Source organism: Gilliamella apicola, assembly GCF_003202655.1.
GTDB classification, from domain to species: Bacteria; Pseudomonadota; Gammaproteobacteria; order Enterobacterales; family Orbaceae; genus Gilliamella; species Gilliamella apicola_R.
Window position 1 is genome coordinate 173,015 of the sequence record NZ_QGLR01000010.1, and the last position, 55,567, is coordinate 228,581.

Annotated in this window: 43 protein-coding genes, 2 tRNA genes and 2 pseudogenes; 15 read left to right on the top strand and 32 right to left on the bottom strand. The window is 33.7% G+C overall.

Annotated features, from left to right (window positions below; all coding sequences use genetic code 11):
- The first annotated feature begins 259 nt into the window (after positions 1 to 259).
- On the top strand, positions 260 to 1,480 hold the full coding sequence (locus DKK70_RS08990; RefSeq protein ID WP_110433700.1) for an MFS transporter: 1,221 nt from the start codon (positions 260 to 262) through the stop codon (positions 1,478 to 1,480).
- 606 nt (positions 1,481 to 2,086) lie between these two features.
- Here DKK70_RS08990 and DKK70_RS09000 read toward each other — a convergent pair.
- The 5 genes from DKK70_RS09000 to DKK70_RS09020 form a co-directional block, all read right to left on the bottom strand.
- Entirely contained in the window at positions 2,087 to 3,286 is a 1,200-nt protein-coding gene (locus tag DKK70_RS09000; RefSeq protein ID WP_110433702.1) for an MFS transporter, read from the bottom strand.
- A 222-nt stretch (positions 3,287 to 3,508) separates the two neighbouring features.
- A complete protein-coding gene (gene aroL / locus DKK70_RS09005) occupies positions 3,509 to 4,024 on the bottom strand; it encodes a shikimate kinase AroL (RefSeq protein WP_110433703.1) in 516 nt (171 codons plus the stop codon).
- Positions 4,025 to 4,414: 390 nt separating this feature from the next.
- On the bottom strand, positions 4,415 to 5,254 hold the full coding sequence (locus tag DKK70_RS09010; protein WP_110433704.1) for an aldo/keto reductase: 840 nt from the start codon (positions 5,252 to 5,254) through the stop codon (positions 4,415 to 4,417).
- 150 nt (positions 5,255 to 5,404) lie between these two features.
- Positions 5,405 to 6,307: a LysR family transcriptional regulator gene (locus DKK70_RS09015; RefSeq protein WP_034882622.1), complete on the bottom strand. Its 903-nt coding sequence runs from the start codon at positions 6,305 to 6,307 to the stop codon at positions 5,405 to 5,407.
- A gap of 242 nt (positions 6,308 to 6,549) precedes the next feature.
- Complete coding sequence (locus tag DKK70_RS09020) at positions 6,550 to 7,497, bottom strand: helix-turn-helix transcriptional regulator (protein WP_110433705.1); 948 nt, start codon at positions 7,495 to 7,497, stop codon at positions 6,550 to 6,552.
- A gap of 135 nt (positions 7,498 to 7,632) precedes the next feature.
- Here DKK70_RS09020 and DKK70_RS09025 point away from each other — a divergent pair, with 135 nt between their 5' ends.
- Complete coding sequence (locus DKK70_RS09025; protein WP_110433706.1) at positions 7,633 to 8,013, top strand: VOC family protein; 381 nt, start codon at positions 7,633 to 7,635, stop codon at positions 8,011 to 8,013.
- A gap of 111 nt (positions 8,014 to 8,124) precedes the next feature.
- Here the strand turns inward: DKK70_RS09025 and DKK70_RS09030 are convergent, their stop codons facing one another.
- The 10 genes and pseudogenes from DKK70_RS09030 to erpA form a co-directional block, all read right to left on the bottom strand.
- Positions 8,125 to 10,185: a BglG family transcription antiterminator gene (locus DKK70_RS09030; protein WP_110433707.1), complete on the bottom strand. Its 2,061-nt coding sequence runs from the start codon at positions 10,183 to 10,185 to the stop codon at positions 8,125 to 8,127.
- 51 nt (positions 10,186 to 10,236) lie between these two features.
- A complete protein-coding gene (locus tag DKK70_RS09035; RefSeq protein ID WP_086319989.1) occupies positions 10,237 to 10,875 on the bottom strand; it encodes a ketohydroxyglutarate aldolase in 639 nt (212 codons plus the stop codon).
- A gap of 18 nt (positions 10,876 to 10,893) precedes the next feature.
- Complete coding sequence (gene dapA, locus DKK70_RS09040) at positions 10,894 to 11,775, bottom strand: 4-hydroxy-tetrahydrodipicolinate synthase (RefSeq protein WP_110433708.1); 882 nt, start codon at positions 11,773 to 11,775, stop codon at positions 10,894 to 10,896.
- Positions 11,769 to 12,365, bottom strand: coding sequence for an SIS domain-containing protein (locus DKK70_RS09045; RefSeq protein ID WP_110433709.1), 597 nt, complete (start codon positions 12,363 to 12,365; stop codon positions 11,769 to 11,771). Before DKK70_RS09045 ends, dapA begins: the two co-directional genes overlap by 7 nt.
- A gap of 75 nt (positions 12,366 to 12,440) precedes the next feature.
- Positions 12,441 to 13,690: pseudogene (locus tag DKK70_RS17520) on the bottom strand (PTS ascorbate transporter subunit IIC).
- A gap of 17 nt (positions 13,691 to 13,707) precedes the next feature.
- On the bottom strand, positions 13,708 to 13,998 hold the full coding sequence (locus tag DKK70_RS09055) for a PTS sugar transporter subunit IIB (RefSeq protein WP_110433710.1): 291 nt from the start codon (positions 13,996 to 13,998) through the stop codon (positions 13,708 to 13,710).
- Entirely contained in the window at positions 13,991 to 14,455 is a 465-nt protein-coding gene (locus tag DKK70_RS09060; protein WP_110433711.1) for a PTS sugar transporter subunit IIA, read from the bottom strand. The genes DKK70_RS09055 and DKK70_RS09060 overlap by 8 nt, the downstream gene beginning before the upstream one ends.
- A 491-nt stretch (positions 14,456 to 14,946) precedes the next feature.
- Positions 14,947 to 15,022, bottom strand: a tRNA-Gly gene (locus DKK70_RS09065).
- Positions 15,023 to 15,039: 17 nt separating this feature from the next.
- A tRNA-Leu gene (locus DKK70_RS09070) sits at positions 15,040 to 15,127 on the bottom strand.
- A 200-nt stretch (positions 15,128 to 15,327) separates the two neighbouring features.
- A complete protein-coding gene (gene erpA / locus DKK70_RS09075; RefSeq protein WP_110433712.1) occupies positions 15,328 to 15,666 on the bottom strand; it encodes an iron-sulfur cluster insertion protein ErpA in 339 nt (112 codons plus the stop codon).
- Between the two features lie 157 nt (positions 15,667 to 15,823).
- Here erpA and hemL point away from each other — a divergent pair, with 157 nt between their 5' ends.
- Both hemL and bcp read left to right on the top strand, forming a co-directional pair.
- A complete protein-coding gene (gene hemL / locus DKK70_RS09080) occupies positions 15,824 to 17,116 on the top strand; it encodes a glutamate-1-semialdehyde 2,1-aminomutase (RefSeq protein ID WP_110433713.1) in 1,293 nt (430 codons plus the stop codon).
- 69 nt (positions 17,117 to 17,185) lie between these two features.
- Complete coding sequence (gene bcp, locus DKK70_RS09085) at positions 17,186 to 17,659, top strand: thioredoxin-dependent thiol peroxidase (protein WP_110433714.1); 474 nt, start codon at positions 17,186 to 17,188, stop codon at positions 17,657 to 17,659.
- A 23-nt stretch (positions 17,660 to 17,682) separates the two neighbouring features.
- On the opposite strand, the gene DKK70_RS09090 is transcribed toward bcp, so the two are convergent.
- A complete protein-coding gene (locus DKK70_RS09090) occupies positions 17,683 to 18,771 on the bottom strand; it encodes an AI-2E family transporter (protein ID WP_110433715.1) in 1,089 nt (362 codons plus the stop codon).
- A 46-nt stretch (positions 18,772 to 18,817) separates the two neighbouring features.
- Positions 18,818 to 20,335, bottom strand: a complete 1,518-nt coding sequence (locus DKK70_RS09095; RefSeq protein ID WP_110433716.1) for a helicase HerA-like C-terminal domain-containing protein — start codon at positions 20,333 to 20,335, stop codon at positions 18,818 to 18,820.
- 102 nt (positions 20,336 to 20,437) lie between these two features.
- On the opposite strand from DKK70_RS09095, the gene DKK70_RS09100 reads away from it, so the two are divergent.
- On the top strand, positions 20,438 to 20,653 hold the full coding sequence (locus tag DKK70_RS09100) for a YdcH family protein (RefSeq protein WP_110433717.1): 216 nt from the start codon (positions 20,438 to 20,440) through the stop codon (positions 20,651 to 20,653).
- Between the two features lie 367 nt (positions 20,654 to 21,020).
- On the opposite strand, the gene mgtA is transcribed toward DKK70_RS09100, so the two are convergent.
- From mgtA to hutW, 9 genes and pseudogenes are all read right to left on the bottom strand, one after another.
- Positions 21,021 to 23,729, bottom strand: coding sequence for a magnesium-translocating P-type ATPase (gene mgtA / locus DKK70_RS09105; RefSeq protein WP_110433718.1), 2,709 nt, complete (start codon positions 23,727 to 23,729; stop codon positions 21,021 to 21,023).
- A gap of 1,792 nt (positions 23,730 to 25,521) precedes the next feature.
- On the bottom strand, positions 25,522 to 27,414 hold the full coding sequence (locus tag DKK70_RS09110) for a DNA topoisomerase III (RefSeq protein WP_110433719.1): 1,893 nt from the start codon (positions 27,412 to 27,414) through the stop codon (positions 25,522 to 25,524).
- A 15-nt stretch (positions 27,415 to 27,429) separates the two neighbouring features.
- Positions 27,430 to 27,831 (bottom strand): GNAT family N-acetyltransferase, encoded by a 402-nt coding sequence (locus DKK70_RS09115; protein WP_309146312.1) that lies wholly within the window; start codon positions 27,829 to 27,831, stop codon positions 27,430 to 27,432.
- Between the two features lie 406 nt (positions 27,832 to 28,237).
- A complete protein-coding gene (gene zntB / locus DKK70_RS09120; RefSeq protein WP_181415959.1) occupies positions 28,238 to 29,242 on the bottom strand; it encodes a zinc transporter ZntB in 1,005 nt (334 codons plus the stop codon).
- 83 nt (positions 29,243 to 29,325) lie between these two features.
- Positions 29,326 to 30,099, bottom strand: coding sequence for a heme ABC transporter ATP-binding protein (locus DKK70_RS09125; RefSeq protein WP_219999735.1), 774 nt, complete (start codon positions 30,097 to 30,099; stop codon positions 29,326 to 29,328).
- A 16-nt stretch (positions 30,100 to 30,115) separates the two neighbouring features.
- Positions 30,116 to 31,102, bottom strand: a complete 987-nt coding sequence (locus tag DKK70_RS09130) for a FecCD family ABC transporter permease (protein WP_086358060.1) — start codon at positions 31,100 to 31,102, stop codon at positions 30,116 to 30,118.
- Positions 31,103 to 31,123: 21 nt separating this feature from the next.
- Positions 31,124 to 31,762 (bottom strand): NAD(P)H-binding protein, encoded by a 639-nt coding sequence (locus DKK70_RS09135; protein ID WP_110433722.1) that lies wholly within the window; start codon positions 31,760 to 31,762, stop codon positions 31,124 to 31,126.
- A 16-nt stretch (positions 31,763 to 31,778) separates the two neighbouring features.
- On the bottom strand, positions 31,779 to 32,279 hold the full coding sequence (gene hutX, locus DKK70_RS09140) for a heme utilization cystosolic carrier protein HutX (protein ID WP_110433723.1): 501 nt from the start codon (positions 32,277 to 32,279) through the stop codon (positions 31,779 to 31,781).
- A 125-nt stretch (positions 32,280 to 32,404) separates the two neighbouring features.
- Positions 32,405 to 33,709, bottom strand: a pseudogene (gene hutW / locus DKK70_RS09145) (heme anaerobic degradation radical SAM methyltransferase ChuW/HutW); the annotation flags it as partial.
- Between the two features lie 279 nt (positions 33,710 to 33,988).
- On the opposite strand from hutW, the gene DKK70_RS09150 reads away from it, so the two are divergent.
- The 10 genes from DKK70_RS09150 to DKK70_RS09190 all read left to right on the top strand — a co-directional run bounded on the left by DKK70_RS09150 (position 33,989) and on the right by DKK70_RS09190 (position 49,376).
- Positions 33,989 to 34,816: a heme/hemin ABC transporter substrate-binding protein gene (locus DKK70_RS09150; protein WP_110433725.1), complete on the top strand. Its 828-nt coding sequence runs from the start codon at positions 33,989 to 33,991 to the stop codon at positions 34,814 to 34,816.
- Between the two features lie 307 nt (positions 34,817 to 35,123).
- Complete coding sequence (locus tag DKK70_RS16725) at positions 35,124 to 35,282, top strand: hypothetical protein (protein WP_181415961.1); 159 nt, start codon at positions 35,124 to 35,126, stop codon at positions 35,280 to 35,282.
- A gap of 351 nt (positions 35,283 to 35,633) precedes the next feature.
- Positions 35,634 to 35,858, top strand: a complete 225-nt coding sequence (locus tag DKK70_RS09155) for a hypothetical protein (protein ID WP_110433726.1) — start codon at positions 35,634 to 35,636, stop codon at positions 35,856 to 35,858.
- A 708-nt stretch (positions 35,859 to 36,566) separates the two neighbouring features.
- Positions 36,567 to 37,415 carry a heme/hemin ABC transporter substrate-binding protein gene (locus DKK70_RS09160; RefSeq protein WP_110433727.1) on the top strand — a complete coding sequence of 283 codons (849 nt, stop codon included), beginning with the start codon at positions 36,567 to 36,569 and terminating at the stop codon, positions 37,413 to 37,415.
- Between the two features lie 94 nt (positions 37,416 to 37,509).
- The gene (locus tag DKK70_RS09165; protein WP_110433728.1) at positions 37,510 to 39,810 is read left to right on the top strand and encodes a TonB-dependent receptor domain-containing protein; all 2,301 of its coding nucleotides are present in this window, start codon (positions 37,510 to 37,512) and stop codon (positions 39,808 to 39,810) included.
- A 220-nt stretch (positions 39,811 to 40,030) separates the two neighbouring features.
- The gene (locus DKK70_RS09170) at positions 40,031 to 40,672 is read left to right on the top strand and encodes a YjfI family protein (protein ID WP_110433729.1); all 642 of its coding nucleotides are present in this window, start codon (positions 40,031 to 40,033) and stop codon (positions 40,670 to 40,672) included.
- A 30-nt stretch (positions 40,673 to 40,702) separates the two neighbouring features.
- On the top strand, positions 40,703 to 41,395 hold the full coding sequence (locus DKK70_RS09175) for a PspA/IM30 family protein (RefSeq protein WP_110433730.1): 693 nt from the start codon (positions 40,703 to 40,705) through the stop codon (positions 41,393 to 41,395).
- A 97-nt stretch (positions 41,396 to 41,492) separates the two neighbouring features.
- The gene (locus DKK70_RS09180) at positions 41,493 to 42,143 is read left to right on the top strand and encodes a hypothetical protein (RefSeq protein WP_110433731.1); all 651 of its coding nucleotides are present in this window, start codon (positions 41,493 to 41,495) and stop codon (positions 42,141 to 42,143) included.
- 25 nt (positions 42,144 to 42,168) lie between these two features.
- Entirely contained in the window at positions 42,169 to 44,337 is a 2,169-nt protein-coding gene (locus tag DKK70_RS09185; RefSeq protein ID WP_110433732.1) for a hypothetical protein, read from the top strand.
- A gap of 104 nt (positions 44,338 to 44,441) precedes the next feature.
- Complete coding sequence (locus DKK70_RS09190; RefSeq protein WP_110433733.1) at positions 44,442 to 49,376, top strand: DNA repair ATPase; 4,935 nt, start codon at positions 44,442 to 44,444, stop codon at positions 49,374 to 49,376.
- A gap of 327 nt (positions 49,377 to 49,703) precedes the next feature.
- Here the strand turns inward: DKK70_RS09190 and DKK70_RS09195 are convergent, their stop codons facing one another.
- The 6 genes from DKK70_RS09195 to DKK70_RS09220 form a co-directional block, all read right to left on the bottom strand.
- Positions 49,704 to 50,081: a hypothetical protein gene (locus DKK70_RS09195; RefSeq protein WP_110433734.1), complete on the bottom strand. Its 378-nt coding sequence runs from the start codon at positions 50,079 to 50,081 to the stop codon at positions 49,704 to 49,706.
- 1,002 nt (positions 50,082 to 51,083) lie between these two features.
- Complete coding sequence (locus DKK70_RS16735) at positions 51,084 to 51,533, bottom strand: hypothetical protein (RefSeq protein ID WP_110433735.1); 450 nt, start codon at positions 51,531 to 51,533, stop codon at positions 51,084 to 51,086.
- 98 nt (positions 51,534 to 51,631) lie between these two features.
- Positions 51,632 to 52,126 (bottom strand): hypothetical protein, encoded by a 495-nt coding sequence (locus DKK70_RS09205; protein ID WP_110433736.1) that lies wholly within the window; start codon positions 52,124 to 52,126, stop codon positions 51,632 to 51,634.
- 776 nt (positions 52,127 to 52,902) lie between these two features.
- The gene (locus DKK70_RS09210; RefSeq protein WP_110433737.1) at positions 52,903 to 53,121 is read right to left on the bottom strand and encodes a sel1 repeat family protein; all 219 of its coding nucleotides are present in this window, start codon (positions 53,119 to 53,121) and stop codon (positions 52,903 to 52,905) included.
- Positions 53,122 to 53,424: 303 nt separating this feature from the next.
- On the bottom strand, positions 53,425 to 54,897 hold the full coding sequence (locus DKK70_RS09215) for a tetratricopeptide repeat protein (RefSeq protein ID WP_110433738.1): 1,473 nt from the start codon (positions 54,895 to 54,897) through the stop codon (positions 53,425 to 53,427).
- 303 nt (positions 54,898 to 55,200) lie between these two features.
- Positions 55,201 to 55,567, bottom strand: a 367-nt coding sequence (locus DKK70_RS09220) for a tetratricopeptide repeat protein (RefSeq protein WP_146210859.1), incomplete at its 5' end; no start/stop codon positions are given.

A 55,567-nucleotide genomic window follows, 5' to 3' on the forward strand; every position in this document is an offset into this window, starting at 1 on the left:
TATTTTAATTTATTTTTTTTATAAATTTATACATAATAAATAAAATAATCGCTAAAATTATTTAGGTAAGATTATGGAATGAAGAAATAAAAAAAATCTATTTCACTGATTTATAGAAATAAAACGATATTAATTACTCAGTAATCAGATGCGAATTAAATTATCGGTAACTAACAAACTATTTTATAAAATAAATTGTTTTTAATAATTGGAATGACATAACAGTTGTAAAATTAAATTATTCAACAAAGGATGCACTATGAAAAATAACTATATCCCTACTTCGATATGCTTATACATGAACTATTTTGTTCATGGTATGGGGGCAATCATTCTTGCCCAAAATATGAATTATTTGGCTAATCAATTCAATACTGATAGTGAGGGGATTGCTTATGTAATCTCAGGTTTGGGAATTGGACGCTTAATAGTTTTGTTTGTTATGGGGGCGTTATCTGACAAATTTGGACGTAAACCATTTGTTTTTTTGGGTGGTATATTTTATATAGGCTTTTTGCTAGGTATTTTGATTAGTCCAAATCTCCAAGTCGCATTTATGTTTGCTGTTTTAGGCGGTATTGCTAATTCAACGCTAGACGCAGGTACTTACCCAGCATTAATGGAATCATTTCCTAAGGCAACCGGAACCGCATCCATTTTAACCAAAGCGGCCATTGCTGGTGGACAATTTGTGTTACCGATTGTGATGACGATAATTATCGTTTCTAATGCTTATTATGGTTGGTCATTCCTTTTCTGCGTTGCTATTTTAGCCCTTAATGCTTTAGCTGTATTAAAAATGCCTTTCCCAAATCATAAACAACCAATAGCTGAAGAAATTGCAAAAGAATCCGTCGAACAAGAGACCAAACCATTACCAAAATTAAAACAAAAAGCTAACTTTTGGATTGAAGGTGTTTGTTTTATCATTATTGGTTATACATCCACCGCGACATTTTATTTAGTATCAATATGGTTACCTAAATTCTCTGAATCGGTTGCAATGATGAGTCCTTCTGCATCTGCGCAAACTATTAGTTATTATGCTATTGGGACATTAGCCAGTGTTATTTTAACCTCAATATTAGTTAAAAGCTGGATTCGTCCGGTTTATATAGTGTTTGTTTATCCTTGTTTATCGGCAATTATGTTGTTCGTTTTATTCTTGTTCCCTTCGCCAACTTTATGTATTGCTGGTGGATTTATTTTAGGATTTACAGCAGCTGGGGGAGTTTTACAATTAGCATTAACCACCATGTCAGAATTTTATCCTGAAGGTAAAGGTAAAGTCCTTGGTATTTTCTTTACCTCTTCTAGTTTAGCTACTTTCTCTATACCAGTTGTGACCGGAATTATTTCCAAAACCAGTATCGCTAATATTATCTTGTTTGACGCCTTTATCGCGGTATTAGGGGCAATTTTAGCCTTGGTGATTATTGCTAGATATCATAAAATTTTTGAACTACCAAATCGTAGATAAGATTGTGTTATCAATTACAATCAACAATGATTAACTAATAAAAAGCCACAAGTATGCTGAGTAAGACTTGTGGTTAATCATTCAACAACCTTCCGTAGATAATCTCTTAATAAAATATTATAAATATAGGTATCGATAAACGATTTGTATCGATAGCATAACAATCCCAAATATCAAAGATAATAAACCAACGTATTGGATCGGAATGGCAAAAAAATTGTATTTAGTATCTTTCACTTTAATGTAATTAGTGCCACTAGAAATTATAGATGGTGCAATAAACTCTTTTTTATAATTTAGTTTAAGTCCTAGAAAGTATATATATCCCATATATTATCCACAGGATAGGCATTAAAAAATAGGAACCAATTTTCGCATGTGAACCATAAATATGGCTGAAATTAGGATAGATAATATCAATAATTATCTCAAGGATTACTGACAAAACTAGATAGCTACCTATTAAAATCCAACTTGATTTTGTTTTGGGAATAACCATAAAGTTAATAATGCTGATGCCGATTATTTTGCAGTAACATTATTATGAATGGTAAAGCACCTTATTGCAATAAGATGCTTTTTTAAAATTATGACGCAAATAAGTTATTAAATTTTCTTCATATCAATAACTTTTTTGAAACGTGAATAAACAATTAAACCTAATATTACACTTGTTGATGCGATGACAAGATCAACTAAGATGGCGTAACTAACATTTGTTACTGCTAATTTTGGTACCACTAAAGGGATAACAATAAATGATAGGCCACTTAGGGTATACATGGTTCCAACTGCAAAGCCTTTATGATTAGGAAATAATTGTTGCATAACAACCAGGGTAAGTTGTAATACACCTCCGGCTGCTGTCAATCCCATGCCAATTGCCGCTATTAAGCTCATTGTCGAATTAAGATTAAAGAGGAACATTAATAAAATTAATGCTGATAGTAGGGGCAGAATAATAATACAATAAATTGGTTTTATGAATTTTTTAACAATATAAGCAGTAGTAAACACGGAAATTATTGATGCAATACTATAATAGCTAATCAATTGTTTAGAGGCGATTGGATCCATTCCAATACCTTTTTCGGCAATCGCTGGTAACCACTGTAAAATGATGATAAAAGTAGCTGTAGTGGTAAAGCCCATAATAATTAATAAAAATCCTTCAAACAAAATATTTGGCTTGCCAATAAAATAGTCACTATGACCTTCATTGCCACAGATAACCGTATTTTTAGAAGGAAATTTTCTTGGTGTTAAAAATAAGAAATTTATAACAATACAAGCGACAAAACCAAGGAAAGCATAACCATACCATAAATCATAAGCATGGAATAGAGTAACAATAAATGGTAAGACTAATGTACCCATTGAGATAAATGCTTTAATTAAAACACTCGCTGTGCCTGCGGAACGCGGAAAGCATTCGGTTAATGCTGGCATTGAACCTGTATCTAAAAATGAGTTCCCTGCCCCAATAAACATAGCCAAAAAGAATGCAACATCTATATTATGACAAAAAAGCATCCCAATAAAAAAGATTATGTAACAACACATCCCCATAAGGATAAATGGTTTACGTCCAAATTTGTCAGAGAGTATTCCACCAATAAACATTAACAATATTTTACCTACACCTATTCCTGAAGCAACATAACCTACACCAACTATATCAGTGTTAAGTTGCGCTGAAATTTCGACAGAAAATTGCATAATTACGATTAAAGCGATACTTTGAATAATGTAATTAGCATAGATAGACCCTGCTATGGAACAGGAGCTGCTCTTATAGTCATTCATTAGTTAATACTCCATTATTAATTTAAAAATTTTATAAATCTATTTAAGTTAATATTAGCGGTAAATGTGTTTTAATAAAAGAAAAAATAACCTTAGGAATTGTGCCATTAATTAATTATTATTTATATTCAATTAGTTATAATAAATAATAATATTTAAAATGGGCAAACGGAGGAATTTCATCTCAATGGTAATGAATTAATCATTAAAAAAACAAATTTTTTAGTCGATATTGAGCACTTCTAAAAATTGCCCTAATATTTGCATCTCCGGACAATCAACATTGATTACATGACTTGCGCAATCCATATAGAGATGATGACGATCTTCAAGTACTTTTTCCATCTCGTCAACAATAGATAAACCTGTTAACGAAGGGCGTTGAGCAATATTCGGATCTTTCATTAAACGTTCTGCTAGAATGTTTGCTGGAGCCGATAAAAAGAATACTATCCCCCTTTTTTGCATATGAAGACGATTTTGATCAGCTAAAATCATTCCGCCACCGGTTGCTATAACTCGACATGGTAGGGTAACATCCTTTAAAACTTGGCTTTCTTGCTTTCTAAAACCTTCCCATCCCTCTTTTTCTACTATTTCAGCCACAGTTTGTTTGGTGGTTTCATATAGGTAAACATCGGTATCAATAAATGAGTAATGTAATTTTTCAGCAAGTAAACGCCCCATTGTTGTTTTTCCTGACGCTCGCGCTCCAACGAGAAAGATGGTTTTATTCATTTTTAAAATCTCATATCAATAACCTAGTACACTTATATGTTATTCTTTATATACATAATTGCAACAATTATTTACATATAACCATAAAATATTATAAACAGCAATTATATCAAACAATTAAACAACAAATATCTGTAAACATTTTATTACAACCAAAACAGTTTTATTAATAACTACTGGTGATTTAATTAAAATAAAAATTAGGTATCAATATTAAAAAAAATTAAAAACTGCTAGATGTGACAGATTAATTCAGCCATGAGAAACAATTTATAGGAAAGTTTTCTAACTAGAAGGGAGATAAGAATATGTAATCTTAATTTAATAACTTAAATAACGTTTTAAAATTGTTCTAAGAAATAAAGCATTAGAGATTACATATGTTATATTTTAAAAACCATTTTTTTGATAAACATCATCAGGATTTGGGCCTGTTCTAAAGTTTTCATTCAAACTATCGATTTGCAGCATTTCATCTTCAGTGAGTTCGAAATCAAAAATTTGTCTATTTTCCGCTATACGCTTAGGGTTAACCGATTTAGGGATAACAATAAGATCTTTTTGCACATGCCAACGTAATGTTACTTGTGAAGCAGATTTTTGATATTTTTTACCAATATTTATTAATAAAGGTTCATCAACAACCCGACCTCGAGCTAACGGACTCCAAGCCTCGATCGCAATTTGTTCTTTATTTAAGTATTCGATTAACTCTTTTTGTACTAAATAAGGATGAATCTCAATTTGGTTAATCATTGGCTTGATATTTGCTTTCGTTTTTAACAATTCAAAATGAGATTGATGAAAGTTACAAACACCAATTACCCGAGCCATTTTTGTTTCATAAATTTTTTCTAGCGCTTTCCAAGTATCGAAAAAATGATTTTTTAATGGCCAATGGACTAAGAACAGGTCTAGATAGTCTGTTTGTAAATCTTTTAAGGATTGTTCAACGGATTTTAACGTTAGTTCATAACCTTGATTGAGGTTACTTACCTTAGTGGTTAAAAATAGGTCTTGCCTAGCGACACCCGAATTAGCAAAAGCTTCGCCAAGTATTTTTTCATTATTATAAAGTTGAGCCGTATCAAATGAGCGATAACCATCGTTTAAGGCCGTCATGATAGCGTTATTGGCTTCTTGCTGATCAACAATTTTAAAAGTACCAAAACCTAACTGTTCAATTGATACAGAATTGCTTAAGCTAATTTTTTTAATTAATGGTGTCATTTTTCTCTCATCAAATTATTCTAGCTACCGAAATTAATCAATTTTTAAAACAACATATGTTGTTTTAAGTTTATCATTTAACAAATATATTTAAATTATCTATGTAAATAACAACATTTATTAAATAATTATATGAATAGTAGCACAAAATTAATTATTAAAAAAACTATCTCCACAATATTGGGTTAAAAATCGATAAAATTTTTGCGCTACCGGCATCAGTGGTCTGTTTTTAACGGTTGCGACATAAATTTCACGTTTTTGACGATTTTTATTCATTGGTATCAATGAAACATTTGCTTGTTCTGGAACAGGTACGTTTATCATCATGCCTATACCGTAATTGATGGATACTAAACCAATCATGGCGTTTTCACTTTCAACATGACTAACCACATTGGTCAGTTTAACCCCTGATTCGCTAATAATACTATCCAGATAACCTTTCATACCGCTACGCTCGGTATATAAAATTACCGGCTCATTAGCGATATCTTTTAGATCTAATTTTTTGCGTTTAGATAGCGGATGTTCATTTGAGATAATAAAAACAATTTCTTGCTTAGCTAAACGCGTGAATTCTATTTCGGGATCATCATGCAAATAAGAGCATAATCCGATATCATAACGTTTACTTTTGAGCTCTTGCACAATATTAGCGCTTAAATCTTCATAAAAAGAAAATGAAATATTTTTATATTCCGGTAAGCTAGTAAACGCTTTAATAATTTTGGGTACATACCCCATACATAATGAATAAACAAAAGCTAATCGGATATGTCCATGCGATATGCTAGTTAATTCTTTTATAAATTGTTCACCTTCATTTAACGATTGTAATGCTTGATTTACGTAGAGGAGATACTGTTCCCCTTCTTTAGTCAACTCTACATTACGTCCCTTCTTCTGAAATAACTTAATACCAACCTCTTTCTCTAATTCAGCAATAGCATGACTAAGACTTGGTTGACTAATAGAAAAATATTCGGAAGTGTAAGTATAGTGTTGATTTTTAGCGAGTATCTGAAAGTATTTAAGTTGTTTTATATTCATGAATGCATTACTCTAATCAATGATTTGTTTATATTATAAGATGGTTAACACTAAAATGGAAAGTTTCAAGATTTTCTTAAATTGAATTGCTTGTTTGCTGACTAAAAGAATATTTATTAGTAATCAAATTTCATCATCAATTAAGAAAATCAAAAAATTTAATTTTATTCAAAATGATAATCTTTAAATGGTCTGGTTACTTTGCATAAAATAGCTTAATTAAATCTTTTATTCTATCGTTTTCAATTTAATTGAGACTTGTAATAAGATTTAAGGAGTTTTTCACTACGTTGAATTATTTGCTCTCGGACATGTTCCGGCTCTAAACAAATGCAGTTAGGTCCAAAACTCATTAAGATACCATAACTGTAATCATCATCAATAAAGTCAAAATTCACTAGATATTGTGCATCATTAAGTTTTTCAATATCTTTTTCAGCGCAATAATCTAATACCCGCTCTAAGATAGAATGATCGATTAATAATTTTATTTTAAAGATTTTTTGTTGCATGTTGCTTTTAAATCCCGCGAACATGTCAGGAACTGATTTGCGAATAAACTTGATTTCTGTTTTGTTGATGTCAGACATGTTAGATAGTTTGAATATCCGAAAATCTTTTTTAGCCAAACAATAACCCTGTAAATACCACTGTCTCTCTTTAAATAGCAGTTTGTAAGGCTCAACTGTACGCAAAACTTTTTCATTTTTTATTTTTATATAATTGAAAGATAACAGCAACTGTTCTTGTAACGCCATTTTAATGATGGCTATTTTGTTGTTAATATTTTCCTTCGAAAACCATGGTGATAAATCTATAGCTAGTTTGCCTACATCATCTCCTACTTGATTGAACTCTTGTTGAGTTAACAAGCATTTAATTTTCTCTAGTGTGGCTGATTTTTCATTTTCGTTTAATATTGGCGAAGATAATAAATTAAGTCCTTTTAATAAAATAATAACATCATCCTTAGTAAATAACCCTTTGCTGATTTTATAATCTTTTAGGATGCTAATCCCGCCATGACTTCCTCTAAAAGTGATAATCGGTATACCTGCATTTTCAACAACCTCTATGTCTCGATAGATTGTTCGTAAAGATACAGCAAATTTATCAGCCAACGCCTTAGCACTTATTTTCTCTTTTTGAAGCAATATCATGATGATAGTGATGATGCGGTTAATTTTCATATGTTAGGTCATTAAAATAATCAATAAGTAATTTTAAATATGACAAACTGTTGTCACTATTACTCCATCATAATACAGAGAATGTAATTTATATATTTTAATTTGTTTAATAGCAATATATTTAAAGGAGCCAAAATGTTTAAACCGAATAGCATAATTATTTATGTTAAAAACGTCGATATAAGTACTGACTTTTATACAAAACTATTTGCACAAGAACCTATAGAAACTTATCCTGGATTCGCAGTTTTTTTGTTGAAAGATGAATTTGTTTTGGGATTACAACAAGCAGATGAAATAACCCCTAAAGCACCAAAGCATTACGGTGGTTTTGAACTATCTTTAAGTGATGTAACAAAAGATGAAGTAGATAAAATTTATTCTGAATGGAGAAAGCTTAACTTAAAAATTGAACTTGAACCACAAATGCTCGATTTTGGTTATACGTTTGTTGCTAATGATCCTGATGGTCATCGTTTAAGGGTTTGTGCCACTGATACCTCAAATTTTGCTTAATATAACAAAGGAAGTTTTAACTCAAAGTAGGACTTTTTGTACACCAATAATCATGATTTACTAGAGTCCTTATAGAAAGTATGCTTATCATGCATACTTTTATCGAATTACTTAAGGAAATCGAGATTTTATAAAAGTTAGGATCTCATTTGCTTGAGTTGCGGTGTTTAATATTTCATAAAAATCGGGCATCTCAAGCAAAGCAACCAGCTCTGACATTGCGTTAATATGGCTAGTCTTATTAACTGCTGCTAAAGTAAAAATATATTGCGTGGGAATTTTATCATTCTTGAAAAGCATTGGTTTTTTTAATACTGTTATGCTCAATGACAGAGAGTTAACACCATCTTCTGGTTTTGCATGAGCCAGAGAGACATTTTTGCTTATCAAGAAACTGGTTCTATTTGAATTAACATTATCAATTATTTTCTCAATGTAACTTCGATTAATATAATCCTTTTGCAATAATGGCAATGCAGCTGTAAATAAGGCACTTTGCCAATCATTAGCAGAGACATTTATTTGAATCAAATCTTCTTGAATCAAGTGACGAATACCTAAACTTGGGTTTTCGATAGTGTTATTTTTATCTGTTTTATAAAAATATTGATAAAGCTCTTTTCTGATACCATTTTCGTTGGAAATTGTGCCGTACTTTTTAAAAATATCGAGCAAGTCAGTTATCTTAGGATAGGTCAAATATGAGTTAATTTGCGAATAAACGCGTTCCAGTAATAAATACTCTTCCTCATCGGACATGATTGGCGATACGATGAAAAAAGGTTTATCTTGGTTATAAAAAACCAAATTATTTACAGTACTAAAGATTATATCGAAAAAATTTGTTAACGCTAAGGCTTCGGCTGTTTCCATTGGTCCTAAAAATAGAAAATCAGGGAAAAGAAACTTCAATCTATTATAGACAATGGAAGAACTACCAATACCATTTTGACAAACAATTACGGCAACGATTTGTTGATTGGTTGATATTTTATTTTCGTCGAGAATTGCCGCAAAATAGATGGTTAAAAAGGATATTTCATCATCTGGGATATCATTATTAATGATCGGACAGATAATTTTTAAGGTTTCTTTAACAATCAAAAATAGTTTATTAAACTCTCCTTTTACTTTATCTAAAATTGGATTAATGATTGGCAAACGAAAAAGTATTCGGTAATAAGCGGGTCTAAAATGGCTATAGAGTTTTTTCGAAATATCATCATTGTTATCAAATTTTATGCCTAAAAGCTGTTCAAATCTCGATATGATGATTTGCACAATATTTAAAATTAACTCCTGATCAACCGTCTTTATATCACGGTTCCCAACCGAATTGCCTAATAGCAAAGAAGTTAAGTATTGCACTTCATAAGTGTTATCATCTATTTTATATAATTTGAGCAACTCTGATGATATATGATACTCTTGCAACTTTATTATGATTTTATTTGGCATTGAGATAACAGGAATATATTCCAGTTTTTTAGTCATTCTTGGTAATAGGAATATCACTGTATAGATAAATTCTTTTTTCCTCTTTTCACCTAAAAAAATTTCATTTTTTAGCATAATTTCATTGATATCGTTTTTGATATCAAGGTAGTCAACCTTTTCTTGGTTTAAAAACAGATCATACAAGAATGTATCATCTAAATTATTGGATAAATCTTTGAGTAAATTTCTGAGAAAAAAATTACGGATCGATAATTCATCTCCAACTAACGAATACCCTTTTTCTCTAGTATAAGTGATTAAAATGTCTTCGGAACTTAATAAAAGTCCTAGCTGTTTGATATCATTATTTAAAGTTGTTTTACTAATATTTAATGCTGATAAAAAATGTAATGAAGAGAGATAAGTATTTACATGATAGAGCAACATTAAAAAAATATATTTTTGTCTTTCCTCTGTTGAAAAAATATAATTTTTGCCGATTTTTCCGTTAATTAGATTCTTAATTAGAAACACTTTACTTTTATCAGGCAAAGAGTAGTACGAGGTATTTTGCACAACCACACTTTGTTCATTTGAGGAGAGGTATTTATTGATTTTTAAAATTGAATAATCTAATTGTCGTTTAGTTATATTTAATAAATTCAATAAATACGTCTGTTCACAAGATTTTTCAATCAAAGTTAGGATAATTTTCTTTGATTTTAAGTCAATCATACCATCTTCCTTACTAATAATATCAATGATTTACATAATTTATTAGTAATATCAAGGATGTCTTTCCTTATATTTCTTCAATGCATTTGCAAGACTAATTGCATTTTTACTTATGTCCTCAACCGATCCTTTAGTTAATAAGGAACCAATACCAATACATTCAATATCCGTATTTAGCCAATCATCAACATTTTCTAACGTAACGCCACCCGAAGACAGAATAGGCACATATGGCATCGGCGTTTTAATCATATTAACTAAAGAGTTACCATAATAATTTGAAATCGGAAAAGCTTTAATCATAGCGGCGCCATTTTCTAAAGCCGTGACAATTTCCGTCATGGTGGTACAACCAGGCATATAGGGGATTTGATAACGATTGCATATTTTGCATACAGCATCACTATAATTAGGGGCTATGATAAATTTGGCACCGGCAAGAATTGCTAATCGGGCGGTTTCACTATCCAGTACTGTTCCTGCGCCAACTAAAATTTTGTCACCATATTCTTGGTTAAGTTGCTGAATTATTTGCCCAGCATTATTGTTTGTGTAACTAATTTCTACACAGTCAATTCCACCGGCTAAAATACCCTCAATGATTTCTTGTGCTCTTTTGAATGTTTCAACTCTAGCTATCACTAAAAATTTACTTTGTTCTAACCGAGTAACTATATTGGTTTTAAACATGATAATTCCCCGCTCTATTTATAAGTGATAATAGTTCTTTATCGTATTGACTATGTCTTGATTATCATCTGGACTGGTGACAGGTAAGACAGGTAATCGAGGTAAGCCAACATCAATACCAGCTAAAGATAAACTTTGTTTAAGAACAGAAGGAGTAGAAGCATATTTTAAAATCCGGCGAAATTCTTCAAGAGATTGTTGCCATTGTTCAGCTTTATCTAAATTACCGGCAATAAATTGCTTATATATTTGAACGTTGTTGGTGGTCAGTAAATTAGATGTAGCTGAAATAGCACCTGTAGCACCTAGTTTCAATGCCTTAAGAATAAGGGAGTCAGAACCAGAAAGAACCGAAAACTCATCTCTGGATGTGTTATCTATATAGCCAGCTATATTGTTAATATCACCACTGCTATCTTTTATGCCAATGATATTACTGATTTTAGATAGTTTAGACACCAGCTCAAAGGATAAATTGATGCCGGTATTTTTAGGTATATTATAAAGGACTATTGGGATAGCAAGGTTTTCGGCAATCATTTGATAATGATTATATAATTCATTTTCTTTCAATGAAACAAAGTACGGCGTAATTACCGATAACGCATCCACCCCGACAGCTATCATTTGCTTACCCAGTTTAATGACTTCGTCAGTGGAGTTACCACCAGCGCCCGCATGAACCGGCAATCTTTTAGCCACTATTTCTACAACTTTTTTAGCAAATTTAATTTTCATATCATTTTCTATAACATGAAATTCGCCATTGGTCCCCAATACAAAAATACCTTGAACACCATTTGCAATTAATTTTTCAATTAAAATTTCTGTTGCTTTAATATCAATATTTCCAGAGGATTCGAATGGTGTAACCATTGCAGTTATAATTCCATTTAACATACTTTTCCTCCTCTTAGAGAAGCACCTAAACTGCCACCTGGATGCCATTGATAATACATATTTTCGGTTAAGCCTACAGCTTCTTGGAGTTTTATTGATAAACACTGTAAAATAATCACTTCAGCAAGTATGGATATTCGCGGGGGTTTGTTTAAGTTGTCCCCTTCTTGTTTTACCCCAGCAAATAAAAATATGTCGCAATGTTGAGCTAACCAAGAATTGTTATTGCCCGCAACCCCGATAATTTGTGTACCTAATTTTTGCAAAGTACAAATTGCTTTTTTTAACTCTTCTGTTTCACCACTATTGGAAATTGCAATCACGATATCACCTGATAAAACCTGCCCTGCCGAACCATGAATAGTTTCAGTTCCATCTAGAAAATAAGAAGGTATTCCTATTGATGAGAATAGCGAAGCAATATAATGAGCAACATAAGAAGGTTTACCAATTCCGGTAACATGTAGCCGACTGCCTTCATTTTTTTTGCTGATGATTAAATCCTTTGCTTTATTTAAATTTTCTTCGCCAATATATTTAATATATTCTGACAATTCCGATTTGATACAATCAATATATTTTTCTAACATACAATTCCTCTATTTACTCAATGCTATGAAAAAATTAGCTATTTTTCAAAACATCTTTAATCAAACCGCTATACACTACATGGTGAAACGAAGTATTTTTTCTAAGAAAATACCCACAATGTTGTAGTCTATATTTGGGAAGGTTGAGCCTTCTATTCCCATATTGCCGAATATCGGATATAAAACGGTAGGTAAAAAAGCTAATAAGAGTCCAACCACAAAAGAACCTAACATAGCGCCACGCCAACCACCGGTTGAATTACCAAATACACCTGCAGTACCGCCAGAGAAAAAACAGATATGAGCGGCAGGAATAATGACAACTGGAAAATCCAATGCAACCATTGTGGTTACACCAACTAAACCAGCCGCATAAGAACAAAGGAAACCGATAATTACAGCCGTTGGTGCAAAAGGAAATACAGTTGGAACATCCAACGCTGGGCGTGAGTTTGGTATGAATTTTTCAGAAATAGAGACGAATGCAGCGGTGATCTCTGCTAAGAACATTCTTACACCAGTCATTAAAATTGACATTCCTGCGGTAAAAGTAAATGCTTGAATAAAAGGAAATACCAACCAGTGTACTTTCCTTGAGTAAAGGTCTCGCCAGCTTTAAATGCTGAAATATAGAATAAGACAAGCATAACAACTGCAACCCCCATTAAGAAATCGCGGAAGAAAGATAACCATTTAGGGAAATGAATATCTTCTGTTGTTTTGTCGCTATATTTGCTAAATACTTTGCCTAATAGACCAGAAAGTGCATAGCCGAACATATTAAAATGACCGATAGCTTGCACATCACTGCCAGTAATTCTTCGCATAAATGGTTGACATAATTGCGGCAATGCACTTGACGCGAAACCTAAAATCGTTCCACCGATTAAAATAGCGGCGGTATTAGATAAACCATAAGATTTTAGGATTAGTGATAATACACAAGCAAAGAATAGACTATGGCCAGTGGTGAAAAAGATATTTTTAAACGGCGTAATTCTGGCAAAAACTAAATTCATCGCAAAACCTAATATTAGCGTAACAGAAGTCACTAAAGCGTATTCTGTTTGCGCCATACCTGCTGCTGCTTCTGGTGATGCAACGATGCCAACGATATGGAAACCTTCTTGAAATAATTTATTAAAATTTTGTAGAGCACTTGTCATAAGCGCCCCACCAGCACTAAAAATTAAAAAACCAATGGTTGTTTTAAATGTGCCAGTAAAAACTTCTACCAACTGTTTCTTTTGCGCTAACAAGCCAACAAACGCAACCACGCCGAGTAAAACAGCTGGAGTGCTAAGAAAACTAATTATAAAATCCATTTTAGACCCCTTAACAATTAAATTAACCCATCTTCTTTAAGAGCAAACTCTAATTTTTCTTTTATTTCGTTTTTATCCATAATATTTTGGATTCCGATAATACGTTGTGGAAGATTCTTCTTTTCTAAATCTTCGGCTACATCAGGTAACGTAATGATATATTTACCATTAAATCCAGGAACACCATCTAATGAAGAGTGTTCAAGAGCAATTGGAAAGCTATTTTCTTTGATAACTTCATTCAATTTAATTTTTAACATTAAACTTGACCCAACTCCTGCACGGCAGGCAACTAATGCTTTAATCATTTTCGGTACTCCTCTCAAAGTTTTCTAAAAAATCTATAAAATCACGCGGTTTTTTCACAGCTTGTATAAAAGCTAAAAATTGCTCATCACTAAATAAAGATACTAATTCTGATAATGCGGTTAAATGATCGTCCCCGGTCGGTGAACTTAAGCTAAACAAAAACTTGACTGGATCATTGGCTGAATTTCCTGAAACAATAGCGTTCTTCAATCTAGTAAATCCTATAGCCAGTTTCTTGGCGCCGGATTCCGATGGGGCATGAGGAATGGCAATATTTTTAGTAATGACGATATATGGACCAATTTCCCTTAATATAGCGATAACTTTATCGACGTAATCAGTCGTAACCACCTCATCGATAACTAATGGTGACATCGCTAATTCTATTGCTTCCTCAAAGCTACTGGCTTCAATATCAAGTTGAATATAAGCAACTTTGATAAGTTTAGTTAACAAAGGTTTTCTCCTTTAAAAAATCCATTTCGATTTGATTATACGAAGGCCTTGCTATTAGACAATGATTATTGGGGTTACTTTTTGTTGGAAAAAAACTGATAAAAAACAAAATGTGATTCGTAAAAGGAAAAACAAATAGTCGATGCTAATGATTAAAAATTTGCTTGCCAAAGACCAAAAGTCAGGTCAGTCAAATTTATCTAGATTGTGCTGAATGGTATTTGATATTGATTGATTATCTGTAACTAAGAGGCGATTAATCGAGAATAACTAACATTCATAGACGATATTAAAATAATAGCGTCGCCATGTTAGAGAACTTTTTATGTTTAACTATAAGCAAAAATAGAGAATTACTAAACCAATATGACTACAGAATCGAAAACATTCACGCCAATATTTTAGCATTAATAATATTTCAATAATCTTTCCGAGGAAAATGTTAGATGAAATAACGAGAGTATTTTTTATTATTTTTGGATATTTGAAATTGGAGCGGGAAACGAGGTTCGAACTCGCGACCTCAACCTTGGCAAGGTTGCGCTCTACCAACTGAGCTATTCCCGCATAAGAGGTGTTTTAAATGGTGCCCGGGGCGAGACTTGAACTCGCACGGCCAAAAAGGCCGAGGGATTTTAAATCCCTTGTGTCTACCGATTTCACCACCCGGGCGCAAAACTTAGTTCCGAAAGGTAACTGCGTTTTGGATGCTGTGCATTTTACCGATCTTAAATCTTACGTCAATAGAAAATTTAAAATAATTGTTTAACTGCTCAATGTTTGTCACATTTGAGGGAATTTTTAATCAATCCCCTCAAAAATTGGTTTAAATATGAATAATAATGAAAATTTAATTAACGATTAAGAGTTGATTAAACACTGAAAGATGAACCACAACCACAAGTGGTGGTTGCATTTGGGTTATCTACCACAAAACGTGAACCTTGCAATCCTTCAACATAGTCTATTGTGCCACCGACAAGGTATTGTAGGCTCATAGGGTCAATAAGAAGTGAGACACCATTTTTTTCGATCGCTAGATCATCTTCATTAACTTTTTCGTCAAAGGTAAAACCATACTGGAATCCACTACACCCACCACCGGTGATATAAACTCGTAATTTAAGATTCGGGTTTTCTTCTTCCGTTACTAGCGTTTTTACTTTATTTGCAGCGGCATCAGTAAAGTTAATTGGTAAGGCATCGCTCATTTTATTCTCCTACTTTAAGTACTCTCATATTATATACTCTTGGAAAAAGAAAATACAAAATGAAAACATCAATTAGTTAAATTTGTATGGCTTGCTTGAATTTAAGTTAATTTTATGAATAAATACGACAACAATTTCTACAGAGAAGACCATAATTATGCTTAAAACATTTAAATCAGAAAAACTTTACCACGAAGCATTAACTTTAATGCCAGGAGGGGTTAATTCGCCCGTACGTGCCTTTAATGGAGTTGGTGGAACACCGTTATTCATTGAAAAAGCTGATGGTGCTTATATTTATGATGTTGATGAAAAAGCATATATTGATTATGTTGGATCTTGGGGACCAATGATTTTAGGTCATAATGATGCCGATGTAGCAGAGGCTGTGATTAATGCTGTTCGTAAAGGTTTAAGCTATGGGGCACCAACCGAAATTGAAACCAAAATGGCCAACCTCGTTACTCAATTGATGCCATCTATAGAGATGCTACGTATGGTAAATTCAGGTACTGAGGCAACCATGAGTGCAATACGCCTTGCCCGCGGCTATACTGGTCGTGACAAAATAATCAAATTTGAAGGCTGTTATCATGGACATGCGGATTATTTATTAGTTAAAGCGGGTTCTGGAGCACTTACTTTTGGTCACCCGACCTCTCCTGGGGTACCGCAAGATTTTGTTAAACATACCTTAGTCTGTGATTATAACAATTTAGAATCGGTAAAAAGACAATTTGAGCAGTTTCCGGATCAGATAGCCGCGATTATCATTGAGCCTGTTGCCGGTAATATGAACTGTGTTCCCGCTAAAAAGTCATTCTTACAAGGATTAAGAAGTTTATGTGATAATTATGGTGCTTTATTAATTATTGATGAGGTAATGACTGGCTTTAGAGTTGCCTTAGGTGGCGCGCAAGAATATTACGATGTTATTCCAGATTTGACATGCTTAGGTAAAATTATCGGTGGTGGTATGCCGGTCGGTGCTTTTGGTGGTCGAAGCGAAATCATGCAACAATTGGCACCAACTGGACCAATTTATCAAGCGGGAACCCTTTCTGGTAATCCAGTAGCTATGGCGGCTGGTTATACCACTTTGACCAAATTGATGGATGTAGGTATTTATCAAGAATTAGAGGAGAAAACCGCTACACTAGTTAATGGTCTATTGTCTGCAGCAAGACGTTTTAATGTACCATTTGTGGTTAATCATGCAGGAGGGATGTTTGGATTTTTCTTTACAACTGCTTTAGAAGTGAGCAGTTATAAGGATGTAATGAATTGTAATGTTGAATTATTCAAAAAATTCTATCATCATATGCTCGCTGAAGGAGTTTACTTTGCGCCCTCAGCTTTCGAAGCTGGTTTCATGTCACTTATGCACACAGATAAAGAGATCGATCTAACAATTGATGCAGCAAGCCGTTTTTTTAAAAACATAAGTTAACTTGATAAAATATAGTAAATTATACTCATATCGATTAAAATTTTAACTATTAACATAGGTAATAAATTTATGGTTAATCCACTAAAAGAAGGTGATAAAGCACCTCTATTTTCTCTACCTGACCAAGATGGCGAGCTTATTAGTTCAAAAGAGTTTAAAGATCAGCGTATTTTACTCTATTTTTACCCTAAAGCGATGACGCCTGGTTGTACAGTACAAGCGTGTAACTTACGCGATAGTGCTGATGATTTTAAAAAATATAATGTAGTTGTTATTGGTATTAGTACGGATAAACCGGAAAAATTATCACGTTTTGTTGATAAAGAATTATTAAACTTTACCCTACTTTCAGATGAAGATCATAAAACTTGTGATGCCTTTGGCGTTTGGGGTGAAAAAGAATTTATGGGAAAAACTTATGATGGTATTCATCGCATAAGTTTTTTGATCGATAAAGATGGTAAGATCGAAAAAGTTTTTGATGATTTTAAAACAGCTAACCATCACACTATTGTTTTAGATTATCTAAAAAATAATAGTTAATTTTTCAGATTAAAGCAGATTAATCATTTAATCTGCTTTTTTTCATTTTTTATATTATTTATCTCTTCCAAATTCGGCCACGCATTAATAATTGCTTTAACTAATGTTGCTAAGGGTATAGCAAAAAATACGCCCCAAAATCCCCATAATCCGCCAAAAATGATTACCGCTACAATGATAACTAATGGATGCAAATTAAGTTTTTCAGAAAAAAGATAAGGAACTAATAAATTACCATCAAGAGCTTGAATAAGAATATAAAAGAAAATTAAATAACTAAATTGCGCCGTGAAACCCCATTGCGAAAGCGCAATTAACACCACCGGAATACTGGAAATAATAATGCCAATGTAGGGGATTAGCACTGAAAGACCAACTAAAACGGCTAACAATAATCCATAATCCAAGCCGAAATACCAAAAAGGTATATAAACACAGACGGACAAAATAATGATATGTAAAACATTACCGACGATGTAATTCGATATTTGTTGATCCATCTCGGTAGCAACTTTATTTAATATAGTTCGATTTTTGGGTAAAGCCTTAGAACAATATCCCCATATTTTCGATTTATCTTTTAATAAGAAAAACATAATAATCGGTACTAAGACGGCATTAATAACCACCGAAACTAAACCAAATAAAGAGCTAATTGAAAACTGTAATAATGAGTTGCCGGTTTGCACCACTTTACTGGTTATGCCTTGAATTATCGAATCAAATAATCCAACATCAATAAGTTCAGGATAATGTTCAGGCAGAGAGGTAATAAATTTGTTGGCAAAATTCAACATTGTTGGAATATTAGTAATTAAACTAACACCTTGTTGCCAAATCAAAGGAAGTAAAATCATCATCCCAGCTAAACCAACTAACATAAACACTAATAACACGATAACGACGGCTAATGTATGCGGAACTTTTTTTTGTTGTAGATAATTGACCGGTCTATCAAGCAGATAAGATAAAACAATGGCAATTAAAATAGGCAGCAAAATTTTATTGAAGAAATAGATGATAAAAAATAACACAATGATAACAATCATTAGCGATACCACATGTGGATCGCTAAAGCGTTTTTTGTACCATTCAATAAACAATTTTAACATCTATAACTCCTTAAGTTTTTTGCCGTTTATCTGCTAGTTATTTAACTTATTTTTTAAAACCACCCAAGATCCCTCGTGTAATTTGTCTGCCAATTTGATTAACCATTTGTCTAGTTGCACTTTTGGCAACGGATTGAACTATCCCGTCATGTTGTCCGCCTTTTGACCCAGTCCTGCCAAAAAAAATTGAACTTAAAAAATCCATTACACCACCGTGCTCATCTTGATTTGTAGAGCTTTGTGTTGAATTGCTTTCTGCTGGATTTTGATCATTGGCCGTATTGATAGTAAAACCTTGTTTGAGTTTTTCGTAGGCTGATTCACGATCGATGGTTGTTGAATATTTGTCATAAAAGTGGGATTGATGAATGATCGACAGCTGATTATCACTATCCATTGGTCCCATTTTAGAACCTGGGGCAATGATCATGCCTCGTTGAACGATATTCGGTCGCCCCTTCTCATCTAAAAATGAAATAAGTGCCTCGCCGACACCGAGCTCCATGATAGCTTTTTCGGTATCAAAATTTGGGTTAGCTCGCATAGTTTGCGCGGCAACTTTAACCGCTTTTTGATCTTTAGGGGTAAATGCCCGTAATGCGTGCTGGACACGATTACCTAATTGCCCAAGGATAGTTTCAGGAATATCGGTTGGGCTTTGGGTGGCAAAATAGACACCTACCCCTTTAGAACGAATTAGACGAACAACTTGTTCGATTTTTTCTAATAAAGCCGGGGAAATATCATTAAAAAGCAGATGTGCTTCATCAAAAAAGAATACCAGTTTAGGCTTATCAAGATCACCTACTTCCGGTAAATGTTCAAACAGTTCGGATAATAACCACAATAGGAAAACTGAATATAATTTTGGGGAATTATATAATTTATTGGCGGATAAAATATTGATAACTCCATGACCTTCTGCATTAGTTTGCAACAAATCATGAATATCGAACATTGGTTCACCTAGGAAGAATTCTGCGCCTTGCTGTTGTAAAGTAAGTAATCCTCGCTGAATAGCTCCTATTGTTGCTGAACTGATATTGCCATATTGAGTAGTAAATTTTTTAGCATTATCACCAATAAATTGGATAAAAGTCCTTAAATCTTTAAAATCGAGTAATAATAAACCATTATCATCAGCAATTTTAAAAACTAATTGTAAAACGCCAGATTGAATGTCGTTTAGATTTAAGAGTCGTCCCAATAAAATCGGACCAATATCAGAAACCGTACTGCGAACTGGAATACCTTTTTCGCCAAATACATCCCATAATTCTAAAGGTGATGACGTAGGTAACCAATCAGTTACCCCAATATTTGCTAGCCGTGATTGTAATTTTTCCGATAATACGCCTTTTTCACCAAGGCCGGTTAGATCACCTTTTACATCAGCAAGAAATACTGGTACACCGATTTGCGAAAACTTTTCCGCCATTTTTTGTAGGGTTACGGTTTTACCGGTACCTGTTGCACCAGTAATTAAACCATGGCGATTAGCCAAAGATGCAAGGATGTATAAATCATTACCTTCACTTTTGGCAATAACGATCTTTTCACTCATAAACATCTCCCATTCAAAAATTGCTATTAAAACAATTAAGAATATTGTAAGCTGATTTAGAAATAACTGCTATTATTTTAACTAATCTTGTAAGGGGGCTGTATGTTTCCAGAATATCGTGACTTAATTTCTAAATTAAAAAAATCCGATTTGCGTTTTCAAAAATTATTTGATGAACACAATGATCTTGATCAAAAAATTAAAAACATTGAATCGGGTATTGCTGTTGATACTTCAGAAAGTATTGAGAATCTAAAAAAACAGAAACTAAAATTAAAAGATCAACTTTATGAGATTTTGAAAAAAGCTTCGGCGTAATTTATTAAATTAAGCGTTGTCGATCTTTATTATGTGAGAAAAAACCCCAAGTTATGGGGTTTAATTTTATTACAATTTTACACAAATCATTAGGTAAATCGTTATTTATTCACTTTTTCTTGTGCTTTTTTCAATTTACGGTTTTTGATTAGTGTAATTAAATTTTTATGTGGGGTTTTCATTTTTTACTCCTCTTGTTGTTATATAAATGCGCCTTAAATTGATATTTAAAGCGTTTTGTTGCTATATAAATATTGTCATCCGTGATGTTTTCAATAATGTTTAATTAAACACTATAACACATTAGTTTAATATTTATACTTTTTTAGTTAATGATGTAAGCATAACTTACATCAAGTTTATTATTTTAGAACCATTGTCCAAAGCGTTTGATGTAAATCTTTTTCATTATTTGGGCTACGACACAGTAACTCAATAATGTTGCAACCAACCATGGGAAATAGGACCAAGGTAAAGGTTGAAGACCAATTAAGCTGCCAATTGGTGAAAATGGAATATAAATACCCACCGCCATAATTAGCATAGTCATAACAATCACTGGGAATGCCGCCGTGCTCTGAATAAATGGAATTTTTTGTGTTCTTAGCATATGTACCACTAAGGTTTGGGATAACAACCCTTCGATAAACCAACCTGAATGGAACAGCGATTCAGCTGCTACACTATTAGCACTAAAAACAAACCACATTAATGCATAAGTTGTTATGTCAAAAATAGAAGATGTTGGGCCGATCCAGATCATAAAGCGTCCAATATTTGGCGCATCCCATTTACGTGGTTTTTGTAAAAACTCTTCATCCATCTTATCCCAAGGTAATGATAGTTGTGAAATATCATATAATAAATTTTGGATAAGCAGATGAATCGCAAGCATTGGTAAAAACGGTAAAAACGCACTTGCCACCAATACAGAGAAGATATTACCAAAATTTGAACTAGCGGTCATATTAAGATATTTCATAATATTACCGAAGGTTTCACGACCACATATTACCCCCTCTTCTAATACCATCAAGCTTTTTTCCAGCAAAATAATATCGGCCGATTCTTTAGCAATATCAGTTGCGGTATCCACCGAAATACCAACATCGGCATCACGTAACGCTGGAGCATCATTAATACCATCGCCTAAAAAACCAACTGTATGACCGTTATCTTGTAATAATCGAATTATGCGAGATTTTTGTAACGGAGTTAACTTAGCAAAAATAGTGCGTTGTTCGATCTGCTCTTTTAACTCAGCATCATCCATGTTTTCAATTTCGCTGCCAAGTAAAGGAATACCGGGTTCTAAACCAACTTCTCGGCATACTTTAATCGTAATAATTTCATTGTCACCGGTTAAAACTTTAACCCCAACTCCATGTTCATTTAAAGCAGAAATTGCTTCATAAGCACTCTCTTTAGGTGGATCGAGGAAGGTTAAAAATCCACGAATGGCTAATGCTTTCTCGTCTTGCACACTGTATTGGGTTTTAGTTTGTGATCCTGAAATCTCTTTCACACCTACCGCTAATACTCTGAAACCATCTTTATTATAGTTGTGGGCTAGTTCAATCAATGCTTGTTTGCGATTTTCATCCAACGGTAAATATTCACCATTTTCATAAACGAAATCCGAAATAGATAGCATTTCTTCAACGGCACCTTTACAGATCATTAAGTGATTATCATCATTGCCTTGCACAACTACAGATAAACGACGACGAACAAAATCAAACGGTAATTCATCAATTTTACTATATAGACCAACACCAACTTTTTTAACGCTGGTTTTTTCTTCAGCAAAACGGATGATTGCTTTATCCATCAAGTTTTTCATTCCGCTTTGATAGTAACTATTGAGCCACGCCAGTTGTAACACCGATGGATCAACTTGGCCGTTAATGTCTAAATGATGTTCTAAAATAATTTTATCTTGGGTTAAGGTACCGGTTTTATCAGTACATAAAATATCCATCGCACCAAAATTTTGTATTGCGTTTAACCTTTTAACCACCACTTTGCGTTTTGCCATTCCTACCGCACCTTTGGCTAGATTTGCACTAACAATCATCGGCAACATTTCAGGCGTTAAACCAACAGCCACAGCCAAAGCAAATAAGGCTGCTTCGCCCCAATCGCCTTTGGTAAAGCCGTTTATTAACAACACAATCGGCACCATCACTAACATAAAGCGTATCAACAACCAACTTACGCTATTTACCCCACGATCAAATGAGGTTTCTGCCCTTGAGCCTACAATTGATTTGGCTAATGAACCAAAATGGGTATCAGCACCGGTAGCAACAACAATCGCTTTTGCGGTACCACTTACTACATTGGTGCCCATAAAGCAGATATTATTGACATCAAGTAGATTATCTTTATCAATCTCAGATGGATTTACCTCATCTGTGGTTTTTTGTGATACGGCACCTAAGGTGTCATATTTTTCAACCGGAATTGATTCACCAGTCAATACCGCTTGACTGACAAATAGATCGCGCGATTCGATTAAACGAATGTCTGCCGGAATCATATCCCCAGCTGATAACAGCACTATATCGCCAGGAACGATATCACTTAAAGGAACTTCGATATGTTCAGCCGGCATATTTTTATTTGGCCGACGCAACACCGTGGCTGTAGTTCGGATCATTGATTTTAAAGCTTCAGCAGCTTTATTTGAACGAAACTCCTGCCAAAAACGCAGTAAGCCACTTAGTGTAACCATTGTTAAAATAATGATAATACTGGTGAGATCAGTCTCCTCACCGTTTTGTAATGGTAACCAGTAATCAGTGACAAAACTAACCGCGGCCAATATTAACAAAACAAAGATAAAAGGATTTTTAAAAGCTAACAGCAGCTGCACAAAGGCCGAAGGAACTTTTTCTCGAGCCACTTCATTTTTACCATATTGTTCCAATCGAGATTTGGCATTCTCTTGGGTTAGCCCAGAGAGGCTTGATTGAAATTTAGATAAAATGTTATCCAAACTGTTTTGCGCTTCTTCAAGTGCTTTAGTGTTTAAAGTATTTTCTGTCTTTACTTTAGATGTGTTTTTAATCATAGTTAGTACCTATCTATTTTTTTTAGACAAAAGAATCCCGCTCTTAGTTAACGTTAAACTAGGAGTGAATAAGTTCTTATTGACTAAAATTTAAACGCAAAGCAATAACTAGCCATTAAAGCTAATGCTTGGCATAAAATATAATGATAAAAATAAAAATTAGTTAAGAGTTAGATACAACTAGGTGGCTCTAAATGCTTATCTGTAAGATATAACACTCGCAAAAGCACTTTGTGAGCGCAATGGTGTTTTGAATTTGTGTGATCGCGTGTAGAAAACTGCATATCGTTCACCGTTACCGTTTTATCAATTTCGGCTTGTGAACTGAAAAAATAACTATTTAGACAGGTTCATTAACCGATAATGATGTGTTTGAATTTATCTCCCCACATTTTGGGGTGACCCGATTGAGTGTCCATATTTCTCCTGTAAATTGAACTCATCACTTTGTATTTCAACTTTCCTTAACCCTCATTTTTAACCACCTTTTATCGTTAAAAAAGTAAGAAAAGCTCAAAAGCGTGGACTTTATACGCTTTTGCCCTCAAGAAGTCAACCAATTAGCTAAAAATAGTGGTGTAAATGACTAAAAACAGCACTAATGATATGAGTTCATATACAATTAATCGCCGTTTTCGATGCTGTTTATCGCAACGGTTAACCGCCCTAGTTATTTGCCAAATTTAAGAGTTAACCTACACGGTTTAGATTATGTTTAAACTAATCAACGCTGACAATTTTCAATAAATCGTTACAAATTTACTTCACGCAAGGAAAAATACCGACACATTAATCTATCGGAATTAATCTATCAGAATTAACTATCTAATTATTCAAAATAAAGAATGCCTTACGTTATAAAATTCTTAATTATATTTACAAAATTTTTAACTTACTGATATTAAAAGATGTTGAAAGTATTTATCAATAATGAATAAACTTCTTAATTAACATCAATAAAAATCATCTTACGCTATGGAATTCTTAATTATTTTTAAATGACTGAAATTAAAAGATATCGAAAGCATTTATCTTCAGTAAATTAACGCTTTAATTATCTTCAATAAAGATCGCCTTACGCTATAAAATTCTTAATGATATTTACAAAATTTTTAACTTACTGATATTAAAAATATGTTAAAAGCACTTATCATTCACTGAATTAGCGCTCTAATTATTTTCAATAAAGACCGTATTACGATATAGAACGCTTAATTATCTTTACAGATATTTTACTTTCTGATATTAAAAGATATCGAAAGTATTTATCAACAATGAATTAACTTTTTAATGAACATCACTAAAAATCACCTTACGCTATAAAATTCTTAATGATATTTACAAAATTTTTAACTTACTGATATTAAAAATATGTTAAAAGCATTTATCATTCACTGAATTAGCGCTCTAATTATTTTCAATAAAGACAGCCTTACGCTATAGAATTCTCAATTATTTTTAACTGACTGAAATTAAAATATGTCGAAAGCATTTATCTGCGCTAAATTAACTGTGATTATTCTCAATAATGCTCAGCTCTCGGTATAGATTCCGCATTATTTTTACAGGAAATTTAAGCTACACATTAAATAATAAATTTATACTTAAAAAAGAAAATAAAGTCTTGGTAAATATATTGATTAACTGTCAAAGTAGAGATCTCTTACTAATTGAGAAGCAAAATTATAAGTATAGCGTCGATAATCAATATAAAAATTACTATTTATAATTGATGATTAACTAGACGATAGATAATTGTCATATTGTTTATACTGTTATTGATAAGTGGGGATCAGGATTGAATTTTCAATCGTGAATTTTTTAACTGTTCGATCAATGTGAGTAAAGAGCAATTTAGTTGATACATAAATTGTTGATAACTGAACTCTTTTTTACTAATTTCTTCGAGTTGTAACTCCCAATGTGCGGTCATATCTGGCATTGAAACACTTTCTGGTAATGATAAAATTAGGTTTTTACCAATCTGGGTTGCACGGATGGTTTTACCTTGTCGCGTCAAAAATTGGCGTTTAAATAACAGCTCAATGATACCAGCTCGTGTTGCCTCAGTACCTAAGCCATCTGTTTCGCGTAGTATTTTTTTAATCTCTGGATCTTTAACAAATCTTGCAATACCTGTCATAGCTGACAATAAGGTAGCATCAGTAAAATATTTGGGTGGCTGAGTTTCTTTGCTAAGTAACTCAGTATCGGTACATTGGACTGATTCGCCTTTTTTAACCAGTTTCGTCAATAAGCCATTATTTTCGTTGCTATCTGCTTCGTTGTCAGTTTGATAATTTTTGCTTCTGAACAGTACTTTCCAACCTTCATTTAACATCTGATTGGCTTTCGAGATAAATTTTCCACCACTAATATCAACATCAATCTGTAATTCAGCATATTTATAAGCGGGATAAAATTGGGCTAAATATTGTGTCGCAACCACTTGATATACAGCTTGCTCCTTACTGGATAAACTATCCATATTAACTTTACGCAACGTTGGGATAATCGCGTGATGAGCCTCTACTTTTTTATCATTCCAGGCTTTAGAACGTAAAGCGAAATCAGCATTATTAATAGCAGTTTGCAATTCTGGGCAATTACTCTCAATCGCTGATTTTACCCCTTGAATCTGTTTTAAATGGTCTTCAGGCAGAAAACGACAATCAGAGCGAGGATAAGTAATTAACTTATGCTTTTCATATAGTGATTGGCAAATATCAAGTACTTCTTGGGCACTTAGACTATTGCGTTTCGCCATTTCAATTTGTAACGCAGATAAATTAAATGGCATCGGTGGCGCTAGCTCTTTCTTTTTATTGCTAACTTTATTAATAATGCCGGTCTGACCTTGAATTCGTTGGCATACATTTTCGGCTAATGCTTTAACTAATACTCGACCTTCCTCATCCTGATAAGGGGCACAAGCCTCGCTTGGTTGCCATTTTGCTTTAAAGGTTTCATTATGTTTGGTTTGCAATATGGCATAGACTTCATAAAAAGGTTTAGGAACAAATTGGGCAATCTCTAAATCCCGCCTAACCACTAAACCCAAAATAGGTGTTTGGACTCGGCCAATGGAGAGAACCCCGCGATAACCGCTACGTTGTCCTGCGAGCGTGCAGACACGGCTCATGTTCATGCCATACAACCAATCAGCTCGAGCTCTAGCTAATGCCGAGGTCGACAACGGGATAAAATCTTGATTATTTCTTAATTTTTCCAGTGATTTTTCAACTGCGCTAGCATTTAAATCACTGATTAAACAACGTTGAATTTTTTTGCGTTTTTCCGTAGGCAACTGACAATAATTGAGTACTTCATCTACCAACAGCTGCCCTTCTCTATCAGGGTCACCTGCATGAACAATTTGATCGGCTGATTTGATTAATTCCACTAAAATATTAAATTGTTTCTGAGTACTGTTTTTCGGCAACAAAATCCATTTTTCAGGAACAATCGGTAAATCATCTAATGTCCACTTTTTATAGCGTTCATCATATATTTCCGGAGTTGCTTGTTCTAATAAATGCCCTATACACCAACTAACAACATCGCCGTTGCCAGCTTTGATAAACCCATTCCCCTTTTGGTGAGGTTTAGGCAAAACATCAGCAATAGCTCGTGCTAAGCTAGGCTTTTCGGCGATAAATAGACGATATGATTGGTTAGTTGGCATAATCTTTAATATTATTCATAAGTTGCAAACGACATAGGTTTGATAAGGTATATTCAAAGTTAAATCTAACTGACTAATAAGTTTTACCGTCGTTAGGTTATCTATAGCGCAGTAAGCTGTTATCTGCTGCACTACCCAAGTTAAAACTAACGTTACCACGCAAATCAGTGTAAGTTGTTTAGCTGTATTCTCCGCGTAGGTAGCAACTTTAATTTCAATGTTACTGTTATTATCGATATTATGGATTAAATAAGATGATGCTTTACAAACAATAACATTATCTATCAAAATAACAAATTCTAATCCGGATTTTGCTACATCAATTGATGAATTAAAATCTTTATACCACTGTTTAACGCGTTTAAGTTCTATTATTTGCTGATACATTTTTTCATCAATTACGTTTAATTGATTGATTTAATATAATTTTAAACAATTAAGTTTAGTTTCGGCTATCAAACAGCATATTCAGATAGCAATAATAATGGATCATTTTCTTATCATTGTTGCAATATAGAGTTTCAATCTTGTTTTGCCACTTTTTATCAGTAACAATAAGAATTAACTCATCCTCACTATCTACTTTTGCAAGCTAGCAAAACACATTTTGATTTGGCTGACCAGCTAATAAAAATAAGCGACCAATTTTAATTATAACTGAACTTGGTGGCAATAGATTATTAGTATCAGATACTCGATATTTGCTTGCCAACAAACAAAATAAATGTTCGCTTTACAACCTGAGATAGCAGTTAAACCGCTTGTTAATCTATTAATTCAGGAATGTATATCAAAATATCGTCTGATTTTTAAATTTACGCTTTTACCACCATTTTTTTAGTTTAAGCCATACTACAGAAACGATACTAATAACAATCAACAATAATATTAAGCCTACAAAAGACCACTCTTTTTCATTGAAAGGGATCCCGGCCAAATTAACACCCAGCAAGCTAGTAATAAAAGTAATTGGCGTAAAAATAATTGTAAAGAGCGACATTAAATAGATGCGTTTATTGGTAGATTCAGCCAAAATACTATTAATTTGTTCCATTAATGAACCAATTCTAATCAGGCAACTATCAATTTCAGACACATAGTGATTTTGTTGATTTGAGATATCATGTAATCGCTGGCGGTCGTTGTCATCGATCCAAGATATTCTTTCCGTTGATATTTTGACAAAAATATCACGTTGCGGTGATAGTAAACGCCTTAATATGAAGAGTTGTTTACGAACTCGACCGATTTCTTTATGCGAAAAAATTCGTTGATTGAGTAATAAATCTTCCAATTTGATAATTTTATTATGCACACCGTCAAAAGATAAATTGACCTGATCACAAATTAACTCTGAGAGTTGAATTAGCCAATCAGCGACATCTACCGGACCAATCCCTTTTTCTAAATTTTCTTTTAGTTTGATGATAGCATCAATTTTTTGGTGTCTAGTCGAAATAATGAAATTATCGGTAATATAAAAACGGAAAGTGACAATCGGATCGGGTAACTCATTTGGTGTAAAGTTAACCCCTTTAAGCACCACTAAAATACCGGAATCACAACGAATTTCTTTAGGAAATTGATTCGGTTTGATTAACTCATTTTTGACAAGATCAGGAATGAGATTGGTTTGATTAATCCAATTAATGGTTTCACTGTTGGCAAAATCAAGATGTATCCAATAAGGTTGTTTGACTGAAACTTCCGTTTGTTCACTCAAAGGATTAGCTTTACCTTTGCCATCCAATTGACAACTAAAAACAGGTTGTGCTGCAAGTAGCTCTGAAACCAAAATAGAATTATTGCTATTTTCATTACTCATCATCAGCCCCATTGGTTAAGTTTTTTTAATTATATACTGATTTTGAGCAAAAATGCAGCGCGCCAATGATTTTCTAGTTCTAATATTTAAGGGTTCAAATAAATTTGCGGTATCGATGTATGATGTGGATGATTAAAAATACCGATTTCAACACCATACCATCGATGGATATTTTCAACCGTTAACACCTCGGTTGGTGCCCCTTGTTCAACAATTTTTCCTTGGTTAACCAAAATTATTTTGTCAGCATATAAAGCAGCTAAATTCAGATCATGCAAGATGCAACACACAGCTAATTGCTGCTTAACTGCTAATTGCTTCAATAAGCGTAAAGTATGTTGTTGATGGTAGAGATCAAGCGCTGAGGTAGGTTCATCTAAAAACAGTAATTTTTCATTCGGTTCAGGTTGCCATAATTGGGCTAAAACTCTAGCCAATTGAACTCTTTGTTGTTCGCCACCGGATAAACCTCGATAATCTCGGTCGGCAAATTGCAAACAATCGGTTTGAACCATCACTTCATGAATTGATTGATCAAAATGGGTTTTACCATAAGGCGCTCGCCCCATTGCAATAACTTCTTTTACTTTAAATGGAAAAGTAAGTTGGCTTTGTTGCAGCATTACGGTTCTTATTTTTGCCAATTGCTTTTGTGGCCACTGTGCTACTGGACGACCTTGTAAATAACACTCACCTGATAGCGGTTTTTGATAACCAGTTAATAGACGCAATAAGGTCGACTTACCAGCGCCATTAGGACCGATGATAATAACAATTTCGCCGGCATTTATTGATAAAGATACATCATTAATGATCATGCGACTGCCATAACCAAAGGTTAAATTTTTAGCGGTTAACACAATAAATCTCCATGCGTTATTTATGTCTCAGAATAAGCCAAAGAAAATATGGGCCACCAATTAAACTGGTTAAAAGACCAACAGGGATTTCCGTTGGTGCGACCAATGTTCTCGCTAAAGTATCTGCTAATAAGAGCAAACATGCGCCACCGAGTGCCGAACCCGGTATTAACCATTTATGATTGGCACCGATTTGTAAACGAATCATATGAGGTACAACTAAGCCAACAAAAGCAATAATGCCACTCACCGCCACTGAGGTACCAATTAACACGGCACAAAGTAATAAGAGATAACGTTTAATACGTTCAACATTGATACCTAAGTAATGGGCATCTTCATCGCCAAGTTGTAATATGTTGAGCTGATGAGCCAGTTTGATGACGCCAAATAGTGCAGGAAAAATTAAAGAAATAGATACGAATACCAGATCCCAAGACCCTTTACCTAAATGTCCCATTGACCATAACGAAAGTTGACGTAATTGTGACTCATCACTGATGTAACTAAGTCCGCCCATTACTGCGCCAATGATGGCATTAATCGCTACACCTAACAGAATCATTTTCGCAAGGTTGCATTGCTCATTAAGACTATAAAGATAGATCAAAACGCAAATAAATAAACTACCAGCAAAAGCTGCTACCATTTTGCCATAAAGCATCATAATCGGCGGAAAAACAGCAGGAAATAAGATTGTTATACCCACCATAAGGCTTGCGCCACTGCTAATACCTAATAACCCCGGATCGGCTAAAGGATTTCTGAATAATCCCTGCATAACAGCGCCAGCACTCGCTAATGCCATGCCGACCACTACCGCGAGTATAATTCTAGGTAATCGGATATTGCACCAAATATTCCATAGAGGATCATCAAATGACATACTCATTAATTGAGTAAAGGATAATTTTAATGCTCCCGAGTTTGCTGAATAGATTATTAAGATTAACAATAAAGCGAATAATCCCAATAACAATATTTGTGGACTAGATTTGCGCACCGATTAACCTCATAAATTTAATTAATAATTTACCGTAAGGCTTGGGTCAACAACACTATATGCACGATTATCAAATTGTTGATTTGCAATTTTATCCATGATTATTTTGGCTAATTCTTTACGATATACGAAACCGTGAACTTCTTGAGCAAAATAGCATTGACCGTTATTGGTTAGTTCGCCATCGCGTAAACCGCCGGGTCTTAAGATCACATAATTCAAGGTACTCGTTTGTAACCAAACTTCAGCCAAGGATTTTTCGCGCACCGCATTACCAAATGCTTGTTTAGCTCGTAAGGATAAGGTTGACCATGAATCACCACAACCAAGTGAGGTCACCAATACCATTTGTTTGATTCCTACTTGTTCTGCGCAATCAATGATATTGCGCTGCGCAATATAATTGCCGGTTTCGCCACCCAAAGTTGAAATAATGGTTGCATCACAACCAGCTTGCTTACCGATTTCCTTTACTAATTCAACGTCGGTTGCATCACCTACATAGGTTTCAATATTTTGTTGAGCTAATTGTTTTGCAAAGTCAGCATCGCGGACTAAAGCAATACAACGCCACTCTGGGTGGCATTGTTTGATTAATTGCGATACTTGATAACCAGTTCCTAACTTGGCGCTAACACCAAAAATAATTACTGTTTTCATGTTATTATTCTTCAAATTAATTAATTTTTTCTGCTAACGCTCTAAATTTTTCTAGCTGATCGGCTTTTAATTGATGCTTTTCATCACGGCCAACGAAAATTTTAAACATGGATTGGCCTAAATGGTTGAGGAAAATCATTGAAGCCGTCGACATTTTCATAAATTTTCTTTCGATAAATGCAATATATTGACAATGTTCTGCTTTGATATGACCGCTTAACCCTTTTTGGTGACGTAAATTAAAGTATTTTTGGCTATGTGTTCCCGGTGGTAATTCACCTGAAATTTCAGCAATAACGTCACCAGTGTGAACTAAAAATAACACATCACCCCAAGTGGTTACTTCTTGCCAAATTTCATCAAAATGGCTGCCATCAACAATTTTAGCATCTGGTATTGCTTGGATTACTTGTGTTAGCGTGACTTTATGATCTTGAGCGATTTTTTCTAACAGTTCTTCTGGATTAGATTGCATATAAGCTGCAAGGTTATCTAAAAGGGTTTGTTTTTCTGCCATAGTAATTTCCTTTAATTTTTTGTTTTTACTTGGATGTTTTGCATATGTGGATGAGATTTAGGCATACCATTACCTTGTTGCATGGCTTGTCTAGCTTGGGCCATCTTCTGTTGTAATTCGATATGTTCTGGATTATTAAGTTGCAATAACAATTGCTGCAATGCTTGAACTATATTACTCGACCAAAAACGTCCTGATAAAGTTAGGCGTAAACAACGATCTTCATTTTGCAGCAAACCGACTTCATGCCATTGCTTGATAAGTGGGTCAAAGAGTTCAGCTTGATTGGTTAGTTGCGTTAAATCTACTCGCCCTTTTTCTATACCAGCTTGTAATTTATGCAACCAGTCACCCACTAAAGGTTTACCGGTTAACATCATCAACGGTTTTTTACCTTGGTCTAATAAAGCATAATATTGACTCAAATCTCGATGGATCATAAAAGATTGTCCGTCTAGCTTTCCACCTGCACATGAACCGAATGCAAAAAAGTGAGAGCCTTGTTTTATCAGAAAATTATATAAATTTCGTTCGCGACTGGTTTTTGCCCAATGAGCATTAGTTAAATGGGTCCAACCTTGTTTAGCTAAATATTCAGCACCTTGATGGTAAAAATTGCACTTATCAGTAACCGATGGGATCGCAATTCGATTATTTTCCACCCCTTTAGCTAATGGTGTTGTCGGCAAGAGATTTAAAGAATAAAGATCAACCCCGTCAAGTGGCAATTGATCAGCAATTTCTAAATCTCTTTGCCATGTAGCCGGTGTCTGGTTAGGTAAGCCAAACATCAGGTCACAAACTAATGCAACACTATCACGCGCAGCAATACGTTCAAAACCTTGAATAATCTCTTTTTCTGATGATTGGCGTCCTAATCGTTGTCTAATTGCGGTATTGAAGGTTTGAATACCTATCGAAAAACGATTTGCACCAGCTTCAATATAACTATCAATTTTATCTTCATCAAAATCAGAAATTCGCCCTTCGACTGTAATTTCACAATCTGGCGCTAATGGCGCATGCTGTTTAAAATAACTTATTACTCGCGCTAATTGTCCTGCCGCTAACGCAGAAGGTGTACCTCCACCAAAATAAATAGCGTGAATTGGCGCCGACTGCATAGCTTTATTATTGATTTCGAGGGATATTTCTTGTAATAAATAATCAATATAAGTTTTGGTATCAAACTTTTTTAATGGGTTTTGATAAAATCCACAAAACTGACAATGAATATCACAAAAAGGGATATGAATGTAGATCAGTCGTTTTTTTCCAGATAAATCTGAATTTTGCAAGATACTCCATTGCGGCTCTAATTCTTGTGGTGATACTGGTAGGCTTGCTTGTAATGGCATCATTGCCCAACGATCTTTAAAAGGTAAAACTGAATTTGAAGCGTAAAACGCACTTACATCAAATGATTTCATAACATCCATTCATAAAAATAATCTCGGTGAATTAAATAATAATTATTATCATTTATCAATATTTTTTTAATTTTTTTGCTGTTTATTTATCCTGAACTAAGTATTTATTTAATAACTGTTCAATATCCATCCTAGATTTGGGTGTTTTTTGAAAATTTTATTCAATCCCTACCCTACTTTGTCGTGGTTGATATTGATAATTGTTTTCATTATAGTGTTTTGTCTGATTTAAATTTGAGGTCTATAACTCAAGTGATAAATAAAAATTTCATAAACAAAATGTGGTTATTTTTGTTGCTCTTTAGCCTAAATAGCTTAATCAATTTCAGCTCAGCAAATGAAAGAATTGTTGTTGCAGGTAGTACTTTGACAGAAATCGTTTTTGCCCTAGGTGCTGGAGAAGATATCGTTGGGGTGGATAATAGCAGTCGATATCCAAAACAAGTTACCCAATTACCACAAATTGGTAATGTAAAATTGTTAAATATTGAATCAGTTTTATCCCTCACGCCCTCCTTAGTTATTAGTTTTGATGATGCGGAAATCGCTAACGTACTGAAACAAATTTCCCAAGCAAAAATCGAAATTTTACCCCTGAAACGTGAACCAAGTACAGTCGAATCGCTGTATGAAAATATCAGTAAAATTGCCGCTAAATTAGATAGAGCAAAGGAAGGACAAAAACTGATTAAGCGAATCAAAAATGATCTTTCGCTAATTCAAAACAGAACTGCCACTCGTCGGCAAAAAACTAAAGTTTTATGCCTCATGAATATGGAGAGAAACATTTTCATAGTAGGAAAAAATACCGCTATCGATGCATTAATTACCATCGCTGGTGGTGAGAATTTGGCAACACATAATAGTGTTAGAACTTATACTAGTGAATCACTAACTGCTATGAATCCCGAAGTTATTATTTTAACTAACCATTCGATCGAAGAGTTAGGTGGCTTTGACAAAATTAATACCATTGCTGGTATTACCGAAACAGATGCATATAAAAACCATGGCATTGTTATTATCGATGATAGCTATTTATTTACAATCGGACCGAGAGTTGTTGAGGAAGTATTTAAACTGTTTAACGGCTTTTACCCTGAGTAAAACCTCATTAAGTAATTTTTCTATTTTATTAATATTTTTATCAATTGAAGCAAGAGATGAGTATTTTTTTAATAAATTATGTTGGAAAGGACTAACATGATAAATGTTAACTGTTTACAAAAACTAGCTCGTTAATAAAAGGCTTATCATTAGCACTACCCGCTCTCTACTGACCAAACTAAGGGAAAAAAATAAGAATGAAAAAAGGTTGATACCTTACTAGTATTAGCTCGGGAAACCAACAAAAAACTGGGAACAACGACTGAAATTTCCGAGCAAGATATTCGTCGTGATGGCGGTGATAATTTTGCTAGCATTATGCGTTACCAACCGCTCATTTTCGCGTCATGAAACATTTCTGGCTCGGATGGCGGCAAAAGCAGTTGGAACCATGGTAGCCTTAGTTGTTGGTGAGGCCAATCTTAAAAAGGAAATCTGTGATAATTTTGAAACAGGTTTGATCTGAAATAGTTTTGAAAGAACTGCCAATTGCTGGCATCACCCTTCCATCTTCAGCTTTTACAATAGATATAAAAATTTCATTGCTTATACCCGTTATAAAAACGACTTTTGGGCTAGGAGTAATCGCATGGTTTATCTAGCTGAAAACCGAGATAAAGTTTATATTTATGGCTCAGAATTAAGCAGGAAATTCAATATCAGCAAGTGGATTGAACCGCCTAACGGCTTATGGAAATAGGTTTAAAGAACTGCCAATTACTGGCGTCACCCTTTCATCTTCAGCTTTTTACAATAGATATAAAATTTCATTGCTTATACCCGTTATAAAAACAACTTTTGGGCTAGGAGTAATCGCATGGTTTATCCAGCTGAAAACCAAGATAAAGTTTATATTTATGGCTTAGAATTAAGCAGGAAATTCAATATCAGCAAGTGGATTGAATTGCCTAACGGCTTAAGCGTTAGGTTGGCAATTGGTTATAACCAAGATAAATCACAAACAAGCTACTTAGCTGATAAATACCTTGAAATGGATTCCATAACACTCATGAAGTGGTTATTGGATTATAGCATGGAATGATGTAAATAAATTTCATAGGGTAGCGCTTACTGCCACACTGCAAAAAAGAGAAAAGCCAAAGCGATATTTCGCAAAATTTATCGCAATCAAGGTAAACCACTCCTAATTTCGACGACGATTATTTGCCAATAGCCGACCATAGCACCGTGGATATAACCGTTAATATCAATATCAGCAAAAATATGAAATTAAGTGGCGGAATCTATAATTTTACCGTTCTAAAATATTGGGATTATCTCAGTCGTAATAAATTGTATCTTACTGCCGTCCATAACTATCTATATGTGTTTACCTCGTCAGGTAGAACTTTTCAGTTAGGTTTGAAGATTGATTATTAATTGAAAACACCAACAATAACATCTGCAACTTTTGGAGGTGTTTGTTTAAAGTTTATTTTTCGAGTTAAAAAAGGATTTAAGATTAGTTATAAATAGCCATTTTTTAATAGATTAATCTCCAATGTTAACCATAAAGCTAATTATTGAGATATAAATTGCGACTATTTTTATAAAATAACTGTATATTATTTTGCCAAAATATTGATTATAAATTTATTATTTATTTGAAAAAAAGTTTTGTTAGCGTCTTATATTCATCAAGATTGCATCAAATTATTATCAAATAATCCTATATTTTAGGTTGATAATGGTTCTCATTTTCACTATATTACCCAATCTAAATGGAAAACCATGGTAGGTAAATTAGCTCATGAAGAAGTTTGTAAAAAAGATTAGCCTATTTTTGCTAATTTTTAGTATCAATAGTCTTATCAACCTTAGTTCAGCAAACCAACGAATTGTTATTGCGGGTGGATCTTTAACTGAAATTGTCTTTGCATTAGGCGCTGGTGATGAGGTTGTCGGCGTTGATAAAACCAGTAGTTACCCTGAAAAAGTTAAGCAATTGCCACAGATCGGCTATTGGAAGTTATTAAATATTGAAGGCGTATTATCACTTAAACCAACCCTATTTATAACTTTAAATGATGTAGAGCCTGATAATGTTATCGAAAAAGTATCTGAATCTAAAGTAGATGTATTAGCCTTACAACGTGTGCCAGGTACTATTGAACTGTTATATGAAAATATTGGTAAAATTGCCTCTAAATTGAACAAACAAAAAGAAGGTGAATTATTAATCAACAGAATTAAAACCAATCTTGCCGATATTCAAACTAAAATCGCAACTCACCCGCAAAAAACGAAAGTCCTATCACTAATGAGTATGAGTGGCACCAATTCGGTAGCCGGCAAAAACACCACCATTGATGCATTAATTGCTATTGCCGGCGGTGAGAATCTAGCAAAACATAATAGTTTCAAAAGCTATACTGCTGAATCAATCATTGCTATTAACCCAGAAGTTATCATCCTAAATAAATATTCGATTGATCAACTTGGTGGATTAGACAAAATTGCTACTATTCCGGGGATAACTGAAACAGCTGCATTTAAAAATAATCGTATCACTATTATTGATGATAGTTACTTATTTGGAATTGGTCCACGAGTTGATGAAGCAGCAAAATTGTTATTCCAAAGCTTTTACCCTGAATAATGTAGTCCAATAATTTTAATAATATTTTTTATTAATTGAAGCAATAAATGCATACATTTGTTATTAAGCATATTAAGTATGAAAGGATATAAAGGTGAATTTTAAAAAATTAAAAAAGACAAGTTCATTAGCCATAGGCTTAACATTAGCGTTACCCGCTCTCGCTACTGATAAGCATAATGATGAAAAAGATATTGACACTATTACAGTAACCGCTCATGAAGCCACCAAAAAACCGGGAATGAATACCGAAATTTCCGAGCAAGATATTCGCCGTGATGGTGGGACTAATTTTGGTAGCATTATGCGTTATCAACCATTAATTTCGGCACCGGGTAATATTTCTGGCTCAGGTAGTGGCAAAAGTAGTTGGGACCGTAGTGGCTTTACTGGCTACAATATTCGTGGTTTAGATGCCAACCGAGTATCTATCGACATTGATGGTATGCCTTTACCTATCGCTCAAGGTCGTGTTAACTCGGTTGGTCGTGCTGGATTTGGATCTTATGGAATTGGTCGCGATTATATTGATACTTATATGTACAATAAAGTGGATATCGAATCTGGTGCAACTTCAGTAAGTAATGCCAATAATGCTTTAGGTGGTTCGGTTTCCTTCCAAACTAAAACGGCAAGCTATTACCTCTATCCAGGTAAAACCACCTACTTTGGTTTCCAAAACAACTACGATAGCTCAGACCGTAGTTATCACCAAGGTATAACGATGGCGGCGGGTGATGATTATCTAAATGGGATTGTGGTGTTAAGTCGCCGAGATGGACAACAAACACGTAATCATGGTGATTCTATTAATAGTTACCCAGAAAATTGGCACTCCAACTCGATTTTAGCTGGTTTTGGTTGGCAAATGACAGAAGAACATTTAATCAATACTACTGTCGATTACAATAGTAAAACCAAAAATTCTCACTATGATTCATGGGATAGATACGGTAAAAAAATCGAATCATATGATCATCAAAGAAGCAAAAACAATCGTTTTAATTTGGCATTCAAAGATCAATGGAAACCGACTAATATCAGTTGGATAGATAGCTTAACAACTCAATTAAACTATCAACGTACCAATGTATTTGACGATACTGATCTTCGTCATACTACCAGAGGCAATTTTAATACCCAAACTAACTACAATACTAAAGCTTATAACTTTATTACTACCTTAGTAAAAAATTATGAAAACCAAAGATTTAGTGCTGGTTTAAATGGTAAATGGAGTGAAGATGAATCGCCATTCTTCTCATCAGCTAAGTCACCACATGCCATAGTATTTCCTGATGGTGACTATAGTAAACCACAAGCCGATAGCCGTAGTTATCAGCTAGGCGGATTTTTTGAAGATCGTATAAGCTTTAATTTTAATGACAGCAATAATTTTTATTTAGTTCCCGGTGTTAGAGCAGTTTATCAAAATACTAAACCTCGTAACCTCGAAAATATGTCATTAACCAAACTAAGTAGCAGTCAATTAGGAAAACAGTATAAAGGTAATAGCGATTTTAAAGTGTTACCTTCAATGGCATTTATGTATGATATCAACCCTGACTTCACTGCTTATTTACAATACAAACGTGGAGCACAGATGCCTAATCAGAACCAACTATATGGCTCTTACTTAGCACACAGCAACATGTATGTCTTAGTTGGCGATTCGAATCTAAAAACTGAAACAAGTGATAATTTTGAATTAGGTTTAAAAGGCCACCCGGTTTCTGGTGTGACCCTCTCATCTTCAGCGTTTTACAACAAATATAAAAACTTTATTGCCTATACCCGCTATAGGAAAAATTTTGTTGGAATTGGTAATCGTTTAGTTTATCAATCTGAAAACCGCGACAAAGCCTATATTTATGGTGCTGAGTTAAGCAGTGAATTCAATATCGGTAAATGGGTTGAATCAGCTAACGGCTTAAGCGCAAGATTTGCAATTGGTTATAACCAAGGTAAATCTAAGTCAAGCTATTTAGGTGATAAATATGTGGAAATGGATTCGATCGCGCCGATGAAAACTACTGTAGGTTTAGCATGGGATGATCCAAATAGAGTTTATGGAGTGGCAGTTACTGCTACATTCCAAAAAGGCAAAAAAGCTGAAGCGACATCTCGTGAGACTTATAATAACGAAGGTACACCAATTTCACACTCTAATGACGATTATTTTAGAATTGCGGGGCATGGTATAGTGGATTTAACAAGTTATATTCACATCACCAAGAACGTGAAATTAAATGGTGGGATCTACAACCTTACCGATCAGAAATATTGGGATTACTTAAGTAATAATAAATTGTATAGCACATCAGATCATAAATATCTAGATATGTTTACTGCGCCTGGCAGAACATTCCAAGTAGGTTTAGATATTGATTTCTAAAAGACTAAATTAAAGTTCCATCTTTAACATTAACTAACCCGCATTTTGCGGGTTAGTTATTCATACCTACTTCTGAACGCCTTTCCGATATTTAAATTATTGTTAAACATTAAGTTAAGTTATTGTTAAAATAATCCCATAAAATATTACATGTAATATTTACATGTAAGAAGAATGTGTTAATATAAGTCGTATAAAAACTTAAAAACACTAAATTTTTATGAATAAAAGTAAACAAACAAAAAGTTCAGCATTTTATCAACAACAATACCGGCAACGCTTAAGAGAACAAGGTTTGATAAAAAAAGAAGTTTGGATTTTACCGGAAAATAGTGATGAGTTACTTGAAATTGAAAAAGTATTTCGCCAACCAGCTATAGCGAATAAATCTTTTTTTTGCCATGTGAAGGAAAACAATGAAATGAAAAATAGAGATATCTGGAAAATTAATGATCTTTACCAAGAATTAAAGCAAACTGACTTAGTCAAACAAGGTTTCGCTAGCGTTGAAATGATCGATGGTATCGATGCCTGTTTACATATCATTATGCATGAATATGGTGATTTACCACTTTTTTTAAGTGTTTCAAATCAACAAATAATGGTTGAAGCGCTCCTTTGGCCAGTTTCACTAATTAAAAATCCTTCATCATTTAATGAAGAGATTCTATGTGCTAGAAAACTATTTGCTTTATCAACTATAGCAATTGAAAAAACTGGCGATGGTGAAGTTAATTACATTATGTATGGTGCACTGAGTTCATCATCAACCTTAAACAATATTGTTTATGAGCTTGAAACTTTATCCGACAATGTGATCAAAGCGACTGAAGCTTATGAACATTTTTTCAATATTGAATAATTAAAGTAAAAATCCTAAAAGGAGTTAATTATGGTTATCTTCAAAAAATTGGTAACAGCATTACGCGGTGGAATAAATGAAGTTGGTGAATCAATCGTTGATTCTCAAGCATTACGCATATTAGACCAAGAAATCCGAGATGCTGATGAAGAATTAAAACAAGCAAAAGAATCATTGGCCAGTATCTTAGCAGAACAAAAATTAGCTGAAAAACAAGTTGCATCAACACAAGCTCAAATAACTGAATATGAAGCATATGCAATTAAAGCACTGGAAAATAACAATGAAGAATTAGCTTTGGAAGTCGCTGAAAAACTTTCAGTCCTTGAAAATCAACATGCTAATAATAAAAAACAGGCTGATTATTTTACCGATAGTGTTAAAAATTTGCGACAAACTATCTCACAATCTGAAATTAATATTCGCAATTTAAAGCAACAAGTTGATATCGTTAAAGCGACGGAAAGTGTCCAAAAAGCCCAATCCGCTGTCGCACATCGTTATGGTGGTTCAACAGCTAAATTACATACCGCCCTTGATTCATTAGACAGGATCAAAAAACGCCAAGAGAAAGCAGCTGCTACTTTTGAAGCAAAAAAAGAGTTAGCAGGAACTGAAAATGCTGATTCACTTGATAGCAAATTAGAAGCGGCAGGTATTAAAGTTGGTAATCAAAATGCGGCATCAATTTTAGCTAGATTAAAAGAAAAACAGACAAATTAAATTTTTCGCTTTTTGATATTTTTAAGTTAAAATATCAAAAAACAAGTATAAAATAATTAATTAGTTAAAATATTGTTGTCGAGATGAAGGGAATATAATGGAACTATTTTTGGGAATATTTTTTTCTTTTCCCGTGATTATCTTTAGTGCATTGTTAACAATCTGTATCTTATATTGGTTTGTTACCGCATTAGGATTATTAACTATTGACTGTCTGGATTTTGATATTAGTGTCACTGATACATGTAGTGATATGCCACCGGCTGGATTCGGTGGTTTATTAATGAAATATGGCTTCAATGAAGTACCAATGACACTCATTATTACATTAATATCTTTAATTGGCTGGTCAATTTGTTATTTCGCATTTCGTCTATTAATCCTACCTTTGTATGATCTTACCTTATTTTATTATTTAGCTGGCATAGTACTGTTAATTATCGCATTCATCTTAGCTGTCTACTTGACTGCCATTATTATTAAACCAATTCGTCCACTATTTAAAAAGATGTTGATTACCCATAATCATAAATCATTATTAGGACAAGTTATCGAAATTCGTTCAAGTACTGTAACCAAAACTAAGGGACAAGCTATCTGTGAAGATGGTGGTGCTGGTCTTATTTTGGAAGTAAGATGCGATGAATCTTATCAGTTTAATCGCGGTGATAAAGCTGTCATCCTCAACTATGATGAAAATACTAATTGTTATGAGATAATTAGCCTAAAAGATTTTAATGGACAATAAAAGTTAATTTGGAGAAGGAAAAAATATGTTTACAAACAATGATACTATAATATACTTTTTGGTAATTGTTGGAAGTTTATTCTTATTAATTGTTGGATTCTTCGTATTATTTAAAGCGTTTTATATAAAAGTTCCGCAAGGTACCGCGCTTATCGTTAATGACATGACGTCAAAACCTAAAGTCCATTTTACTGGAGCATTAGTTTATCCAATCATCTACAAAAAAGAGTTCATGAAAATTTCGTTGATCACTTTTGATGTAGAACGAAGAGGTAAAGATGGTTTAATTTGTCAAGATAACCTTCGTGCTGATATTTGTGTCGCTTTCTATTTGCGGGTTAATGAAACCACCGAAGATGTTCTTAAAGTTGCCAAATCAATCGGTGTTGATCGCGCATCAGATCAGAAAGCAGTTAGTACATTATTTAGTGCTAAATTTTCAGAAGCATTAAAAACCGTAGGAAAACAATTTGAACTGGCAAAACTATTTGAAGACCGCTTGAATTTCCGTGAACGTATCATTGATGTAATTGGCAAAGACCTTAACGGTTATGCCCTTGAAGATGTTGCTATCGATTATTTAGAACAAACTCCAATTAAATCGCTTGATCCGGATAATATTTTTGATGCCGAAGGTATCAACAAAATTACAGCCATCACTGCTGTCCATAAAGATGAAACTAATAAACGTGAACGTGACTTAGAGCTGGCGCTGAAAAAGAAAGATACGGAAACTATCGAAGCCAAACTTGAACTTGAACGACAACAAGCTGACGCTGAAGCTCGTCAAAAACGTGAAATTGAAACAATTCGAGCCAGAGAAGCCGCTGAAACATTGAAAGTCCAAGAAGAAGAACGTTTAAAAGCGGAACAAGCTAGAATTCAAACCCAACAAGAAATTGAAGTAAGAGAGGAAAATCGCTTACGTGAAGTTGAGGTTGCCCAAAACAATCGCCTAAGAGCAATCGCGATTGAAGAAGAACGGGTTACTCGTGCTCGTTCACTTGAAATCGTAGCTCGTGAACGTGAAGTAGAGCTACAACGAATTGAAAAAGACAAAGTGCTAGAAGAAGAAAAAAAACAGATAGCCAATGTTATTCGTGAACGTATAGCGGTTGAGAAAACAGTTGCCGTTGAAGAAGAACACATTAAAGAAGTACGTGAAGTTTCCAAAGCCGATCGAGAAAAACAGACTACGATTATTGTAGCAGAAGCTAGAGCAGAACAAGAGCTGGTTAAACAAGTAAAACAAGCTGAAGCAGATGAACAATCATCAAAACATCGTGCGGTTGAAATTAGCATTATGGCACAAGCTGAATTAGAAGCCGCGGCAAAACAAGCCGAAGCGAAAAAACAACTGGCTCAAGGTATCGAAGCCGAAGAAGCAGCAATTGGTCTGGCTGAAGCTAAAGTTCGTAAAGCAGCAGCTGAAGCTGAAGAAAAAGAAGGCTTAGTCAAAGCTAATATTACCGCTGAAACCTTATTAGCAGAAGCCAAAGGTAATCAAGAAATAGGTTTAGCAGAAGCCAAAGTAATTGAAGCTAAAGCTATTGCTATTGAAAAAGAAGGTTTAGTTAAAGCCAACATTACCGCTGAAACATTATTAGCAGAAGCAAGAGGTAATCAAGAAAAAGGTTTTGCAGAAGCCAAAGTAATTGAAGCCAAAGCCAATGCTATTGAAAAACAAGGTTTAACTGAAGCAAAAGTACTAGAAGAAAAACTTTCTGCTCAAGCTCGTGGTGAAGCATTAGTCATTCGTGAAAAATTAACTGCCGAAGCTAATGGGTTAGTTGAGAAGTTCCAAGCAATGGGTAACATGAATGAACAATCACAAAATCATGAAGAGTTCCGCTTAGCACTTGAAAAAGGCTTTGAACAAGCTATGGCTGCGATTGCTGCTAACAAAGAGATCGCTAGAGAACAAGCTGATGTTCTTGCTGCGGCATTCAGTAAGGCAAATATTGAAATTGTCGGTGGTAATGATAACTTCTTCAATAGCTTCTCGAAAGCTATCAGCGTTGGTAAAGCGATTGAAGGAACTGTTAACCAAAGTCCAGTACTGCAATCAGCATTACAATCAGTACTAGCTCGCTTATCGGGAAACAAAAAAATCAATTTAAAAGAGACGTTGCAAAACACTGATTTAAAAGCGTTAGCACAACAATTTTTGTCATCCGATAATGAGAATGAGTAAGTTACTATCTCAATAGTTATTTATTCAACGACCAATCGGTTTTAGGTAGGATTAAATGCCTACCTAAACGTTAAGTATTTGAGTATCATTTCAACGAGTAAAACATGTCAGAAATCCAAGACCAGCAACAAACATCAATTGATAAAGCCGTCGCGGAAGGCGGAGCTTATGAAATTCTTCGTAAACGTTTAACCTCTTTAGGACAAGAACTTAATCAAAAGACGGAAGCCCTTAATCAACAAAGGCTATCTGAGTTTGGTAAAAGTGACATGTCCATCATTAGTCGTATTCGAATTAGAACTGAAAATAATTGTGTCGCACGGGATATTGTTCGTTTTGGTGACTGGCTATTATTTGGTTATAACGTCTATTTAGGATTAAAAAAAGGAACCAAAATAGAGGATGTATTTTCCCTTTATCAATTAGTAGAACGTGATGGCTCTTATGAGGCTGATCCAGTTGATTTGTCTAATACATTCTTAAATATAGATCGATTTATCCAAGATTTTAATGAGCTGTATACTTATTATAAAAATGCTCAACTACTCCAGCTTGTTGAACGTGATGGAAAACTACTCGCTAGTTTTCAAATTGGTGAGCGAATCAGTGATATTCGAGTTTTTAGATGGTCCATATCAAGTGACAAAAAGACCATTGAGTATATCGATAATCGGGGTGAACGAGACATCGCATTACCACCCGCATATGATTTTGAATGGATCGAAACAACCCGTGAAAATATTGTTAATGGTCGATTTCCACATGTTAATGTTCTTGATACGGTATTTGTTGAAACCATCGGTGGCGACTTAACCATAAAATGTGAAAATAACACCAATGATGGTTTAGGTATTTATCGAGAGGAAGTTGTTGATCAGAATCAATCAATTAATGACGCGAAAATAGAATATGCTAAAGTGGGATCATTAATCTTATTAAAAGTCCTACCTTACCGAGAAGAAAATTGGCGTTATCTTGTATATAACACCTTAACTCAACAAGTCCATCGTATAGACTTTATTGGACAGGCATGTATTCAACTTCCTGAAGATCATGGGATTATATTTCCTGGTGGATATTACTTACAAAATGGTGATTATAAAACTTTTGACCATTCGATGTCAGGCATGCGTTTTCGACGTATTCGCCGTTCACCAAATGGTGAGGATGTGTTATATATTTTCTATGATCCAACTAACGGTCGATTAGCATTATTTAATTATAATATGATCGAACGAAAACTGGATAATCCGATATTAGGACATGGATATGCGGTTTTTGAAGATGGTCGAATGGTGGTCTTTGAAGGTGAAAATGATGAACCAACTCGGGTACATCCAATGCAGATTTGGCAAACACCTTTTTATAGTGATGAATTTGCCGCACAACAACCAACTAATAACAGCTTCCTTGGCAAAATAGGTAATGCCGAACTGGTTCGCGGCATTTCAGATCTTTACTTTATTTCGCGTGAAATCGATAACCAAACCGTCTCTTCACAGCTATATAGCAAACTTAGTGAGGATACCAAGAGACTTTTCGATAACTATTTTTGGCTCAATGACGATAAACATTTAGCCTTCTCCCCTATTCTGCGTAATATTACCCAAACGAGTGAACTGGTTATTGATGAATATGAAAAAGTCGAAAGTATTCGTCGTCAATCAGAAAGCGCGATGCGTGAGGCTCTCTCTAATCAGCAAGATTTATTAAGCAAACTTTATCCGGATAGTTGGCACGAAACCCAAGAATTTGTTGATGCATTAAATGCCATAAAAATGCAACTTGGCAGTTTAGTCACGTTAAGAACTTATCGTTACATCGATTTAAATCAAATCGATAAAATGGAAAATGAACTAAAAACCAGACAGAGTGAGGTTTCATTAGCCACTGCTGAATTTTTAGGAAGTGATAAAGCGCTTGAACCATTCAATGTTAAAATTGACAATATCGAGCAGCAGCTTAGCAAAGCAGATACGGTAGCGAAATTACTCAATTCGGTAGAAATTACAGAAACCATGTCTGCTGATTTGGATATGCTTTCACAATTAATCGCAACCCTAAAATTTGATGATGTTACTTTACAAACCAGAATCATCGAATCCATTGCCGAAGTCTATGCAAAACTCAACCAAACAAAGGCTAAGATCCAACAAAAACGAAAAAATTTAGCCAATGTTGAAATGGTTGCACAATTTGGCGCCCAATTTAAATTATTTGGTCAAAGCATTGCCAATGCCCTAAGTATGGCAACCACGCCAGAAAAATGTGATGATGAGCTATCTCGTCTTTTACTACAACTAGAAGAGCTTGAGAACCAATTTAGTGAAAGTGAGGAATTTCTTAATGATATTCTAACTAAACGTGAAGAAATCCTAGAATCATTCGAAACACATAAACAAGCGTTATTAGAGGATAGAACCAGACGGACGGATGCCCTACTAACCGCTGCACAACGTATTTTAGACAGCATCCCAAGAAGAACCGCTAAATTTGCCGATCAAAATGAACTTAACGCTTTCTTTGTTGCTGACCCATTGGCGCAAAAAATCCGTGAAATTGTCGAAAAATTAAGAGCACTTTTTGATAATGTTAAAGCCGATGATATTGAGTCCAAATTTAAAAGTGCCCAAGATCAAGCCATACGATCCTTACGAGATAAATCGGAAATATTTGAATCTGGTGGAAATGTCATTAAACTAGGTCCACGGCATAAATTTAGTGTTAATACCCAAGAGCTTGATTTAACCATAGTGCCTAAAGATCAGCATCTGTTTATGCAATTAACTGGGACTGAGTTTCAAGAAAAAATAATCAATGAGCAATTAGAAGCCTATAAGCCATTTTGGACGATTTCATTAGAATCAGAATCACCATCGGTATACCGTGCAGAGTATCTCGCCTATTCGATCATTACTGCTGCTTTACAAAAAGAGAGTGGATTAACTTATGTCGATTTAGCTAACCAGTTAAATCAACCTGAAACGCTTAATAAAACAGTGCGTGATTTTGCCACAATGCGCTATCGTGAAGGTTATGAAAAAGGGATTCATGACCACGATGCGGCTAAAATTCTAACAAAATTGATTCCTCTTGGCGAAGCGGCTGGTTTACTGCGCTATAACCCGTTAGCACGAAGCTTAGCCATTATTTATTGGCACTATAACCAAAAAAATGATATTGCCAAATTCTGGCCAGAACGTGCGAAAACTTGTATGGATATCCGAAAGTTATTCAGTCATGATGAAGGAATAATTAATCTTCAAGCGGAAATCTCTCAACAATTGACAGAATTTTTCAATGATAATCCAATTGCTCATCAGCCATTCCATATTAAACAAGCGTCTGAATATCTTTGCTATGTATTAGCTCAAACGCCACAACAATTTATTTTCAGTAAATATAGCAAACAATTATTTGATGGATTAAAAAATCAACTTGAACAATCGCATATGTGGGGTGATTTCAATCAATCACAAAATAATCTTAATGAAAGATTAGCAGAACGTTGGAATCTAATCGAAAGTTGGCTTAAAGGGCTTTGCACATTACCTCTGTATAGCAAACTAAACAATTATATTGCTGAAGCTGTAATTTTAAATATCTTGGATAAAGCAGATAGCCTAACAATCAGTGAGGTTGAACTTGAAGTATCGATTACCGATCTACTCGGTGAACACCCAACCATTAATCAAGGCGTGTTAAATATTAATTTAGATGACTTCTTTAGCCGTATGCGTTATCAATATAAAGTGGTTATCCCACAATTCCAACACTACCAAAGTTTACGTCAAGAAATATTAGTAAACCAACGTGAAGCACTCCATCTTGATGAATTCAAGGCTAAACCACTTAGCTCATTTGTTCGTAATAAACTGATAAATCAAGTTTATTTACCAATCATTGGCGACAATCTAGCCAAACAAATGGGTACCGTCGGAGAAACGCGTCGTAGTGATTTAATGGGATTATTACTCCTCATTTCACCACCTGGCTATGGTAAAACCACATTAATGGAATATGTTGCTAATCGTTTAGGTTTAATTTTTATGAAAATTAACGGGCCGGCATTAGGTCACAGTGTATTGTCGTTTGATCCTGAACAAGCACCAAATGCAACCGCTCGTCAGGAGTTAGAAAAACTCAATTTAGCACTGGAAATGAGCAATAACGTTATGCTCTACATTGATGATATTCAACATACCAATCCAGAATTTTTACAGAAGTTTATCTCATTATGTGATGGTTCTCGCCGTATCGAAGGGGTTTGGAAAGGTAAAACCAAAACCTATGATCTGAGAGGTAAAAAATTCTGTGTAATAATGGCTGGTAACCCTTACACAGAATCTGGCGAAGTATTCAAAATACCTGACATGCTAGCCAACCGAGCTGATATCTATAATTTAGGTGAAGTACTCGGCGGTATGGATGAAGTATTTGCAACCAGTTATATTGAAAATTGCTTAACCTCTAATGCAACATTATCACCATTAGCCTTACGCGATTTAAATGATCTCTATCAGTTTATTGACCATGCACAAGGCAAACCACTTAATACCAATGAGATGAGTTATAGCTATAGCCAAGCAGAAATTAGTGAAATTGTCGCCGTAATACGTCATTTATTAAAAATTCGTGAAGTGGTATTTAAAGTTAATCAGCAATATATTGCAAGCGCGGCTCAATCAGACAAATATCGAACTGAACCTGCGTTTAAACTGCAAGGAAGTTATCGAAATATGAATAAACTTGCTGAAAAAGTGTCATCCGTCATGAATGATGCAGAGCTCAATCAAATTATTGATGATCACTACCTCGGTGAGGCACAACTACTCACCAATGGCGCAGAAGAGAACTTACTGAAACTGGCTGAAATTCGTGGAGTAATGACGGAAGATGAGACTAATCGCTGGCAACAAATAAAAAGTGACTTTATGCGCAATAAAAGTTTAGGTGGCGATGATGCGAATACCGGCTCACAAATTGTCACCCAACTTGCCGATTTAGTGCAAAGTGTGCAAGCGTTGAAATTACAGTAGAGGGCGATTAATCAGTGTCTTTATATAGGTTATAAATATAATTTTAGGCTTGATTTTTAATGTTTTTACTCACTATGTTGAGGAAATTGCTAGAAGATAAGCCTCAAAACCTTTATTAAACCTCGACAGTTGATAAGAGTTGAGCACAAACACTACAGTTACAATATTGTGTAACAATTAAAAACAGTTACACAATTGTAAATTTAAGCCTTTGTGCTTACTACTATCATCCTAAATCGGTAGTCTATTTATCTAAATTTAATCAAAAATAGAACTGGTTTATTGAATAAAAAGTTAACATTTGAAATATTGGTTTGGAGAAAATAATTAATGATTTTTAATCTTGTAGATATTAACTGTTCCTCGTTTTCTCATGATTATTTCTGCTACTAATACCATCTTTTGCAAAAGCGCCATATCAAATTCCTTTCCATTTTCAAAATAGATTCTAGCTAGACCTGATATGTAATTTTTTATCGTATCATCATTTTTTAAATTATTAATTTGAAGAGTATAATTGTTAACAAAATCATCAAATATATGCTTTTCATCATAATTTATTTTATCAATTTCTTTTTGAGACAGATTCTTTAATACATCTAATCCATATCCATCAGTGGCTAATGGCTGTTCATTCAAATATTTTCTTTGAAATTCTGCAAATCTCAGCAAAATTTCATTAATACTTTCTATTAAATTATCCATAAATTTTGAAATTATCTTGATGCTATTAGATTACCTATATCTTTGCACTAATAATTAGTGCAATTGATATGATAAAAGTTTTCGAACTACAGCAACTTTTAATAATATTCCTGTCTTATTCTTTGTTAACCGAGCTACTTTGCAACGGTTATTATAGTTTTTTACTACTTTTATTACCGTTATTCAATGCTTAGTATTGGCAGATCTCGTACCAATTAGATCTATTCTTCTACCAAAGCATCCTAATTAAAATCTATCATTTTGAATTTTCGATAATAAAATAAATATTATTTTTATTACATAATTTTTCTAACAATCCTACTCACTCATTCCTGAGAATGAAATGGGTTCTTAGCAAAGCTGGATATTTAACGAAAAACTTCAATTTTGCATTTCATCATCGCTATCAAGATATTCTTTAATGATACTTTTTATATTATTGAAATACGTGTAGTTGCTAAGACATTCATTAGATATTACTCTGACTAAATTATCTAAATCCTTAAATTTTAGTACTTCTCTATCATTATAAATTTTTTATTTAGCGTTTATATAATGTTACTTTTTCTATTTATCAGTACTGATATAACTTATATTTTATCAGTATTGATTATCATCATAGACATATACTTTTATAACCTTTACATCAAAAGTTGAAATCTTTTTATGATTATTATTAATATCATCAATTATTGAATTCTCAATATTGTTGCAATTCCACCTAGTTAGTGCCTATTAAACGCTACCATTGTAATTTTAATTGCATGTCATTAAATTGAAACTCTATTTTCCTAACTATACAGTCTATCCTAGTTTAGATTTAAATATCAAAGTATTGCTTTATATGCAAAAACACATTGTTTTGCCAAAGATAACCATAAATGTTATTACTATAAATCTTATTACTACAAATATTTACACGTTTTTATTCCTGGCGATAATCTTGAACTTATCACTAAGCTGAACACCTAAATAGTTTAGTCAATTTAATCAAGTTAGTTTTTATTTTATTATTTCAATTATTCCCAAAAATAAAATTACGTATCTACCAGAATTCAGTTCTGAAACCGCAAAACAAAATAATAACCACCTGTTTTTTATACTTTTAAAAGTAAAACACGGCGAGAAATCCATATTTTTGACATAATAACATTTGAATTCATCAGGATTGTTATATTTAGGCGTTTTAGATTTCAATTTTAATTGGTCTACTATTTGATTATAAAACAATTTTTTATCTTCTATATTGATCAAATTTCTTCTTATCAAAATAGATTGGCTAAATAATGAAAATGTTGAAAGGTAATTATTGGCAAAATCGGAAAAAATAATTTCAATTTGCTCATTATCTATATCATAGATAAAAGTCTGTTTATACAATAACTCTAATGTCCCATCAAATAATGTTTCATATTTGATATATTTTTTATTCTGTATTCTTTTTATCTGCATTGTATACGATTTAAACACCCATCTTCACTATGTAAATATCCGATTGTTAGTACATAAATCAACGAGAAAATTATGCCATTTTGTCTGCAATATAAGCCCTAATAAGGGATACCTTTAATACTCTCTAGCCATTTTTGATAGTATTGATGTAATTCCATAACAGTTATAATTTTATCTGAACTCTCTTCAGGCGAAAAAATATTAATTTTTATAGGATTTTTTGATAATCTTTCACCTAAATCTAATTTGACAGTATAAAGTGAATAATTAGCTCTAGGTATCATAAAATATCCATATGAACAGCCTTTTATAAGCATTTTTATGCTATTTTTTTCAACTTTAGTACACAAACCATAAAAAGCATTACTCAGCCTATCTGAACTATTCACAAAAATATTACCAAGTTCATCCATATATTTCATAAAATAAATTGTATAAGTACCTGTAAATTTATATTTTTTATTAAAAATCAGATCATATATTTCGGGATCATCAGTTTTTTGTGTCCATAAACTGATTGTGGCTTTTATGCTTTGATTTTTGGAATCTAAACAAGCTAAATTAAAGCTTTGACAATTTTCTTTATTGTTCATTATTTTTATATTACTCGTTGTTTTTTCGATTCATAACTACAAATTTTGTTATCAGGATAAGAACTATAACCCTTTAAAATTTTATTTAGATCAAATCGTTTACTATCATCAATTTCAATTTTTTAAAGGAAATCTTTTCTTGCATAATAATTGGTTATAAATTCCAATTCATATTCTAAACAATAACGATATATTAAGCACACAGAATCGAAAATACTTTATCGGCAATTTTAACTCATACTGCAATGTCGACACTTCTTCATACAACAAAGTTGAAGGATAACGTTTTGTTAAATGCCGTCGCATCAAAAAACTAGTGAGGAATGCAGCGGATTGTTGTAGTACCAATATGCATAAGCAGAAAAACCTTGTCTGGATTCATTGTTTTAGTTCATTGGTTTAGTTCATTGGTATCGGTGAATACCTTATTTTTGACAAATTAAGTTGTAATTGTCTTAAATGTCACTTTAGTAACAACATTATCGTAAGGACATGCTTTGTGGCTGAATGAGCAAGTGATAGCCAATAACTCAAATCAACTATCAATTAATTATCAAACCCTTTTCCTCGGCCAAAATGACATAGTACGATTGAGGATAATGGTGCTTTAATTGGGCTTAGCTGGCTCAACAAGTTCGGCTATTTTATGTTGCCCGACACTGAATCCGACTATTTTTCATGTCGAGAGTTTTAGTAATACACAATGATAATGATCTCATACTTATTTGTTAAATTTTTTTGTGTAATGCGTTACCTTGCTCGGCCGCTTTTGTATACTAATAAAACGCCTTTTGCTTATCTTGCTCTGTGCCCTCACCATCATCATACATATAGTCTAAAAAAAATTGGGCTTCAGCATTACCTTGCTCAGCATCTTTCTTACAGGGAGTAAAGGCTTTTTTGTAATTTTCCTTGTACCAATATTCACTGCATTGATTTGCATACCCGGCAAAAGAAAATAAGAGTGATAATATGACTAATAATCCTTTTTTCATGATTTTCCTTTTATTATATTTATATTAATAACGAAAACTTACTTACGCTTTTTAAGTGTTATTTTAGGAATTAACTATCAATGTATTTATAAAATTTATACAAAATTATTAATAGGATTTTTTATAAAAAATCTAAGAAAACTATAACGAGTTTTTCATAAAAAATCATTGATAGAATGGCTATTTTGAGCCAAATTAAAAATGCATCAACGCATGATTGTTCTGTGGAAAAAAAGAAAAAGCACTCATTGAGTGCTTTTTTGTGAAAAATGGTGATTTAAAGCGTTTTTTTAAATAATTTAATTATTCTGTTAGTTGCTCTAATTTATTACAAGCCTTTCCAAGATGCCCTTCACAAGCTAGTTGGTAATACTTTTTCGCTAAAGATTTATCTTGCTCAATACCATCACCTTTATCATACATACGCGCTAAACGATATTGTGCTTCAGCATCACCTTGTTCTGCTACTTTTGTATACCAATAGGCAGCTTTAACTTTATCCTGCGCTGTGCCTTCACCTTCATAATAGATAATCGCTAAATTATATTCAGCGTCAGCATTACCTTGCTCTGCCGATTTTGTATACCAATAAAGCGCCTTTTGCTTATTTTGCGCTGTACCATCACCGAAATAATACATATTCCCTAAATTTTTTTGTGCAATGGGGGAACCTTGCTCCGCCGCTTTTGTAAACCAATATAACGCCTTTTGCTTATCTTGCTCTATGCCATCACCCTTATAATACATATTCCCTAAATTGTTTTGCGCCGCAAACTGGCCTTGCTCCGCGGCTTTTGTATACCAATAAAACGCCTTTTGTTTATCCTGCTCTATGCCGTTTCCTTCATCGTAAATAAGCGCTAAGTTATATTGGGATTCAGCATCATCTTGTTCTGCTGCTTTTGTATACCAATATACCGCCTTTTGCTTATCTTGCTCGGTACCATCACCATGACTATACATAAACGCTAAATTTTTTTGTGCTTTGGCGTAACCTTGCTCTGCCGATTTCGTATACCAATAAAACGCCTTTTGTTTATCTTGTTCTGTGTCATCACCTTCATCATACATATACGCTAAATTAAATTGGACTTCAGCATTGCCTTGTTCTGCTGCTTTTGTATACCAATATACTGCTTTTTGTTTATCTTGTTCTATACCATCGCCTTTACTATATATAACCGCTAAATTATTTTGTGCGCTAAATTCACCTTGTTCTGCTGCTTTTGTATACCAATATACTGCCTTTTGTTTATCTTGCTCTATGCCTTCACCGTCACTATACATAAGCGCTAAATTATATTGGCCGTGAGTATTACCTTGTTCTGCTGCTTTTGTATACCAATAAAACGCTTTTTGTTTATCTTGCTCGGTGCCTTCACCGTAATAATACTTATTCGCTAAGATGTTTTGAGCGATGGAGTTACCTTGTTCCGCTACTTTTGTATACCAATATAATGCCTTTTGTTTATCTTGTTCCAAGCCATCACCTTTATCATAAATGACCGCTAAATTATATTGGGCGTCAGCATTGCCTTGTTCTGCTGCTTTTGTATACCAATATACCGCCTTTTGCTTATTTAGTTCGATGTCATCACCTTCATCATACATATATGCTAAAAAAAATTGGGCTTCAGCATTACCTTGCTCAGCTTCTTCTTTACAGGAAGTAAAAGCTTCTTCACTACTTCCCATAAGCCAATATATTTTACATTGATTTGCATAAACAATAGAAGAAAGTAAGAGTGATAATATGATTAATAATCCTTTTTTCATAATTTTCCTTTTATTATATTTATATTAACAACGAAAACTTACTTATGCTTTTTAACTGATTTTTAGGGATATTAACTACCAATGTATTTAGAAAATTTATACAAAATTATTATTAAGATTTTTATAAAAAATCTAAGAAAACTATAACGAGTTTTTCATAAAAAATCATTAATAGAATGGCTATTTTGAGCCAAATTAAAAATGCATCAACGCATTATTGTTCTGTGGGAAAAAAAGAAAAAGCACTCATTGAGTGCTTTTTGTGAAAAATGGTGATTTAAAGCGTTTTTTTAAACAATTTAATTATTCTGTTAGTTGCTTTAATTTACTACAAGCCTCTTGAGAATCTCCATCGCAGGCTTGTTGATAATAGCTTTGTGCTAAGGTTCTATTTTGCTCAACACCATCACCTTTATCATACAAAAGCGCTAAATTGTATTGGGCTTCAGCATCACCTTGTTCCGCCGCTTTTGTATACCAATATACCGCCTTTTGCTTATCTTGCTCTATGCCATCACCTTTATCATACATAACCGCTAATTCATATTGTACCCCAACATTACCTTGTTCCGCTACTTTTGTATACCAATATACAGCTTTTTGTTTATCTTGTTCTAAGCCATCACCTTTATCATACTTAACTGCTAATTCATATTGGGCGAAATCAAAA

Excerpts from the sequence above, each read along its gene's own strand:
- DKK70_RS09025 (WP_110433706.1), top strand. The coding sequence starts at position 7,633 with ATGTTTAAACCGAATAGCATAATTATTTATGTTAAAAACGTCGATATA.
- hemL (WP_110433713.1), top strand. The coding sequence starts at position 15,824 with ATGCTTAAAACATTTAAATCAGAAAAACTTTACCACGAAGCATTAACT.
- DKK70_RS09205 (WP_110433736.1), bottom strand. The coding sequence starts at position 52,126 with ATGAACAATAAAGAAAATTGTCAAAGCTTTAATTTAGCTTGTTTAGAT.
- DKK70_RS09180 (WP_110433731.1), top strand. The coding sequence starts at position 41,493 with ATGGAACTATTTTTGGGAATATTTTTTTCTTTTCCCGTGATTATCTTT.
- DKK70_RS09010 (WP_110433704.1), bottom strand. The coding sequence starts at position 5,254 with ATGACACCATTAATTAAAAAAATTAGCTTAAGCAATTCTGTATCAATT.
- hutX (WP_110433723.1), bottom strand. The coding sequence starts at position 32,279 with ATGGCAGAAAAACAAACCCTTTTAGATAACCTTGCAGCTTATATGCAA.
- DKK70_RS09000 (WP_110433702.1), bottom strand. The coding sequence starts at position 3,286 with ATGAATGACTATAAGAGCAGCTCCTGTTCCATAGCAGGGTCTATCTAT.
- DKK70_RS08990 (WP_110433700.1), top strand. The coding sequence starts at position 260 with ATGAAAAATAACTATATCCCTACTTCGATATGCTTATACATGAACTAT.
- DKK70_RS09015 (WP_034882622.1), bottom strand. The coding sequence starts at position 6,307 with ATGAATATAAAACAACTTAAATACTTTCAGATACTCGCTAAAAATCAA.
- DKK70_RS09155 (WP_110433726.1), top strand. The coding sequence starts at position 35,634 with ATGGTTTATCCAGCTGAAAACCAAGATAAAGTTTATATTTATGGCTTA.
- DKK70_RS09175 (WP_110433730.1), top strand. The coding sequence starts at position 40,703 with ATGGTTATCTTCAAAAAATTGGTAACAGCATTACGCGGTGGAATAAAT.
- DKK70_RS09210 (WP_110433737.1), bottom strand. The coding sequence starts at position 53,121 with ATGAAAAAAGGATTATTAGTCATATTATCACTCTTATTTTCTTTTGCC.
- DKK70_RS09135 (WP_110433722.1), bottom strand. The coding sequence starts at position 31,762 with ATGAAAACAGTAATTATTTTTGGTGTTAGCGCCAAGTTAGGAACTGGT.
- DKK70_RS09055 (WP_110433710.1), bottom strand. The coding sequence starts at position 13,998 with ATGATTAAAGCATTAGTTGCCTGCCGTGCAGGAGTTGGGTCAAGTTTA.
- DKK70_RS09090 (WP_110433715.1), bottom strand. The coding sequence starts at position 18,771 with ATGTTAAAATTGTTTATTGAATGGTACAAAAAACGCTTTAGCGATCCA.
- DKK70_RS09110 (WP_110433719.1), bottom strand. The coding sequence starts at position 27,414 with ATGCCAACTAACCAATCATATCGTCTATTTATCGCCGAAAAGCCTAGC.
- erpA (WP_110433712.1), bottom strand. The coding sequence starts at position 15,666 with ATGAGCGATGCCTTACCAATTAACTTTACTGATGCCGCTGCAAATAAA.
- aroL (WP_110433703.1), bottom strand. The coding sequence starts at position 4,024 with ATGAATAAAACCATCTTTCTCGTTGGAGCGCGAGCGTCAGGAAAAACA.
- DKK70_RS16735 (WP_110433735.1), bottom strand. The coding sequence starts at position 51,533 with ATGCAGATAAAAAGAATACAGAATAAAAAATATATCAAATATGAAACA.
- DKK70_RS09185 (WP_110433732.1), top strand. The coding sequence starts at position 42,169 with ATGTTTACAAACAATGATACTATAATATACTTTTTGGTAATTGTTGGA.
- DKK70_RS09030 (WP_110433707.1), bottom strand. The coding sequence starts at position 10,185 with ATGATTGACTTAAAATCAAAGAAAATTATCCTAACTTTGATTGAAAAA.
- dapA (WP_110433708.1), bottom strand. The coding sequence starts at position 11,775 with ATGTTAAATGGAATTATAACTGCAATGGTTACACCATTCGAATCCTCT.
- DKK70_RS09020 (WP_110433705.1), bottom strand. The coding sequence starts at position 7,497 with ATGAAAATTAACCGCATCATCACTATCATCATGATATTGCTTCAAAAA.
- DKK70_RS09195 (WP_110433734.1), bottom strand. The coding sequence starts at position 50,081 with ATGGATAATTTAATAGAAAGTATTAATGAAATTTTGCTGAGATTTGCA.
- DKK70_RS09170 (WP_110433729.1), top strand. The coding sequence starts at position 40,031 with ATGAATAAAAGTAAACAAACAAAAAGTTCAGCATTTTATCAACAACAA.
- zntB (WP_181415959.1), bottom strand. The coding sequence starts at position 29,242 with ATGATGAGTAATGAAAATAGCAATAATTCTATTTTGGTTTCAGAGCTA.
- DKK70_RS09035 (WP_086319989.1), bottom strand. The coding sequence starts at position 10,875 with ATGTTTAAAACCAATATAGTTACTCGGTTAGAACAAAGTAAATTTTTA.
- mgtA (WP_110433718.1), bottom strand. The coding sequence starts at position 23,729 with ATGATTAAAAACACATCTAAAGTAAAGACAGAAAATACTTTAAACACT.
- DKK70_RS09095 (WP_110433716.1), bottom strand. The coding sequence starts at position 20,335 with ATGAGTGAAAAGATCGTTATTGCCAAAAGTGAAGGTAATGATTTATAC.
- DKK70_RS09215 (WP_110433738.1), bottom strand. The coding sequence starts at position 54,897 with ATGAAAAAAGGATTATTAATCATATTATCACTCTTACTTTCTTCTATT.
- DKK70_RS09160 (WP_110433727.1), top strand. The coding sequence starts at position 36,567 with ATGAAGAAGTTTGTAAAAAAGATTAGCCTATTTTTGCTAATTTTTAGT.
- bcp (WP_110433714.1), top strand. The coding sequence starts at position 17,186 with ATGGTTAATCCACTAAAAGAAGGTGATAAAGCACCTCTATTTTCTCTA.
- DKK70_RS09190 (WP_110433733.1), top strand. The coding sequence starts at position 44,442 with ATGTCAGAAATCCAAGACCAGCAACAAACATCAATTGATAAAGCCGTC.
- DKK70_RS09150 (WP_110433725.1), top strand. The coding sequence starts at position 33,989 with ATGTGGTTATTTTTGTTGCTCTTTAGCCTAAATAGCTTAATCAATTTC.
- DKK70_RS09045 (WP_110433709.1), bottom strand. The coding sequence starts at position 12,365 with ATGTTAGAAAAATATATTGATTGTATCAAATCGGAATTGTCAGAATAT.
- DKK70_RS09100 (WP_110433717.1), top strand. The coding sequence starts at position 20,438 with ATGTTTCCAGAATATCGTGACTTAATTTCTAAATTAAAAAAATCCGAT.